58 protein-coding genes and 2 tRNA genes (1 of these 60 only partly in view) are annotated in these 54,737 nt (G+C 64.6%); 23 read left to right on the forward strand and 37 right to left on the reverse strand.

What is annotated here, in order from left to right:
* Position 1: 1 nt before the first annotated feature.
* Positions 2-547 (reverse strand): peroxiredoxin, encoded by a 546-nt coding sequence (locus ASE88_RS05925; protein ID WP_055879693.1) that lies wholly within the window; start codon positions 545-547, stop codon positions 2-4.
* A 147-nt stretch (positions 548-694) separates the two neighbouring features.
* On the opposite strand from ASE88_RS05925, the gene ASE88_RS05930 reads away from it, so the two are divergent.
* The 3 genes from ASE88_RS05930 (at position 695) to ASE88_RS05940 (ending at position 3,085) form a co-directional block, all read left to right on the forward strand.
* Complete coding sequence (locus tag ASE88_RS05930; RefSeq protein ID WP_055879690.1) at positions 695-1,597, forward strand: hydrogen peroxide-inducible genes activator; 903 nt, start codon at positions 695-697, stop codon at positions 1,595-1,597.
* A gap of 89 nt (positions 1,598-1,686) precedes the next feature.
* Entirely contained in the window at positions 1,687-2,319 is a 633-nt protein-coding gene (locus ASE88_RS05935; RefSeq protein WP_082463458.1) for a fasciclin domain-containing protein, read from the forward strand.
* 136 nt (positions 2,320-2,455) lie between these two features.
* The gene (locus tag ASE88_RS05940; protein ID WP_082463415.1) at positions 2,456-3,085 is read left to right on the forward strand and encodes a fasciclin domain-containing protein; all 630 of its coding nucleotides are present in this window, start codon (positions 2,456-2,458) and stop codon (positions 3,083-3,085) included.
* Between the two features lie 109 nt (positions 3,086-3,194).
* Here the strand turns inward: ASE88_RS05940 and ASE88_RS05945 are convergent, their stop codons facing one another.
* Genes ASE88_RS05945 through pgsA form a run of 3 tightly spaced genes read right to left on the reverse strand, consistent with a single transcriptional unit; the run spans position 3,195 to position 4,452 of the window.
* Complete coding sequence (locus ASE88_RS05945) at positions 3,195-3,644, reverse strand: molybdenum cofactor biosynthesis protein MoaE (RefSeq protein WP_056476593.1); 450 nt, start codon at positions 3,642-3,644, stop codon at positions 3,195-3,197.
* Positions 3,641-3,898, reverse strand: coding sequence for a molybdopterin converting factor subunit 1 (gene moaD / locus ASE88_RS05950; RefSeq protein ID WP_055879682.1), 258 nt, complete (start codon positions 3,896-3,898; stop codon positions 3,641-3,643). Before moaD ends, ASE88_RS05945 begins: the two co-directional genes overlap by 4 nt.
* Before the next feature lie 2 nt (positions 3,899-3,900).
* Positions 3,901-4,452 carry a CDP-diacylglycerol--glycerol-3-phosphate 3-phosphatidyltransferase gene (gene pgsA / locus ASE88_RS05955; protein ID WP_056476596.1) on the reverse strand — a complete coding sequence of 184 codons (552 nt, stop codon included), beginning with the start codon at positions 4,450-4,452 and terminating at the stop codon, positions 3,901-3,903.
* 114 nt (positions 4,453-4,566) lie between these two features.
* On the opposite strand from pgsA, the gene ASE88_RS05960 reads away from it, so the two are divergent.
* On the forward strand, positions 4,567-5,892 hold the full coding sequence (locus tag ASE88_RS05960) for an MFS transporter (protein WP_056476598.1): 1,326 nt from the start codon (positions 4,567-4,569) through the stop codon (positions 5,890-5,892).
* A 39-nt stretch (positions 5,893-5,931) separates the two neighbouring features.
* Here the strand turns inward: ASE88_RS05960 and ASE88_RS19195 are convergent, their stop codons facing one another.
* Positions 5,932-6,096, reverse strand: coding sequence for a hypothetical protein (locus ASE88_RS19195; RefSeq protein WP_200910172.1), 165 nt, complete (start codon positions 6,094-6,096; stop codon positions 5,932-5,934).
* Positions 6,097-6,290: 194 nt separating this feature from the next.
* On the opposite strand from ASE88_RS19195, the gene ASE88_RS05970 reads away from it, so the two are divergent.
* The 3 genes from ASE88_RS05970 (at position 6,291) to ASE88_RS05980 (ending at position 10,471) form a co-directional block, all read left to right on the forward strand.
* Entirely contained in the window at positions 6,291-7,409 is a 1,119-nt protein-coding gene (locus ASE88_RS05970) for a DUF47 family protein (protein ID WP_056476605.1), read from the forward strand.
* A gap of 165 nt (positions 7,410-7,574) precedes the next feature.
* Entirely contained in the window at positions 7,575-8,573 is a 999-nt protein-coding gene (locus tag ASE88_RS05975) for an inorganic phosphate transporter (RefSeq protein WP_055879667.1), read from the forward strand.
* Between the two features lie 104 nt (positions 8,574-8,677).
* Positions 8,678-10,471 carry an autotransporter domain-containing protein gene (locus tag ASE88_RS05980; protein ID WP_056476607.1) on the forward strand — a complete coding sequence of 598 codons (1,794 nt, stop codon included), beginning with the start codon at positions 8,678-8,680 and terminating at the stop codon, positions 10,469-10,471.
* A 231-nt stretch (positions 10,472-10,702) separates the two neighbouring features.
* On the opposite strand, the gene ASE88_RS18270 is transcribed toward ASE88_RS05980, so the two are convergent.
* The gene (locus ASE88_RS18270) at positions 10,703-11,731 is read right to left on the reverse strand and encodes a DUF2806 domain-containing protein (protein WP_082466325.1); all 1,029 of its coding nucleotides are present in this window, start codon (positions 11,729-11,731) and stop codon (positions 10,703-10,705) included.
* A 300-nt stretch (positions 11,732-12,031) separates the two neighbouring features.
* On the opposite strand from ASE88_RS18270, the gene ASE88_RS05985 reads away from it, so the two are divergent.
* Positions 12,032-12,709 (forward strand): recombinase family protein, encoded by a 678-nt coding sequence (locus tag ASE88_RS05985; protein WP_056476610.1) that lies wholly within the window; start codon positions 12,032-12,034, stop codon positions 12,707-12,709.
* On the opposite strand, the gene ASE88_RS19850 is transcribed toward ASE88_RS05985, so the two are convergent.
* Entirely contained in the window at positions 12,706-12,897 is a 192-nt protein-coding gene (locus ASE88_RS19850) for a KTSC domain-containing protein (protein WP_200910173.1), read from the reverse strand. The genes ASE88_RS05985 and ASE88_RS19850 overlap by 4 nt on opposite strands.
* An 863-nt stretch (positions 12,898-13,760) precedes the next feature.
* Between ASE88_RS19850 and ASE88_RS18815 the strand changes: the two genes are divergently transcribed.
* From ASE88_RS18815 to ASE88_RS18825, 4 genes are all read left to right on the forward strand, one after another.
* Positions 13,761-14,066 (forward strand): hypothetical protein, encoded by a 306-nt coding sequence (locus tag ASE88_RS18815; RefSeq protein ID WP_162233399.1) that lies wholly within the window; start codon positions 13,761-13,763, stop codon positions 14,064-14,066.
* A gap of 40 nt (positions 14,067-14,106) precedes the next feature.
* Entirely contained in the window at positions 14,107-14,619 is a 513-nt protein-coding gene (locus tag ASE88_RS18820) for a hypothetical protein (RefSeq protein ID WP_156356958.1), read from the forward strand.
* 101 nt (positions 14,620-14,720) lie between these two features.
* Positions 14,721-15,173 carry a hypothetical protein gene (locus ASE88_RS05995; protein WP_056476616.1) on the forward strand — a complete coding sequence of 151 codons (453 nt, stop codon included), beginning with the start codon at positions 14,721-14,723 and terminating at the stop codon, positions 15,171-15,173.
* Between the two features lie 5 nt (positions 15,174-15,178).
* Positions 15,179-16,021, forward strand: coding sequence for a hypothetical protein (locus ASE88_RS18825; RefSeq protein WP_156356959.1), 843 nt, complete (start codon positions 15,179-15,181; stop codon positions 16,019-16,021).
* Positions 16,022-16,394: 373 nt separating this feature from the next.
* On the opposite strand, the gene ASE88_RS06005 is transcribed toward ASE88_RS18825, so the two are convergent.
* From ASE88_RS06005 to ASE88_RS06015, 3 genes are all read right to left on the reverse strand, one after another.
* Positions 16,395-17,966: a DUF6538 domain-containing protein gene (locus tag ASE88_RS06005; RefSeq protein ID WP_321163402.1), complete on the reverse strand. Its 1,572-nt coding sequence runs from the start codon at positions 17,964-17,966 to the stop codon at positions 16,395-16,397.
* Positions 17,967-18,056: 90 nt separating this feature from the next.
* Positions 18,057-18,132, reverse strand: a tRNA-Ala gene (locus ASE88_RS06010).
* An 82-nt stretch (positions 18,133-18,214) separates the two neighbouring features.
* Entirely contained in the window at positions 18,215-18,541 is a 327-nt protein-coding gene (locus tag ASE88_RS06015) for a TIGR02300 family protein (RefSeq protein WP_031395784.1), read from the reverse strand.
* Positions 18,542-18,640: 99 nt separating this feature from the next.
* On the opposite strand from ASE88_RS06015, the gene aroA reads away from it, so the two are divergent.
* Positions 18,641-19,975, forward strand: coding sequence for a 3-phosphoshikimate 1-carboxyvinyltransferase (aroA, locus tag ASE88_RS06020; RefSeq protein WP_056476624.1), 1,335 nt, complete (start codon positions 18,641-18,643; stop codon positions 19,973-19,975).
* A 1-nt stretch (position 19,976) separates the two neighbouring features.
* Positions 19,977-20,612, forward strand: a complete 636-nt coding sequence (gene cmk, locus ASE88_RS06025; RefSeq protein WP_055879641.1) for a (d)CMP kinase — start codon at positions 19,977-19,979, stop codon at positions 20,610-20,612.
* Positions 20,613-20,857: 245 nt separating this feature from the next.
* Here the strand turns inward: cmk and ASE88_RS06030 are convergent, their stop codons facing one another.
* Entirely contained in the window at positions 20,858-21,115 is a 258-nt protein-coding gene (locus ASE88_RS06030) for a SemiSWEET family transporter (RefSeq protein ID WP_056476627.1), read from the reverse strand.
* Positions 21,116-21,390: 275 nt separating this feature from the next.
* On the opposite strand from ASE88_RS06030, the gene rpsA reads away from it, so the two are divergent.
* The 5 genes from rpsA to ASE88_RS06055 all read left to right on the forward strand — a co-directional run bounded on the left by rpsA (position 21,391) and on the right by ASE88_RS06055 (position 25,616).
* Positions 21,391-23,109: a 30S ribosomal protein S1 gene (gene rpsA / locus ASE88_RS06035; RefSeq protein ID WP_055879635.1), complete on the forward strand. Its 1,719-nt coding sequence runs from the start codon at positions 21,391-21,393 to the stop codon at positions 23,107-23,109.
* A 160-nt stretch (positions 23,110-23,269) separates the two neighbouring features.
* Positions 23,270-23,548: an integration host factor subunit beta gene (gene ihfB / locus ASE88_RS06040; protein ID WP_055879632.1), complete on the forward strand. Its 279-nt coding sequence runs from the start codon at positions 23,270-23,272 to the stop codon at positions 23,546-23,548.
* A 93-nt stretch (positions 23,549-23,641) separates the two neighbouring features.
* Positions 23,642-23,725 (forward strand) — tRNA-Leu (locus tag ASE88_RS06045).
* An 83-nt stretch (positions 23,726-23,808) separates the two neighbouring features.
* Positions 23,809-25,185: an ABC transporter substrate-binding protein gene (locus ASE88_RS06050; protein WP_235527853.1), complete on the forward strand. Its 1,377-nt coding sequence runs from the start codon at positions 23,809-23,811 to the stop codon at positions 25,183-25,185.
* A 5-nt stretch (positions 25,186-25,190) separates the two neighbouring features.
* Positions 25,191-25,616 (forward strand): DUF4112 domain-containing protein, encoded by a 426-nt coding sequence (locus tag ASE88_RS06055; RefSeq protein WP_056476630.1) that lies wholly within the window; start codon positions 25,191-25,193, stop codon positions 25,614-25,616.
* A gap of 123 nt (positions 25,617-25,739) precedes the next feature.
* On the opposite strand, the gene ASE88_RS06060 is transcribed toward ASE88_RS06055, so the two are convergent.
* From ASE88_RS06060 to nadC, 3 genes are all read right to left on the reverse strand, one after another.
* On the reverse strand, positions 25,740-26,453 hold the full coding sequence (locus tag ASE88_RS06060; RefSeq protein ID WP_056476633.1) for a ribonuclease T2 family protein: 714 nt from the start codon (positions 26,451-26,453) through the stop codon (positions 25,740-25,742).
* Positions 26,443-26,925, reverse strand: coding sequence for a hypothetical protein (locus tag ASE88_RS06065; protein ID WP_156356960.1), 483 nt, complete (start codon positions 26,923-26,925; stop codon positions 26,443-26,445). Before ASE88_RS06065 ends, ASE88_RS06060 begins: the two co-directional genes overlap by 11 nt.
* Before the next feature lie 62 nt (positions 26,926-26,987).
* Complete coding sequence (gene nadC, locus ASE88_RS06070; protein ID WP_414893458.1) at positions 26,988-27,854, reverse strand: carboxylating nicotinate-nucleotide diphosphorylase; 867 nt, start codon at positions 27,852-27,854, stop codon at positions 26,988-26,990.
* 167 nt (positions 27,855-28,021) lie between these two features.
* On the opposite strand from nadC, the gene ASE88_RS19200 reads away from it, so the two are divergent.
* A complete protein-coding gene (locus ASE88_RS19200; protein ID WP_200910174.1) occupies positions 28,022-28,171 on the forward strand; it encodes a hypothetical protein in 150 nt (49 codons plus the stop codon).
* Between the two features lie 7 nt (positions 28,172-28,178).
* Here ASE88_RS19200 and nadA read toward each other — a convergent pair whose 3' ends face one another.
* From nadA to ASE88_RS06120, 10 genes are all read right to left on the reverse strand, one after another.
* On the reverse strand, positions 28,179-29,162 hold the full coding sequence (gene nadA / locus ASE88_RS06075) for a quinolinate synthase NadA (RefSeq protein ID WP_055879618.1): 984 nt from the start codon (positions 29,160-29,162) through the stop codon (positions 28,179-28,181).
* A 27-nt stretch (positions 29,163-29,189) separates the two neighbouring features.
* Positions 29,190-29,912, reverse strand: coding sequence for a DUF4230 domain-containing protein (locus ASE88_RS06080; RefSeq protein ID WP_055879614.1), 723 nt, complete (start codon positions 29,910-29,912; stop codon positions 29,190-29,192).
* A complete protein-coding gene (locus ASE88_RS06085; RefSeq protein WP_056476639.1) occupies positions 29,897-30,751 on the reverse strand; it encodes an MBL fold metallo-hydrolase in 855 nt (284 codons plus the stop codon). Before ASE88_RS06085 ends, ASE88_RS06080 begins: the two co-directional genes overlap by 16 nt.
* A 418-nt stretch (positions 30,752-31,169) precedes the next feature.
* Positions 31,170-31,493: a Grx4 family monothiol glutaredoxin gene (gene grxD / locus ASE88_RS06090; RefSeq protein WP_055879610.1), complete on the reverse strand. Its 324-nt coding sequence runs from the start codon at positions 31,491-31,493 to the stop codon at positions 31,170-31,172.
* 10 nt (positions 31,494-31,503) lie between these two features.
* Complete coding sequence (locus ASE88_RS06095; protein WP_056476642.1) at positions 31,504-31,734, reverse strand: BolA/IbaG family iron-sulfur metabolism protein; 231 nt, start codon at positions 31,732-31,734, stop codon at positions 31,504-31,506.
* A 1-nt stretch (position 31,735) separates the two neighbouring features.
* The gene (locus tag ASE88_RS06100; RefSeq protein WP_055879606.1) at positions 31,736-32,059 is read right to left on the reverse strand and encodes a DUF1476 domain-containing protein; all 324 of its coding nucleotides are present in this window, start codon (positions 32,057-32,059) and stop codon (positions 31,736-31,738) included.
* Positions 32,060-32,410: 351 nt separating this feature from the next.
* Complete coding sequence (locus tag ASE88_RS06105; RefSeq protein WP_200910175.1) at positions 32,411-33,409, reverse strand: NADPH:quinone oxidoreductase family protein; 999 nt, start codon at positions 33,407-33,409, stop codon at positions 32,411-32,413.
* A complete protein-coding gene (gene leuD, locus ASE88_RS06110; protein ID WP_055879600.1) occupies positions 33,372-34,001 on the reverse strand; it encodes a 3-isopropylmalate dehydratase small subunit in 630 nt (209 codons plus the stop codon). The genes ASE88_RS06105 and leuD overlap by 38 nt, the downstream gene beginning before the upstream one ends.
* 112 nt (positions 34,002-34,113) lie before the next feature.
* Entirely contained in the window at positions 34,114-35,550 is a 1,437-nt protein-coding gene (gene leuC, locus ASE88_RS06115; RefSeq protein ID WP_414893461.1) for a 3-isopropylmalate dehydratase large subunit, read from the reverse strand.
* 95 nt (positions 35,551-35,645) lie between these two features.
* The gene (locus ASE88_RS06120; protein WP_156356961.1) at positions 35,646-36,866 is read right to left on the reverse strand and encodes a hypothetical protein; all 1,221 of its coding nucleotides are present in this window, start codon (positions 36,864-36,866) and stop codon (positions 35,646-35,648) included.
* Positions 36,867-36,910: 44 nt separating this feature from the next.
* Here ASE88_RS06120 and ASE88_RS19725 point away from each other — a divergent pair, with 44 nt between their 5' ends.
* Complete coding sequence (locus ASE88_RS19725) at positions 36,911-37,042, forward strand: hypothetical protein (protein WP_268795208.1); 132 nt, start codon at positions 36,911-36,913, stop codon at positions 37,040-37,042.
* A gap of 52 nt (positions 37,043-37,094) precedes the next feature.
* Here ASE88_RS19725 and ASE88_RS06125 read toward each other — a convergent pair whose 3' ends face one another.
* From ASE88_RS06125 to ASE88_RS06150, 6 genes are all read right to left on the reverse strand, one after another.
* Positions 37,095-38,000 carry an alpha/beta hydrolase gene (locus tag ASE88_RS06125; RefSeq protein WP_056476652.1) on the reverse strand — a complete coding sequence of 302 codons (906 nt, stop codon included), beginning with the start codon at positions 37,998-38,000 and terminating at the stop codon, positions 37,095-37,097.
* On the reverse strand, positions 38,000-38,635 hold the full coding sequence (locus tag ASE88_RS06130; protein WP_056476655.1) for a 3-oxoacid CoA-transferase subunit B: 636 nt from the start codon (positions 38,633-38,635) through the stop codon (positions 38,000-38,002). The genes ASE88_RS06125 and ASE88_RS06130 overlap by 1 nt, the downstream gene beginning before the upstream one ends.
* Positions 38,635-38,946 (reverse strand): DUF5076 domain-containing protein, encoded by a 312-nt coding sequence (locus tag ASE88_RS06135; RefSeq protein ID WP_162233400.1) that lies wholly within the window; start codon positions 38,944-38,946, stop codon positions 38,635-38,637. Before ASE88_RS06135 ends, ASE88_RS06130 begins: the two co-directional genes overlap by 1 nt.
* Positions 38,946-39,767, reverse strand: coding sequence for an HAD family acid phosphatase (locus tag ASE88_RS06140; protein WP_414893463.1), 822 nt, complete (start codon positions 39,765-39,767; stop codon positions 38,946-38,948). The genes ASE88_RS06135 and ASE88_RS06140 overlap by 1 nt, the downstream gene beginning before the upstream one ends.
* A gap of 122 nt (positions 39,768-39,889) precedes the next feature.
* Positions 39,890-40,600, reverse strand: a complete 711-nt coding sequence (locus ASE88_RS06145) for a CoA transferase subunit A (protein WP_056476661.1) — start codon at positions 40,598-40,600, stop codon at positions 39,890-39,892.
* A gap of 53 nt (positions 40,601-40,653) precedes the next feature.
* Complete coding sequence (locus ASE88_RS06150; protein ID WP_056476665.1) at positions 40,654-41,553, reverse strand: SMP-30/gluconolactonase/LRE family protein; 900 nt, start codon at positions 41,551-41,553, stop codon at positions 40,654-40,656.
* A 123-nt stretch (positions 41,554-41,676) separates the two neighbouring features.
* On the opposite strand from ASE88_RS06150, the gene ASE88_RS06155 reads away from it, so the two are divergent.
* Complete coding sequence (locus ASE88_RS06155; RefSeq protein WP_056476668.1) at positions 41,677-43,323, forward strand: thiamine pyrophosphate-binding protein; 1,647 nt, start codon at positions 41,677-41,679, stop codon at positions 43,321-43,323.
* 263 nt (positions 43,324-43,586) lie between these two features.
* Here ASE88_RS06155 and alaS read toward each other — a convergent pair whose 3' ends face one another.
* Both alaS and ASE88_RS06165 read right to left on the reverse strand, forming a co-directional pair.
* A complete protein-coding gene (gene alaS, locus ASE88_RS06160) occupies positions 43,587-46,229 on the reverse strand; it encodes an alanine--tRNA ligase (protein ID WP_056476671.1) in 2,643 nt (880 codons plus the stop codon).
* Between the two features lie 287 nt (positions 46,230-46,516).
* On the reverse strand, positions 46,517-47,779 hold the full coding sequence (locus ASE88_RS06165; protein ID WP_156356962.1) for a M24 family metallopeptidase: 1,263 nt from the start codon (positions 47,777-47,779) through the stop codon (positions 46,517-46,519).
* 78 nt (positions 47,780-47,857) lie between these two features.
* Between ASE88_RS06165 and ASE88_RS06170 the strand changes: the two genes are divergently transcribed.
* Positions 47,858-49,195: a dicarboxylate/amino acid:cation symporter gene (locus tag ASE88_RS06170; RefSeq protein WP_056476675.1), complete on the forward strand. Its 1,338-nt coding sequence runs from the start codon at positions 47,858-47,860 to the stop codon at positions 49,193-49,195.
* A gap of 214 nt (positions 49,196-49,409) precedes the next feature.
* Here the strand turns inward: ASE88_RS06170 and ASE88_RS06175 are convergent, their stop codons facing one another.
* The 5 genes from ASE88_RS06175 to ASE88_RS06195 all read right to left on the reverse strand — a co-directional run.
* Entirely contained in the window at positions 49,410-50,045 is a 636-nt protein-coding gene (locus ASE88_RS06175) for a glutathione S-transferase family protein (protein ID WP_056476678.1), read from the reverse strand.
* Between the two features lie 35 nt (positions 50,046-50,080).
* On the reverse strand, positions 50,081-50,917 hold the full coding sequence (locus ASE88_RS06180; protein ID WP_056476682.1) for a class I SAM-dependent methyltransferase: 837 nt from the start codon (positions 50,915-50,917) through the stop codon (positions 50,081-50,083).
* A 451-nt stretch (positions 50,918-51,368) separates the two neighbouring features.
* Complete coding sequence (gene recA, locus ASE88_RS06185; RefSeq protein WP_055880491.1) at positions 51,369-52,442, reverse strand: recombinase RecA; 1,074 nt, start codon at positions 52,440-52,442, stop codon at positions 51,369-51,371.
* Positions 52,443-52,676: 234 nt separating this feature from the next.
* The gene (locus ASE88_RS06190) at positions 52,677-53,552 is read right to left on the reverse strand and encodes a 4-(cytidine 5'-diphospho)-2-C-methyl-D-erythritol kinase (RefSeq protein ID WP_056476686.1); all 876 of its coding nucleotides are present in this window, start codon (positions 53,550-53,552) and stop codon (positions 52,677-52,679) included.
* Positions 53,553-53,777: 225 nt separating this feature from the next.
* A protein-coding gene (locus ASE88_RS06195) for a tetratricopeptide repeat protein (protein WP_056476687.1) crosses the window boundary here: on the reverse strand, positions 53,778-54,737 show its 3' portion. It continues 426 nt past the right edge of the window; 960 of the gene's 1,386 nt are visible here — the last part of the coding sequence; the start codon falls outside the window, past its right edge; the stop codon is at positions 53,778-53,780.

The following is a 54,737-nucleotide window of genomic DNA, read 5'->3' on the forward strand; positions in this document are numbered from 1 at the left end:
CTTAGGCGGCGAGCTGGAGGACGTCGTCGCCCTTGTTCCAGTTGCACGGGCACAGCTCGTCGGTCTGCAGCGCGTCGAGCACGCGGAGCGTCTCGGCCGGGTTGCGGCCGACGTTCAGACCGTTGACCTGGACCGCCTGGATGACGTTGTCCGGATCGATGATGAACGTCGCACGGAACGCGACATGCTCGTTCTTGTCGACGATGCCGAGCGCGTCGGCGAGCTTGGCGCCGTTATCCGCCAGCCACGGGAAGTCGGCTGCGGCAAGGTCCGCATCCGACTTGCGCCAGGCGAGGTGGACGTGCGCGGTGTCGGTCGATGCGCCGATCAGCACGGCGTCGCGATCCTCGAAATCGCCGCGGATGTCGCTGTAGCCGACGATCTCGGTCGGGCAGACGAAGGTGAAGTCCTTCGGCCAGTAGAACAGCACCTTCCACTTGCCGGGATAGGCCGTCGTCAGGTCGAGCGTCTCGCCGGCGGGCAGCGCTGCGGTGCCCTGCTGGACGGGGATGGTCATCGAGGGGAACTGGTCGCCGATGGTCAACATGATGGAAGCCTCCTGTAAAATCTTTGGCTCCAGGCATCCTCACTGGCGGCGGTTGTCCCGCTCGGTCGTTGTGCGATGCGGTATATGGGGACTGGTGTAATCGATCCAACACTCTATTTATCACCTGATGATCGATAGAGGCGATTAATGGCTGCGACTTACCTACCGACGTTGAAACAGCTGCAATATCTGGTGGCGCTGAAGGATCACGGGCATTTCGGCCGTGCCGCCGAAGCGTGTTTCGTGACGCAATCGACGCTGTCGGCGGGGCTGCGCGAGCTCGAGACGCTGATCGGCGTGGTTCTGGTCGAGCGTACGCGGCGCGTCGTGCGGTTCACGCCGCTGGGTGATTCGATCGCCGACAAGGCGCGGCGCGTGCTGCGCGAGGCGGAGGAGCTGGGCGACATGGCGCGTGCCGCCGGCCAGCCGCTATCGGGCGATATGCGGATGAGCGTGATCCCCACGATCGCGCCATTCATGCTGCCGCGCATCCTGCCGCGTTTGCGAAAGGATTATCCGGACCTGAAGCTGTTCCTGCGCGAGGAGCCGAGCGGCGCGGCCTGCGAGGGGTTGCATAACGGCCGCACCGACTGCGTGCTGCTGGCACTCCCCTATGCTTGCGGCGAAGTGACGGCCGAGACGCTGTTCGAGGATCGACTGTTCGTCGCCTATCCGTCGGGGGAGGTGCCCGCCGCACTGCCCGCGATCCCGGCGTCGGCGATCGACGAGACTCGGTTGCTGTTGCTCGAGGATGGGCATTGCCTGAAGGACCATGCGCTGGGGGCGTGCAATCGCCCCGAACTGCGCGCGGAAGCGACCATGCTGGGGACCTCGCTGCACACGATCGTGCAGATGGTCGACAACGGGCTCGGCATCACGATGCTGCCCGAAATGGCGCTGAAGGCGGGGATCCTCGACAACACGAACATCACGGCACGGCCGCTCGATGAGATCAACGCGGTGCGAAAGATCGCGCTGGTCTGGCGACGGGCAAGCCCGCGCGAGAAGGATTTCCGGCTGATGGCCAAGGCACTTGCCGACGTTCAATAGCGGCGCACATCGACGCCGGGATTGGCACGGATGCGCAACCAACTCGGCGTTCGATCGTATGTCTCGCACTTCCCGCTGGAGATCCGATGATGTCGAAGACGTTTCCGCTACTGCTGATCACGAGTGCGCTGGCGCTTGCGGCGTGCAGCGGCAAATCGAAGGACGACGTGGCCAGTGCGTCGACCACGCCCGCCAATCCTGCGCTGTCCGTACCGAACGGCCCGCCCGCGGTCGCCAACCCGACCGTCGGCGGCGTGCCGATGATGGCCACCCGGACGATCGTCGACAATGCGTCGGCCGCACCGAATCTGTCGACGCTGGTCGCCGCAGTAAAGGCCGCCGATCTGGTCGGTACACTGTCCGGCCCAGGTCCGTTCACGGTGTTCGCACCGACCAACGACGCGTTCGGTCGGCTTGCACCCGGCATGGTCGACACGCTGTTGAAGCCGGAAAACAAGTCCTCGCTGACCAAAGTACTGACCTATCACGTCTTGCCGGGCGTCGTGACCGCCGACGACCTGCGCCAGCGGATCGCGGCGGGCGGGGGCACCGCGACGTTGACCACGGTCGAAGGTGATCCGATCACCGCGACACTGGTTGGTGCGGTGATCACGTTGACCGACGTAAACGGCAACAAGAGCTATGTCGAAACCGCAGACGTACGCCAGTCGAACGGTGTCGTACACGTGGTCAACGGCGTCATCGTGCCGAAATTGAGCTGATCGCCAAGGGCAATGGCTCGGTTCATCGCATCTCTGCCGCGGCTGGTCCGCGAAAAGATTGAAGATCGACCGAGCCCATACCTACGTTTTGCGTTCGAATTTCTACCCGTCCCATCAAGTATAGTTGGAGTCACAGATGACTATTAAGACCAACCTTCTGATCGCAGCCGCCTCGAGCATGATCGTCGCTGCGGGTGCAACCGCGCAGACCACGTCGCCCACCGTACCGGCGACGCCGCAGACCGTGCCAGCCACGGCGGCGCCGGCTGCACCGGGCGCCGCGACGCCAGCCGCCCCGACGGCCGCGCCGACCACGACGATCGCCGCTGCGCTCCCGACGCTGCCGAACCGTGCGACGCTGACCAAGCTGGTGACCGCGGCAAAGCTGCAGACGACGCTTGCGGGCCCCGGCCCGTACACCGTCTTCGCACCGAGCGACGAAGCCTTCACCCGTCTGCCGGCCGGCGCACTGGATACGCTGCTGAAGCCCGAATCGGCGCCGACGCTGGCGACGATCCTCAAGTATCACGTCGTTGCCGGTGCGATCACGTCCGACCAGCTGAAGGCGCAGATCACCGCGGGCGGTGGCAAGACCACGTTGACGACGCTTGCCGGACAGCCGCTGATCGCGTCGCTCGGCCCCAATGGTAATATCGAGCTGACCGATACCGCCGGGATCAAGGCCTATGTCGATACGGCCGACATCAAGGAGACGAACGGCGTCGTCCACCTGACCAACGGCATGAGCGTTCCCAAGCTCGGCTAAACGGGTCGCGGGCCGCGAACGCCTCTCGCGCGCGGCCCGCATTGCCGTGTGTCCCCGCAAAGGTGGGGACACGGTCTGGTCCCTGCCCTTGCGGCGCTTACGACCTGATTCAGGTTTCCGGCTGGTCCCAGCGTGCAGCGGCGGCGTGATCGTTATCGCGCGCTTCTACCCAACTCGCCGTCGCGCCCCGCGTCTCGCGTTTCCAGAACGGCGCGTCCGTCTTCAGCCGGTCGATCAGGAACGTGCACGCCTCGAGCGCGGCGCCACGGTGCGCCGCCGTCGCCGCAACGAAGACGATCCGCTCGCCCGGATGCATCGGACCCACGCGGTGGACGATGATCACCCCCTGCAGAGTCCAGCGCTCGATCGCTTGCTCGGCAACCCGCAGCAAGGCCGCTTCGGTCGCGCCGGGATAATGTTCGAGTTCGAGCGTCGCGACGCCGTCATCGGCACGAACGAGACCCGTGAAGGTCGCGACCGCCCCCGCCCCCGCCGCCTCGGCGCGCGTCATCTCAGCCGCGATATCGATCGCCGACTGTTGCACCGAAATATGGATCATCCGCCGGTCACCGGCGGAAAGATCGCGATCTCCTGCGCGCGGCCGATCGGCGTATCGAGGCTGACGAATTCCTGATCGACCGCCGCGCGCAATCGCGCGCGATCCTCGAACGCGTGCGCATGCGGTTCGCTGGTCTCGGCCAGCCAACCGACCAGATCCGCCACCGTCACGACGCTCGCGGGCGGCGCGACCGACTCCTCACCCGTGCCGATGCGCTCGCGCACCCAAGCGAAATACACCATCCGTATCGTCATGCTCAGTCCATGTGCTTCAAGCCGACGCGGAGATAATCCCATCCGGTCAGCACGGTCAGGACGGCCGCGCCCCACAGGGCGACGATGCCGACACTATGTACCCACATCATCTCGGGCACCGCGCCACCGAGGATGATCCCGCCAAGCGATACGAGTTGCAGCGTCGTCTTCCACTTCGCCAGTTGCGAAACGGGCACCGAAACCTGCACCTGCGCCAGGAACTCGCGCAGCCCCGACACCGCGATCTCGCGCAGCAGGATCACCAGCGCGGCGATCACGTGGACACCGGGAATATCGCGCGTCCCGACCAGGATCAGGATCACCGCAGCGACCATGATCTTGTCCGCGATCGGATCGAGGAAAATCCCCAACCGCGACACCGCACCGCTCGACCGCGCGAGGTAACCGTCGAAATAATCGGTGATGCCCATCAGGCAGTACAGCACGAAGGCGATACCGTATCCCGCCTCCCAGTCGGGCCACCACAGGAACCAGACCAGCAGGGGCACCGCGACGATCCGCGACAATGTCAGGAGGTTAGGCAAGCTCAGCACATACCACCCCTATACCGGTCGGCCGCGCGGCGAAACCGGTTTAACGTTGGCGTCGCGATGCCACTCGGCTAAGGCTTTGCCGTATTTTCGCAACGATCAGGGCTATTTCCCGTCATGCTCAATGCCCTTGGGTTGCTGAAGCAACGTCGCTTCCTGCCCCTGTTCACGACGCAGTTCCTCGGTGCGTTCAACGATAATCTGTTCAAGACCTCGATGGTCCTGTTCGCCACCTATGCGGTCTTCAACGATCCGAAGATGGAAGCCAATTTCAACGCGTTGGCGACGGGGCTCGGCATCCTGCCGTTCTTCTTGCTGTCCGCACTCGCGGGGCAACTGGCGGACAGCCACGACAAGGCGCGAATCATCCGGATCGTGAAGACGGTCGAGATCGGCATCATGCTGCTCGGCGCGACCGGCCTGATGGTCGCGCGCGCGGGCCACCCGAGCCTCGGCATCGGCTTGATGCTCGGCGCGGTGCTGTGCCTCGGCGTCCACTCGACGTTCTTCGGCCCGATCAAATACGCGATCCTTCCGCAGCATCTCCCTCCCGGCGACGTGCTCGGCGGCACCGGACTGGTCGAGGCGGGCACCTATCTCGCGATCCTGCTAGGCACCGTGACCGCGGGGTGGATCCCGATCGAGGGCGCCGCCGCCAGCGTGCTGATCGTGGCGGTGATCGGCTGGTTCTCCGGCCGCCAGGTGCCGCCTGCCCCACGCGAGGGGCCACCGCTCAAACTCGACTACAACCCGTTCACCGCGTCGTGGCGGTTGATCAGCGCGACGCTGCACATTCCGCGGCTGTTCCTCGCGATCATCGCGATCAGCTTCTTCTGGACGATCGGCGCGGTGCTGATCATCGTCTTCCCGCCGCTGGTGAAGAATGTGCTCACCGCCGACGAGCGCGTCGCAAGCTTCGTGATCGCGGTCTTCTCGGTCGGCGTCGCGATCGGGTCGGTGGTGATCAACTCGATGCTGCGGGGGCGTATCTCGGCGAAGTTCTCGCCCGCGTCGGTGATCGCGATGGGCGGCTTCGTCGTGCTGTTCTCGTTCCTCGCGCGGAACTGGACGCCTGCGCCGCCGGGGCAGTTCTACGACTGGGCGGGGTTCATCCGCCAGCCAGGCGCGGTCCCCGTGCTGGCGACGCTGCTGGCGATCGCGATCACCGGCGGCATGTTCGTCGTGCCGCTCTACGCGTTCCTGACGACGACGGTCGAACGCGACCAGACCGCACGCACCGTGGCGGCGAACAACGTGGTCAATTCTGGCGCGATGACGATCGGCTCGATCCTGGTCATCGGCATCACCGCGCTGGGCGTGACGCCGGAGAACATGCTGTTCCTAGTCGCGGCGATGTGCCTCGTCTCGGCATGGCTGGCGCAGAAGCTGCACCTTGCCTGCGACGACGATGCGAACGGATGCCTGCCAGGACTTCGCCACTAGGCGGACGTCCGCGTGAGGCGGGCGGCCAGCCGCCTGCGTTCAGAGAAAGAAGCTGTAGAAGCAGGTGAAGAACGCGGCGAAACTCAGCAGAAACAGCTTGATGTCGTGATCGTCGTCGCGGGGCTTCGCGGTCTCCGGCGGCGGCAATGCGCGGCGCAGCGGGTGGCGGGCGGCTTCGTTGGTAAGGACTAGGCGTCTGGTCATGATGCAAACGTTAACGCCGCGTTTACTAAATCGACCAGCGCCAAAAGTGGTTAAACCGGCGCCGTCCGGGAATGGGACGGAATCGCCGCGCCGGACTCCGTGCCAAAGCCGTCCGGCGCCCCCTGTTCCTCCCCCGCCGCGGCGTATAAGCTTGCGCGAATCGCCGCGAGCCCGCGGGGTACAGGATCAGAATTATCCAGCAGATTGCGGCACTTCCCTACATCATCGACGGCGACGGTCATGCCCGCGTGATGCTGATCACCTCGCGCGATACCGGTCGATGGGTGATCCCCAAGGGCAATCCCATCACCGGGCTCGCCAGCCACGAGGCCGCCGCGCAGGAGGCCTATGAGGAGGCGGGCATTCGCGGCATTCCCTGCCCCACCGCGGTCGGCGAATTCGGCTACCGCAAACGGCGGCGCACGGGTCGCTATCGCGACATGATCGTGACGGTGTTTCCGCTCGCCTTTGTCGAGCAACTGGACGACTGGCCCGAGCGGCATCAACGCGACACGCGCTGGTTTACGCTTGATCGTGCGGCAGAGGCTGTCAATGAGCCCGGCCTGAAGGCGCTAATCGCTGCCTTCCGCGAGCCGCCGATCCCGGCGACGCTCGCGCAACGTATCTTACCCGTCGTACGCACGAGTGCGAAAAGGAGAATTCCGATGCTGGGCTGGTTCCAGTCGCTGATGCCGAAGCAGGGACGGTTCTTCGAACTGTTCGACGCGCATGCCGCGACGCTGGTCGCCGGTGCCGATGCGCTCGCACGGCTGCTCCACGGCGAAGGCTCGATCGAGGGTCAGATCGCCGAGATCGTCAAACGCGAGCACGAGGCGGACGATATCACGCGCGAGGTGTTGCAGGACGTCCGCCGCGTGTTCGTGACGCCGTTCGACCGCAGCGCGATCACCGATCTGATCGGCGTGATGGACGACGCGATCGACCAGATGAACGGCACCGCGAACGCGATCGCGCTGTACGAGGTGACCGAATTCTCGCCCGAGATGCGCGACATGGCGGGCATCATCGTCGAGGCCGCGCGGATCACCGCGGAGGCGATCCCGCTGCTCCGGTCGCTCGGCACCAACGCGGGCCGGTTGCACGACCTGACCGCGCGGCTGATCCAGATCGAGGGGCATGCCGACGACATCCACGACACCGGCCTGCGCGCGCTGTTCCAGGCGTCGAAGATCAGCGCAGACCCGATGACGTTCATCATCAACCGCGAAATCTACAGCAGCCTGGAAAAGATCGTCGACCGCTTCGAAGACGTCGCGAACGAGATCCAGGGGCTGGTCATCGACCATGCTTGAGCTGTTTCGCGGGCGTGCAGCGGATTGCGCACGCCCTTCCCGTTCCCCCGCGAAAGCGGGGGCCCAGGAATCCCACCCACTACACCGATTGGTACCCTGGGCTCCCGCCTTCGCGGGAGAACAGACAGGATGGGGCGGCATGGCAGCGGATAGGGCGGCAGCCGCATGATCCTCTCCCTCCCGCTCCTCATCGGCCTCATCGGCATCGCGCTGCTGTTCGACTTCCTGAACGGCCTGCACGATGCGGCGAACTCGATCGCCACGGTCGTCTCCACGCGCGTCCTCAAGCCACAATATGCCGTCCTGTGGGCCGCGTTCTTCAACTTCATTGCGTTCGCGGTCTTCGGCCTGCACGTCGCGCAGACCGTCGGCACCGGGATCGTCCAGGCGCATGTCATCGATGCGCAGGTGATCTTCGCCGCGCTGATGGGCGCGATCGCGTGGAACGTCATCACCTGGGTGCTCGGCATCCCGTCGAGCAGCAGCCACGCGCTGATCGGCGGCCTGCTGGGGGCCGGCATCGCGAAGGTCGGCTTCGGTGCGATCGTCTGGAAAGGCGTCATCGCGACCGTCATCGCGATCTTCGCCTCGCCCGCGATCGGGCTGATGCTCGCGCTGGTGCTCGTGCTGCTCGTCGCCTGGACCAGCCTCAAGCTCACCCCGCTCGGCGTCGACAAGCGGTTCCGCAAGCTCCAGCTGATTTCAGCCGCGCTCTACTCGCTCGGGCATGGCGGCAACGACGCGCAGAAGACGATGGGGATCATCGCGGTGCTGCTCTATTCGCAGGGGCTGCTCGGTGGCGAATTCCACGTGCCGCTCTGGGTGGTGCTGTCGTGCCAGGCCGCGATGGCGCTCGGCACGCTGTCGGGTGGTTGGCGGATCGTTCACACGATGGGCTCGAAGATCACGCGGCTCACCCCGGCGCAGGGATTCTGTGCGGAGACCGGTGGCGCGATCACGCTGTTCGCCGCGACCTTCTGGGGTATCCCGGTCTCGTCGACTCACACGATCACCGGCTCGATCGTCGGCGTCGGCGCCGCGCGGCGCCTGTCCGCGGTCCGCTGGAACGTGGCGAGCAATATCGTCGTCGCCTGGACGCTGACGCTGCCCGCGGCCGGGCTGATCGGCGCGGGGACGTATCTGCTGGTCGGGCTGTTCGTCTGAATGGTTCGCCGACCAAACGCAGTCTATTGACGCAATCGTAAAGCGCCACGACACTCTTTGGCGAGCGAAGGACAGCGATCCTTTGCCGCCAGGGAGAGGGTATCATGAAGACGACCTATACGGCGTTGCTGTTGGGGACCGCGCTGAGCATCGCGAGTCCGGGCCACGCACAGACCGGCAGCACGATTAATGTGGCGGCCAGCGAAACCTACAACCGCATGGTGGTGTTCGGCGACAGCCTTGCCGACGGCGGCTATTATCTCACGCTCGATCCGCGTCTGCCGCGCGATGCGGGCAGCTTCACGACCAACCCTGATCCGGTCGCGCCCGAGGTTCTCGCCGCGCGACTCGGGCTCGCGCTCGATCCGGTCTACGGCAAGGGCGGCACCAACTATGCGGTCGGCGGCGCGCGTGTGACGGCAGCCAACGCGCTGTCGATCCCGGTCACGACGCAGATCAGCAATTTCCTCGCCGCTGGCGGCACCTTCGGGCCGCGCGACCTCGTCTATATCCAGGGCGGCGGGAACGACTATTTCGCGTTCCAGGCCGGGGGCAGCACCAACACCGCGATCCTGACCACCGCCGCCACGCAGCTCGCAGCGCAGGTCAGCAGGCTCCAGGCGGCGGGCGCGAGCCGGATCGTGACGCTCGCGGTCCAGTCGGGCGGTGCGGCCGGGCTGCAGCTGTTCAACCGGACCTATGCCGCGGCACTGGCGGCGGCGAACGTCAATGCGCTGTATTTCGATACCGACCGGCTGTTCGGCGAGCTCGTCGCGAGCCCTGCGACCTATGGCTACACCAACGTCACCGGCGTCGCGTGCACCGTCCCCTCCTCGCTGGCCTGTACGCGCGCGACGCTCGTCTCGCCCGACGCCAACGAGACCTATATCCTCGCCGACAGCGTCCACCCGTCAGGGAAGACGCAGCGGATCCAGGGCCAGGCGATCGCCAGCCTCGTCCAGGCCCCCGACCAGATCGCCGGGCTCGGTTACGCCGCGCAGGCGATGTTCCGCGGGCAGCGCGACCTGATCGAAGCGGCGGAGCGCGGCGGTGCCCAACGCGACGGCCAGGCGCTGTCGGTGTTCGGCAGTGCCGGCTATCATTATTATGCGAGCGGGACTTCGGCGCAGCGCGTCGGCGTCACCGAACGCGGGTTCAGCGGCACCGCGGGCGCCGACCTCGCGATCGGCGATGCGTCCGGCGTTGGCATCGCCGGCGGCTATTCGGACGGCACGGGCGATTTCAAGACCGGCGCCGGCACTTACAAGCCACACGCCTGGTCGGTCAGCGGCTATGCCCGCGGCGAGCTCGGCCCGGTACGCCTGCTCGCGGACGGGACCTATGGCGAGATCGACTATCGGCATATCCGCCGCAGCGTTCAGCTCGGACCTGCCCTGCGCACGCATGAGGGCGAAACCGACGGCACCTACGTCGCGGGCCGCATCACCGCCGCGTTCGATCTGATCACACTGGGTGGCGTCGCCTTCGGTCCCGACCTCGCCGCGCAATATGACCGGGTCCGTATCGCGGGTTATACGGAGACCGGCGGACTCTCGACCGCGGCGACGTTCGGCAGGCAGGAGATCGAAAGCCTGACCGGCCGGTTCGGCGCGGTGATCCGCACGGTGCCGGGCGAACCGGTGCGATTCTTCGCGCGCGCCGGGTATGAGCGTGAGTTCGACGACGACCCGCGTACGCTGACGATGACGCCGACCGGCGCGCCGATCAGCTTCACGAGCACCGTGGAGCGCGCCGATCGCAACTATATGAGCTATGCGATGGGCGTCGACGGCAACGTCGCCGGACAGCTGTCGCTTCGCGCGGGTGTCGCAGGGTACGCGCTGCGCGACGATCGCGACAGCGTGACGGCATTCGCCGGGCTATCCGCCGCGTTCTGACTATGGTGCTGGTTCGGGATGTGGAGAGTCTGCATCCCGGACAGTGCCCGCGCTGGCCAACGGCCTGGTCTATACTATCTGGAACATCGGTCCGATCGACCGGTCGTCAACGGAAATGGTGGAGCCGAGGGGGATCGGTTAAAATCCCCGTAAGCACTCAAAAACAAAGGATATTTATTTCGGCGTCGGGACCGTTGTGTTAGCCCTTTGTACTAGCTGAGGCAAGACTCTTCAATGAGCTACCGCGTCAGGAGTTACGGTCGGGGCTTCTTCCTGCCACAGGATTTCCATCGGCAACGCCGTGCTGTCGCTCGCTAATATCATCAGCGAGGCGGACTTGATTTGAGGCGTCCTGATAGCTTTAGCAACCAATCGAGCAGCTTGCCGCGCATCTCGTCCCGGCAATAGGGTAACTAGTTCCTGTCCCAGCGGAGTTAGAGCGACTACAGCATAGTTTAGGGTTGTATTCGGTTCTCCGTTCAGAACAATAAGTAAGTTGCCCTCCTGCATAAAAGACCTGCCAAATGCGTCAAATGTCTTGGTGACATTAAGGCCTATGCCAGTAGCACCTTGTATCAGGCCGGACGCTTCCAAATATATCAACGATCTCATATCTTGAAGATCGTCGGGCTGAACCAACGCTTTAGGCGCTAGGTCGCCAAATGAGCTTAGGCAAAACTGAGAGAATGTAAGGGCATCTGCTTGTGAAAACTCGGATAGGAAGCGCAGTGTTCTCATGGCATACTTGCCCGGTCTGCGAACTTCTCCAGCTAATACGCGGCCCCAAAGCTTCTGCATCCGCTCTGTCGACGCATCCTCTGCATATCGCTCGAATACGTTCAGCCAATCGTCATCGATTGCTGGCGGCTCTGCGTCAGGATTGGTTGCTTTATGCGCTTCCTGCTCAACCGGATTGTCACGCAAATCCTCCAACATGGCAGCACTAACCGCCTCCTTGTTGCCAAGCTGACGATATGACTTGCGAACCAAATTATCTAATGCTCGGTCGGCGAACTTTTCGTTAGATCCAGCTTTTGCAGCAGCCTTAACGGTTATCGCGCTGTCAATCGTGCGAAAGGCTTCCGTTTGGCTTACGATCTTTGCTTTGTGATACTCTAGCCACGCAACGGGAATATCAACCACAGCCCCTATCAGTCGATCAAGTGCCTTGACGCACACCGGAACAAGCGCGGCCGGGACGCCTGCAACAGCGGCGGCGATCTGGGCGGGTAGGTTTGATGACTGTTCATTATTGCTCATCGAAGGAGTTTTGCACTGCCCGCAAATAGTTACAACCGCCCGCGACCTGTATTTGATAGAGATTTGCGAGAGGGCAATTCAGACAAGAGTGAGCCCGGTTTACCCCGCCTGCCCGGTCCCGGCCAGGCGATTATGACACGCCTAGCGCGACCTGCATTATCGCGCGCGGTTCTCCATCCCTGCATGACGTGTCACTATCGCTAAACGATCCACCATCGGCACTGTCCAGAATAGCCTAACGAGCGTTTGACAATTATGGACAGTACTCGTATCTAGGCTTGGCAACAGGGAAGCCAGCCAATGCGAACCGTCACCTACTACCGTGTCTCGACTGCCAAGCAGGGCCGCAGCGGCTTGGGCCTAGATGCTCAGAAAGCTGCCATCGCCTCGTTCTGCCAGTCGCGGGATTGCCAGCCCCTCGCTGAATATGTCGAGGTAGAGAGCGGCAAGCGGGATGATCGGCCTGAGCTTATCAAGGCATTGCATCATGCCAAGGTGACAGGGGCTACCCTAGTTATCGCCAAGCTGGATCGGCTGAGCCGCAACCTCGCCTTCCTTGCCAAGCTGCAAGATGCTGGAACCCGCTTCATCGCTGCCGACATGCCCGAGGCTAACGAGCTTACAATTCACATCATGGCAGCAATGGCCCAGGCCGAACGCAAAGCTATCAGCAAGCGGACGATTGAAGCCCTCGCCGCTGCCAAGGCCAGAGGCACCAAGCTAGGCAATCCAATGGGCGCTAAGGCGTTCGGGGAGAGCAAGGGCAACGGGGCAGCGGTGGAAGCGATCAAGGCCAAGGCTCAGGCGTTCGCTAGTGACGTTGCGCCCATCATTGAGGCGATCAAGGCTGACGGCCATACCAGCCTGAGAGCCATTGCCGGGGAGCTTAATCGGCGCGGGATCATCACAGCCCGAGGCGGCAAGTGGGCGGCTCAATCGGTTAGCGACGTAATTCGCTGCCAGTCTATAACTTCCTAGCAATGATACCGATCGCGGATATGATCACTGTAATAAGTGCCTTTTGACGAGGCACTCAAAAGTCCATCCCATATGTATTGAGGTACGCCGCAGAAGTCGTAAGGCCCATTAGAAAACCAGATCGTCAGCCTCATGGTTTGGCTATCGTACTCCGCTCGCTTGACTGCACTTGAGTTGAAGTACGGCACGACTCACTCCTTACTGTTGACACAGAGGATTGACCCAGTGGCTACGCTTGTCAAACGGCTATACCACCGCCACCGGACGCCCGTCAGGCCCGATTAGGAGGGGTTCGGGTACTCACCCAGCCTGATTACCGGAATGGGTCTGAGAGGGGCTTATTCGTTGATGACGCAAAGGCGGATTAAGTCGTCCGCTATTTCGGGACCGTATTGCAATAGGAAACATCACCTTCACAATCGGTCCTTTCCAGTATCGTATGGCAATATACTCCATTGATAATCGCCCAAGCTAGGAAGCCCTAGGAAGACTGACAGCCTTAAGCTGTATGATACCACAGCCAGCAATGGTTAGCCTGAAGGCGACGAGCGTGACGACTTTGCAGTCAATGTCATGGGTATCGGGACACCGGCAATACAAGCGACGTATGATCTAACTCACGATGATGCTGCTGTAGTTGCTCCCCTAATGTGCCTCAATACGGATATCTATCTGTAGAAGGAAGGACGAGGGGACGACCGGATACAGCTCAGTATTCACTAATCTACGATGATACCTATAGTACTACATCATTGTACATCATTGGTACTCTACGGCACTAATTCATATTCCTTATAAGCATCCTTCCGATTAGCTCAGTGGGCTCTCCAGTCTATACCTACTGACTTAATCAGAGGAATGTACGGCACATAGCCGCTTCTCACTTTACGCAATGCTCATTTAAACCAATGATGCCCATCGGCCCTGAGCAATTGCCAGCCTGCTAACTGTAGCATTGCCCTAGTTGACAGTTCGCAGGCGACCTATTCCATACCCTAAATAAACTCAGCTCCTTTTGCTTAAACGCAAGAGGGGCCTCTGTCTGTAATATTTGACTAAGTTACTCCGCCAATTTGAAGGACAATCCATGAACCCTGTACCTGTTGACCTTAGCCGCCTTAATGATCCTCGCGTTATCGACCATATCGAAAAGGTTGATAGCCGTATCCGTGGCGGGTTCCGCCTTTGCCTTGATGTTCTCGGTATCGAACTACCGGACTACGCCAAGTGCAAGCCTGCAGGTCGCCCTTCGATTGCAAAGCTAATGGCTGCTGCCGATGCAGATACGGACACAATTAAAACCTATCGCCATGAGAAGCTTAAGATTGGCGTCTTTGCGCCTAATCCACAACGCTAATTTCTAATCTCGATACCCTCATACATACGAAAGAAGACCAATGACAAAGAATACCACGCTTGCAGATATCGCAAATGAGATTGAAGCACTTGATGCTCAGTTGTCAAAGATCAATGATCTTGTCGATTTGATAGGCCAGCCCGCAGTCCTTAAGGCTGATGAAGTCGCTAAGGCCCTTGCTGATGCAAAGGATCGCTTTGCCGACGCCCTTGCTAACCAAGGTGAGGTAGAGCGAGAGGAACGACTTAAGGCTTTCACTGATATCCGCATTGTCGCTACACCCGGTCACAACCTGATGAATACTCCTTTCATGATCTATTACACCCGTAAGACTTGGGATAACGATGCAAAGGAGTCTCTCCCCAAGGTGCATGAATGCAGGGGGTTTGCTGCACTGGACGATGCTGCATACGAATATCTCGTAACGGTAAAGCCACATCTGATCCCTGCTGAGATTATGGCGCTGGCACCGGGCAATGCACAGGAGGCGTTCAGCCTGTACTTCGTCGGTAAACAGCGGGGCTATGTTAAGGGCGCGGCGGTCGCTGCGTAATGTCTAACCCTGATGATCGGGGGACAGGGGATGCGCCAAGGCCATCCCGCCCTGATTATGTCCCCAAGGTCGCTCTAGTCCCGCAGACCCTAGACGATCTGATGCAACGGGCAGGCCCCTATGGTGATGCCGCGAAGACCCATCTGGAATGGTCCGCCATTTCCGTTTGGTTGATGAAGACAGACGGCGAGCAACTTGAAGCCGTATCGTTGCCGGTCCGTGTCGCTCACCTCTCTGTCATCCTGACAAGGGAAGCCGAGGAACATGCCGCAGGATGGCCCCGCCTAAGCGGCGCTGCCGTAACTCCCGCAATCTACGGCTTCTCCCCGGACAGCCAATGCGAAGCCCGCCGCTCTGCCGCTCAAGTCCGTTCGATCTGGGAAGCCAATGGCCGTCCGTACCTCAGGCCCAGCGATTGCAAGTTTGCCTTCCAGTACCTTGCCGCCTGCATCCGTAGCGGGATCATCCCGCCCCTGCCGACAATGGGCGACGTGGAGCCAAGCTCCCCTGCCAAACCGGCACCGCCCCACATTCTAAATATGTTTAAGGAATAAAACCAATGACCGCACTAACTCCCCGCCAAGCCATTAAGGTGAAGGCCGCACTTTCCCTGATTGCAGTACATGGGCACAATCCCCGCTCAGTACAGAAGCAAGCTCAGGACGAAATGGCAAAGGGCTATCCGGCCAATGCCGCGTACTCTACAGCTCTAAACTCATTCACGGCTCGCGTTCCTGCATTGAAGAATACCCTAGAGATTGCTGTCGATCTTATCCATAACAGCGATGATGCTACCGTCTCGATGTATGACAAGGCACTGACAGCATATAATAACAGCGGTGACGAAAGCCATCTTGATAACCTAGCCCCTATGATCCTTGAGGATGCAAAGGCATTGGCTATTGGCAAGGGCGAAGTCACCGAAGCCGATGCAGCTAACTGGACCGTTGATGATGCTCTAGGTAGCACTATCGAAGCCTATGCAGAGACGCCCGATGTTCCTGAGGCATCTTCGATCCCGCCCGGTGAGACGGTCAAAAGCTCATTCGGATTTAACATCCCGAAGCCGAATACGCCACAGGCCCCGCAGCAGCCCGCTCAGGCGCAACAGACCGGCCCGCAGTGGATCATGGGCCCGACCGGCTACACCCTCGTAGCGCAGGCTCCCAGCGGCCCCACCGGGCCTCAGACGGGACAGAGCATGACCGGCTATGATCCCTACAAGGGCGGACAGGACGTGACTGGCATCCGGGTAGGCTTGACCGGGGACGCGGCCCGTCGATCCAATGGCACGCCGGTAGGCGATGTTGCTGGTTTCCAGAACGATACGGGATACCGCGTCACCCCGACCGGGGAACAGGCCCGCCGAGAGGCTGGCGTCCCGCTTGGCTACGATGCCTAATAGACCGGCTAGGAGAGTCGCTGAGAGGCGATAACTAATCAGGCCATACAGATACCCGAGCGCATCCAATCGACTCCTGACGGGGCTGAACGGGGCGCTCTTGGATATCTGTGTCTTTGGCTCGTCACCAAGGCGACATGATAGGCAGCGAGGGAATGCCTCGACTGTCAAATGCTGGACGTACCCCGGTCTTATCCGGTCCCCGTCACGGCCTGCCGTTAGGCTTCACCGCTTGTCTCACCCTATCGCTAGGATGGCGTACCGTCCGGTTATCCCTTGCCGAGTAAGTCGGCACTCTTAGCATCACCTTACGGATCAGCCGTTCCCTGACGGGACTTAAGACGGGATAACCGTAGGCTATCTGCACGGCCCATTATTCGGATTTGCTGGCAATAACAAGTCCCGGCACGCGATAGGTCGCCATAGCCTCGACCAAGCTAAGCAGATCGTACCCGCTCCCGTAGTCATCTGCTACATCGCGGCCAGCATGGCCCATTAACTGCCGCTGCACTCCCTCCGCGATCCTGGCCCTACGGGTGTAATCCTTGAAGGTATGCCGGAAGGAATGGAAAACCTTACGCTTGTCGGCAACTCCGCATACGGTCCGCAGATAGCGGCCAAACCATTCGCCCCATTTAGCCGTATGTCGGCCGTAGATATTAGGCTTGAGGTCCGGGAACACCCTGCCCTTTTGATCGGCCAGCTTCTCAACATACGTGATGAAGCCAAGCCGCTCTAACTCGGGATGCAACGGGACAAGCCGTTCACTCGCCGCGTTCTTGATCCTGTTCGCCTGCCCTAGTTCGTCAGTACCCGCAGCGATGCTTAGGAACCATCCTGACAACATCTTGCCGTCTTGATCGGGGTATTCCTTAAGCTGAACGTCCGACACGCGAAGCTGTCCAATTTCCTCCAGCCGCGCCCCAGTGAATAGGCCGAGCAGCGGTAGCCAGTATGCAGCTTCAAGCCTTCCGCCCTTGGGCCGATCCCCATTGGCATAGACCGGGCTGGCAAAGATGGCCTGTAGTTCGGGCAGGGAGAACGGAAGCCGTTGTGTTTTACCACTGTCGGCAACCTTGACGCTAATACCCTCAGCTACGTTCGTCGGCGCTAGATCGTTCTGATATGCCCAGCCAATCAACGTCCGCAGGCGGGAAAGCTTCATGTTCGTATTGGAGACGGTTTGCCCCTCAGTGAGCAGCTTGTCCTTGAACGCCAGCACGTCCTGCCGCGTGATTTGCTCAACCGGCTTGCGCTCTGTTCGGGCATAAAACCATTCGGCTACTGACTTGTGAGTATCCTTGCCCTTGGGAACGACACCGCGTTCCGCAGCCCAGCGGTCTAGAATATCTTTGTCGAGATACAGGCCGGAACCGATAACAGGCTCGCATTCAACGGCTTGATTTTTGCTTTCCGATGCGCGGGCATTTTGTCCGTAGCGAGCGTGGAGGCTGTTTCGCAGCGCTTCCAGTTCCGCCCCTGCCCGCTCTCGCTCATGCAGCACTAACAGCCGACCGGCCCTAGCTATCTCAGCCGGGGAAGCGTCAGCCTCCTTGCCCTCGCTAAGCGCATCCATGATCGGCCCTAGAGCTTCATGCTCCATATCAGCCGTAAAGTTCGCATCCGCTGCATAGTCAGCTTGCTCTTGCTCAGCTTGCCAACGCTGCCGCTCCCGCTCGATCTGTGCAGCGGACTTGATAGGTATCGGCTTAGGTACGGATTTATCCCCGGACTTATCCACAGCTTTATCCCGCTCCGCTTGCTTGAGCAGGGCGTGAGCCTCCTTCGTCATATCGGGTATCACGGCCTTAGCGGCGTCACGGTCCTTTAGACCCAGCGAACGCTTTATCTCCCGCTTGCCCGCCATGTAGGGCCGCAGGTCCGCAGGTATGCCCATGCGGAAATAATAGACCCCGTTAGGGGCTCTGTGGAGGTATGAACACATAGGCTTCCGTCCTCGTACCTTTGTACTAGACGCTTGTAAAAAGCCTTTGCCTCCCAATACTTTACCGTGATTTCAACGGTTTAAAGAGAATGGTGGAGCCGAGGGGGATCGAACCCCTGACCTTTCGCATGCCATGCGAACGCTCTCCCAGCTGAGCTACGGCCCCATTCCCGTTGGGAGGCGGCTCACTAACCGGAGCCGCCCGGGTTGGCAAGCGGCGTAAACACCGCCTGCCAAATTTCTTTATCTCAACGCTCGTGTTCGTCCTGCGGCGTCTCGACGCCGAGGTCGTCGTCGCCGCCCAGATCGACTTCGTCGTCCGCCGACGGCTCTTCGTCCTCGCCGGTGATCGAGGCGATGTCCTCTTCCTCGTCACCCTCGAGATCCGCGTCGGGCTTCTTGGTGTCGGGCTTGGCGACCTCGAACGGCAGCGGCTGCTTGGACTTCAGGATGGGCTCGGGTTCCCACGCATAGCCGCACTCGATGCAGGTCACGGGGTCGGCTTTTTCGAGGTCGTAGAAACGCGTCGCGCATTTCGGGCACGAACGCTTCGTGCCCCATTCCGGCTTGATCATGCCGATAGAACCTTTCGGATGAATGGATTGCGGGGGGATACCCTCGCAAAGTGGGCGCGCCTTGCCATAGCGCAAGGCCACTGTCAAAAGCCCGGCCCGATGACACACCCCCTTCCCCTGCCTCTCGATGTGGTTTCGCGCGGTCCGTTGACCGGTTCGATCGCGGTTCCCGGTGACAAGTCGATCAGCCACCGCGCGCTGATGTTTGCCAGCCTCGCGGTCGGCACCAGCCGGATCGAAGGGTTGCTGGAGGGTGAGGATGTGCTCGCTACGGCGGCGGCGATGCGCGCGATGGGCGCGACGATCGCGCGGCAGGACGACGGCATCTGGGTCGTCGACGGAGTCGGTGTCGGCGGGTTGCTCCAGCCCGAGACCGCGCTGGAGATGGGCAATTCGGGCACGTCGACGCGGCTGCTCATGGGGCTCGTGTCGAGCCATCCGATCACCTGCACCTTTACCGGCGACGCGTCGCTGTCGGGACGGCCGATGGGCCGCGTGATCGAGCCGCTGTCGCAGATGGGTGCGGATATCACCGCGTCGCCCGGCGGCAAGCTGCCGCTGATGGTCCGCGGGATCTGCCCCGCAGTGCCGATCACCTACACGCTGCCCGTTGCTTCGGCACAGGTGAAGTCGGCGATCCTGCTGGCGGGGCTCAACACGCCGGGCATCACGACGGTGATCGAACCGGTCGCGACGCGCGATCACAGCGAGCGGATGCTGACCGGGTTCGGCGCCAAGCTGACTGTCGAGGAAACGAACCAGGGCCGCGTGATCTCGATCACCGGGGAAGCGGAGCTCAGGCCGCAGGACATCGTCGTGCCGGGCGATCCGTCGTCTTCGGCCTTCTGGCTGGTCGCGGCGTCGATCGTGCCGGGGTCGGACATCGTCGTGCGCAATGTCGGGCTGAACCCGACGCGGATCGGCATCGTCACCGCGTTGCGCATGATGGGCGCCGACATCACCGAGCTCGACCCGCGGACCGTCGGCGGCGAGCCGGTTGCCGACCTGCGGGTGCGTCACGCGGCCCTGACCGCGATCGAGGTGCCCGCCGATCTCGCGCCGAGCATGATCGACGAATATCCGGTGCTGTTCGTCGCCGCTGCGTTCGCGACCGGCACGACGGTCGCGCGCGGTGCGCACGAACTGCGCGTCAAGGAATCGGACCGGATCACGACGATGCGGATCGCGCTCGAGGCGTGCGGCGTCGCGTGCGAGGAATATGAGGACGGCATGGCGATCACCGGGTCGGGCGGCGCGCCGATTCGCGGTGGCGCTCGGGTGGCCTCGAAACTCGATCATCGCATCGCAATGAGCATGGTGGTAGCTGGACTTGGGAGCGGCGAGCCCGTCACGATCGATGATGTATCGCCGGTGGCGACGAGCTACCCCGTGTTCTTCCGGTCGCTCGACGCGCTTACCGGCCAGGGGAATTAAGATGATCATCGCAGTCGACGGCCCGGCGGCATCGGGCAAGGGCACGATCGCGCGCGCCTTGGCCAAGCATTACAAGCTTCCCTATCTCGATACCGGGCTGCTGTACCGCGCGGTCGCGTTGAACGTGGCGCGGATGGGGCTCGATCCCGAGAGCGAAGCCGACTCGGTCGCGGCCTGCGATTTCGACGACGCGATGATGACCGATCCGGCGCTGCGCGACGACGATATCGGCGCGCTCGCCTCGATCGTGTCGGCGCACCCGCTGGTCCGCGCGGCGCTGATGCAGCGGCAGAAGCGGTTCGCTGCTCAGGAGGGTGGCGCGATCCTTGATGGCCGCGACATCGGCACGGTGATCGCACCGGATGCGGACGCGAAGCTGTTCGTGAAGGCGACGCCTAACATCCGCGCGCAACGGCGGCATGCGGAGTTGCAGGCGCGCGGTGGGACGGCGAGCAAGGACCGCGTGCTGGCGGATATTCGGGCGCGCGATGCGCGGGATAGTGGGCGGTCTACCGCGCCATTGGTGATGGCGGCGGATGCTGCGTTGCTGGATACGAGCTTTTTGTCGATCGAGGCGTCTGTGCAGCGCGCGGTGGCGCTGGTTGAAGCGCAGCGGGCGAAGAAGGCGGCGGTTTAGGCCTCTCCCCTCACCAGAATAGGAACACCACCCCGGCGGAGGCCGGGGCCCAATTGGGAAAGTCGCCGTAACGAAGCGCTATCTTAGGCCAGTACCGTCCCCCATTTGGGCCCCGGCCTTCGCCGGGGTGGTGTTTGGGTTGGGTTAGGGCTCCGTGCATTAACAGTGTTTCCCCGCGAAGGCGGGGACCCAGACTGGGCTCCCGCCTTCGCGGGCGAACAAAGACGCTGAGAGCCCCCGCCCCTTTAAAGCGCCGTCGCCAGCGTAATCGCCCCCAGCACAACGCCCGGAAAATTCGCCACCGCGATCGGCCAGTCGCGCTTCTGCTTCAGCACGCCATACGCGACCCAGAGCCCGCAATTGACCATCGTCGCGAGCGGCTGGACCACCGACCCCTTCTGCCCGCCAAGGTTCAGCATGATCTGGTCGATATACGACAGATACATCACGATAGCCGTCGCCGTAGCGATCCAGCCCAGCACGAGAATGCCGCGTTCGCTCAAATCTTCGCTCCTGTTGTGAGCCGCCCCTAACGAAGCAGTAGCCAACTTGCTCCGAGACGTGGTTTCGGCTACACAGAGGTGTCCGGCGAGCGATGCTCGTGGAGGAAGGCGCGGAGACCTCTGAGTCTCACGCGCCGTTTTCGCATTCAGCGTCTACGTCCTCTGCGCCTCGTGCCGTCCGGATGCTGCGCCGGCGTTCGGTCGTCGCGGCAACGAAGGCCAAGACCAGCGGACCCAACCGCTTGGCCGGAAACAGACTAGGATTACTGAATTCTATGGCAACCCAGGTAATGCCGACCCGCGACGATTTCGCGGCGATGCTGAACGAAACGCTCGGCGACGCCGACAGCTTCGAGGGCCGCGTGGTGCATGGCACCGTGACCGGCATCGAGAACGACATGGCCGTCATCGACGTCGGTCTGAAGTCGGAAGGCCGCGTGCCGCTTCGCGAATTCGCAGCGCCGGGCCAGAAGGCGGACCTCAAGGTCGGCGACGAAGTCGAAGTCTATGTCGACCGCGTCGAGAACGTGCACGGCGAAGCAATGCTCAGCCGCGATCGCGCCCGCCGCGAAGCCGCATGGGACAAGCTGGAAACCGAATTCTCGAAGACGACCCGCGTCGAGGGCGTGATCTTCGGCCGCGTGAAGGGTGGCTTCACCGTCGACCTGAACGGCGCCGTCGCGTTCCTGCCGGGCTCGCAGGTCGATATCCGCCCCGTGCGCGATGTCACCCCGCTGATGGACATCCCCCAGCCCTTCCAGATCCTGAAGATGGACCGCAAGCGCGGCAACATCGTCGTGTCGCGTCGCGCCGTTCTCGAAGAGACGCGCGCCGAGCAGCGTTCGGGCCTGATCCTCAGCCTCGCCGAGGGCCAGATCATCGACGGCGTCGTCAAGAACATCACCGATTACGGTGCGTTCGTTGACCTCGGCGGCATCGATGGCCTGCTGCACGTCACCGATCTCAGCTACAAGCGCGTCGGTCACCCGAGCGAAGTCCTGAACATCGGCGACACCGTCAAGGTGCAGATCATCCGCATCAACAAGGACACCCAGCGCATCAGCCTCGGCATGAAGCAGCTGGAGAGCGATCCCTGGGATGGCGCGATGGTCAAGTATCCGGTCGGCGCAAAGCTCACCGGCCGCGTCACGAACATCACCGAATATGGTGCGTTCGTCGAGCTGGAAGCGGGCATCGAAGGCCTTGTCCACGTGTCGGAAATGTCCTGGACCAAGAAGAACGTCCATCCGGGCAAGATCGTCAGCACGTCGCAGGAAGTCGACGTCATGGTCCTCGAAGTCGATTCCGAGAAGCGTCGCATCTCGCTCGGCCTCAAGCAGGCTCAGGCCAATCCTTGGGAGGCGTTCGCTGCCGCGCATCCGATCGGCTCGACCGTTGAGGGCGAAGTCAAGAACGCGACCGAATTCGGTCTGTTCATCGGCCTCGACAACGACGTCGACGGCATGGTCCACATGTCCGACATCGCCTGGGGCGTTTCGGGCGAGGACGCGCTCAACCTGCATCGCAAGGGTGAGACCGTCGAGGCCGTCGTGCTCGACATCGACGCCGAGAAGGAGCGTATCTCGCTCGGCATGAAGCAGCTCGAGCGTGGCGGGCCTTCGGCCGGCGGCATCGCAGCAGCAGGCGACAAGCTGAACAAGAACGCGATCGTCACGGTCACCGTTCTCGAAGTCCGCGACGCGGGCCTCGAAGTGCAGCAGGGCGACGATGGCGCGACCGGCTTCATCAAGCGCACGGATCTGGGTCGCGATCGCGACGAGCAGCGTCCGGAGCGTTTCCAGGTCGGGCAGAAGTTCGACGCGATGGTGACGGGCTTCGATCGTTCGAAGAAGCCGACCTTCTCGATCAAGGCTATGCAGATCTCGGAAGAGAAGCAGGCCGTTGCACAGTACGGTTCGTCCGATTCGGGCGCGACTCTGGGCAACATCCTGGGCGAGGCTCTCAAGGCTCGCACGGAAGCTGAAAAGAAGTAAGTCTAACGATTTACCGATAAATTGGCCCGGCATGTCCCAAACATGCCGGGCTTTTTATTGCCTATTCCATTTTGGTTTTTCATTGCGCTCGGATTAGTGCTAACGCTTCGCAAGTTGATTTATGTCAACGAGCGGAACTGCGAAACGAGCGGGAAAACGAATGATTCGATCTGAACTGGTCCTCAAGATCGCCGAGGCGCATCCGGACCTGCAACCGAACGAAGTCGAACTGATCGTCAGCACGTTTTTTGACGAGATTTCCAAGCGATTGGCCGCGGATGGCCGGGTCGAGTTGCGCGGCTTCGGCGCATTTTCGACGCGCGCCCGCGATGCCCGCACGGGTCGCAATCCGCGTACCGGCGAAGTCGTCGCGGTCGATGCCAAGCGCGTCCCCTATTTCAAGCCCGGCAAGGAAATGCGTGCGCGCCTAAACGTGTGATCGACGCGATTCGCGATCTTCAGCGCCGTTCGGTCGAGTTTCTGCCCGAGACGGGTTGACCCGACGGACGGCGTCGTCTTGTTGGGGGTGTGTGCGGACGTGGCGAAACCGGTAGACGCAGGAGACTTAAAATCTCCCTCCCTAGGAGTGCGGGTTCGAGTCCCGCCGTCCGCACCAGCGCCCCTGCGTTTCTGGCGATCTGTCTCGCGCTGAGCACAGCGCTTGCGGGGTGCGATAATCGTCGCCCGGACACCGGCGCCGTGGTCGTCAGCGCGATCGGCGAGCCACCGCGGGTCGCCGATCCGCGCCGCACGCTGCTCGACACCCCCAGCAGGCTGCTGATCGACTCGACCGCGCAGGGCCTTGTCCGGTTCGACGCCGCGGGACAGATCGAACCGGGTCTCGCCGAGCGCTGGATCGTGATCGACGGCGGAATGAGCTACATCTTCCGCCTGCGCGAGGGCGATTGGGGCGACGGCACGCCGGTCACCGCCGATCAGGTCGTCGCGATCCTCAAGCGCCAGATCGCACCCGGCTCGCGCAACCCGCTCGCACCGTTCCTGACCGCGATCGACGAAATCGTCGTGATGACCCCGCAGGTGATCGAGGTCCGGCTTGCCCGCCCTCGTCCCGATTTGCTCAAGCTGTTCGCGCAACCCGAATTGGGCCTGTTACGCGTGACGCCGACGGGCGGCAGCGGTCCTTTCCGTGTCGCGCCGCACGGACGTGGGCGAGCGCCGCTGCTGCGCCCTGCCTTCGATCCGAACCAGGCCGACCCCGAGGATCAGCGAGCGACTAAGCCCGAGGAGGACGTCCGGCTGATCGGCGAACGCGCCGCGCGTGCGATCGCGCGGTTTGCCAATCGCGATTCGGACCTCGTCAGCGGCGGCAGCTTCGCCGATTGGCCGTTGCTCGCGACCACCAGGATAGCGCCGGGCAATGTGCGGATCGATCCAGCAGCGGGACTGTTCGGGCTGGCGATCGTCCGTCGTGACGGTTTTCTCGCCGAGGTCACCAATCGCGAGGCCGTTGCCGAGGCGATCGATCGCACCGCGCTGACCACGGCGATTGCGCCCGCCTGGGATCCCGCCGACCGTATCCTGCCCGACATCCTCGATTCGGCCGCGCTGCCGCAGGTTCCCGCCTGGACGCTGCTGACGCAGGACGAGCGCCGGATCGCGGCACGCCAGAAAATCGCGGCCTGGCCCGAGGGGCCGGTTACGCTCCGGATCGCACTGCCAAACGGTCCGGGGGCGACCTTGCTCTACGCGCAGATCGCCGGATCGCTGATTGCGGTCGGGATCACGCCGCAGCGAGTCGAGGCTGACGCCGACGCCGAGCTCGCGCTGATCGATGCGGTTGCGCCCTATGACAGCGCGCGCTGGTATCTGGCCACGGCGTGCGTGCTGTGTGGCGAGACGGCGCAAGCCGCGATCGATGCCGCGCGCGAGGCGCCGACGCTCGCGGAACGCGCGCGGCGGATCGCTGTGGCGGATGCGGCGATGAATGCGGACGTCGCGTTCATTCCGCTCGCCCGACCGTTGCGCTGGTCACTGGTCTCGGCGCGGTTGCAGCAATGGCAGCCCAACACGCGAGCATGGCACCCGTTGAACCGGTTGCGTGCCGACACCAACTGACGCTCATGAATCAGCGCCCCACCCGCCTCGCCTCCGGGCTGACCTTCGACTCCCTGCCGATCGGGCGCGACGCGCTGTCCGTCCGCCGCCGCGTCGAAGCGATGGAGCGCGTCATGGAGGGGCTGTTCACGCTTCCCGGCACCAACCGCAAGGTCGGCATGGACGTTATCCTCGACCTCGTCCCGTTCGGTGGCAGCACGATCGCGGCTGCGGTCGGCGCATGGATGGCCTGGGAAGCGCGCAACATCGGGATGTCGCGGATCCAGATGGCCCGCATGTTCGGCAATGTCGGCGTCGACTGGGCGCTCGGAATGATCCCGTTCGTCGGGGCTATCCCCGACTTCTTCTTTCGCTCGAACACACGGAACCTGCGGATCATCAAGAAGCATCTCGACAAGCATCATCCGTCGACGACGACGCTCGAGGGCTAGTATTCGGCGCTCCGGTGGAGGCGAAGGCCCGATTGGGAAACGTCGGCAAGGGCACCGGCGCTTTATTGCGGCTACCGCACCAAATAGGCCCTAGCCTCCGCGGGCGCGGCAACGCAGGATCGCCTATCGACGTCCCCGCCAGATCTGCAGCGGCGCGCTCGGGGCCAGCCCACCTTGGTGCACCGGGCAGCGGCGATAGCGGAAGCGGCGGTCGAGACAGATCCAGACCTCGTCCAGCCAGCCCTGCTTCGACGCCGTCACGCGCATCATGTCTGGTTTCAGACCCGGGTTCGCCCCTGCCATGGCGGCCGCGAACCGCCAAGCGGTCAGCGGCGCTCGCGACAGCGCATCCATGTCGGGATAGCGCAGCTTACCGTAAAGAGCCGCCGACTGGTTGAAATATTTCGCCGGACGATAGCCAGGCATGCAGGTGCCATGCTTCGCCCATTCATGCTGGAGCAGTTGCGCTGACGGCGTCGTGCACAGGTGCGCGCGGATGACCGGCGGCGGCACGAACTCGGCGGCGCGACAATATTGCGGCCACGCCTTGCCGACGCCATCCGGCCACAGCCCGTGGAGCGTAAAGCCGAAGCGGTTTCCCGCGCCGCACTGGAACGTCGCCCCTGCCCGGTCGCCATTGTCGCGACAATATTGCGGCGTCCAGCTGATCGCCAGCGTGTAGCTGCCGATCGGCACGTCACGCTTTGGCTGGCTCTCGGATGGCAGGTCCGGGCGGACGCGCTCCACCGTTGCCGGCGTCGTGCATTGATAGGACTGCGCCTGCACCACCGCGGGGAATGCGATTGCCGCAGCGGCGAGCGTCACTCTAGCGAACATGCGCGTTATCCTCGTTAAGATCATCATGCCGCGCGTCATGCCCGTCGTCATCGATATCGGGCAGTTCGCCGAACCAGAGCTGCGCGTCGGCCGCAAACAACTGGATCGCGGCGGCTACGTACAGTGCGTTGGTGACGATCGACAGCGCCACCGTCATGCCATTCGCCGCGCGACCCATGAGTAAGGTGCCGAGCGACAACAGGATGCTGAGCACGCCGAACGCGGCGAGGACAACGACCACCCATTTTGCGACGAAGCTCGGCGCGCGGGCGGTGAAATACCAGAGCAGCAGCGCGACCGCGATGCTGATCGCCTGCGTCATCGGCAGGACCCAGGTCGCAGCGGCGAGTATCGGGTTGGCGCCGAGGATCGCGGCACGCTGGCTCCAGCTGGTGGCGGACACGACCAGCCCAAGCACGAACGCGGCGAGGTAGAGCCGTTCGTACCGCACGATGGATGGCGGTCTGATCATGATCCTGGTCCCCTGCGTCCGATCCGACGCCGCGTCCGCGCCGTGCCGGCCTGGCACGGCGATCACAGCATCGCGAAATCGAGCCCTATATCCGCCGCAGGTGCCGACTGCGTCAAGCGGCCGACCGATATGTAGGTCACGCCGGTCTCGGCGATCGCGCGGATCGTATCGAGGTTGACGCCACCCGACGCCTCGGTCGGCACGCGGCCACCGACCAGAGTCACGGCCTCGCGCAACATCGCCGGCGGCATGTTGTCGAGCAGCAGGCGCGTCGCCCCGGCGGCCAGAGCAGGCTCGACCTGATCGATGCGATCGACCTCGACGATGATCTGCGCAATCCCGGCCGCCTTCGCCCGGCGAACGGCCTCGGCAACGCCGCCGGCGACCGCGACGTGGTTGTCCTTGATCATCGCCGCATCCCATAGCCCCATGCGGTGGTTCTGCGCACCGCCCGTACGCGTCGCGTATTTCTCCAGCACGCGCAGCCCGGGAATCGTCTTGCGCGTATCGAGCAGGATCGCACCGGTTCCCTCGATCGCGTCGACATAGGCCCGCGTCATCGTCGCGATTCCCGACAGATGCTGGACGGTGTTCAGCGCAGACCGTTCGGCGGTGAGCATCGCCCGCCCGACGCCTTCGAGCCGCAGCAACTCGGTACCGGCCGCAACCACATCGCCATCGCGAACCAGACGCGCGATCCGAACCTGCGGATCGAGCGAACGGAAGAACGCCTCGGCAAGATCGAGCCCGGCGACGACGATCGGATCACGGCTATCCATCACGCCGGTAAAGCGCGCGTCGGCGGGAATCACCGCGGTGGAGGTAATGTCGCCGAGCGCGCCGAGGTCCTCGCCCAGCGTCGCCGCGACAAAGGCATCGATGTCGAAGTCACCCGGAAACCCCAAACGCTCGGGCAATGCTGCGTTCACCTATCGCCTCCCAGAATTCGCCGACCGGCCTTGCAACCGCCGGTGCCAAAAAACGGCCTGCGGGGACAGCAAAATTCAGCCGCCCCCGCGGCACGAAAAATACTTCGAGATAGCCGGAACCAATATCCCCAACGACGGTTTCAGGCCGGATACCCAAGGAAATTCCGATGATTACCAAGACGATCGCCGATACCGCACACCTCAACGCCCTGCTCAACGAGGCGCTTGCGCTGGCCGACGCCTTGGAACTGCCGATCGTCGCAATCCACGTCGACCAGGCGCTTGCCCAGCTCGGCGGAGATTCCACCGCCGCCTGAGCGCGGATTATCGCGCGCCCAGATCGCCTTTGCCGACGGTATTCGACGCCATACGCAGCATCGCGTCGAGGCTCTTCTTGGCCTGAAGCCTGAGGCCTTCCTCGATCTCGATCCGCGGGCTCAGGTCGCGCAGCGCGACGTAGAGCTTTTCCAGCGTGTTGAGCGCCATGTACGGGCAGATGTTGCAGTTGCAGTTGCCGTCCGCGCCCGGCGCACCGATGAAGCGCTTGTTCGGCAATGCCTTTTCCATCTGGTGGATGATGTGCGGCTCGGTCGCGACGATCAGCGTGTCGCCCGGCATCGCCAACGCATAGTCGAGAATGCCGCGCGTCGAACCGACATAATCGGCGTGATCGAGGATGATCGGCGGGCATTCGGGATGCGCCACCACAGGGGCCCCTGGATGCTGCGCCTTGAGCTTCATCAGCTCGGTCTCGCTGAACGCCTCGTGGACGATGCACACGCCCGGCCACAGCAGCATGTCGCGGCCGGTCTTGCGCGCGAGATAGCCGCCGAGATTGCGGTCGGGGCCGAAGATGATCTTCTGCTCGGGCGGGATCTGCGCGAGGATCGTGTCCGCCGACGACGAGGTGACGATGATGTCGGAGAGCGCCTTCACCTCGGTCGAGCAGTTGATGTAGGTTAGCGCGATGTGATCGGGATGCTTGGCGCGGAACGCGGCGAACTGCTCGGGCGGGCAGCTGTCCTCGAGGCTGCAGCCGGCATCCATGTCGGGCAATACGACGATCTTGTCGGGCGACAGGATCTTGGCGGTCTCCGCCATGAACCGCACGCCGCAGAACGCGATGACATCGGCGTCGGTAGCGGCCGCCTTGCGCGACAGATCGAGGCTGTCGCCGACGAAATCCGCCAGATCCTGAAGCTCGGGCTTCTGGTAGTAATGCGCGAGGATGACCGCGTTCTTCTCCTTGCGGAGCCGCTCGATCTCGGCGCGAATGTCGATGCCGGCGAAGTTCTGGTTCAATTCCATGATCGTATCCCGAGTGGTGCCCGTCTTTTAGCGCCTGTTCCCTAGCACGTCCTGCAGCGAGCGCGAGGTATCCCAGCGTTCGGTGCTCGGGGTCGGCTCGTCGGCGAAGCGTACCGCGACGGTCGCGTCGATCCCCGCGGCGCGCAGCGGCATCGCGAAACTGCGCTCGACCGCGCGGCGCGTGGCGTCGCGCGCGAGCTTGATCATCGCCGGCTCGCGCGCCTGGCGGATCAGTTCGATCTGGCCGGCGCGACGGTTGGCGGCATCGAGGCGCTTTTCGGCATCGGTGAAGGTGGTCAGCACGCCGCCCGAGCCATATTCGCGGACTGCGGTGAGATCCACCTGCGGACCATCCGCCTCGATCGCGGGCAGCCGTACGGACAGCGTCTTGCTGGTGCCGTCCCACGCGACATCGGCCTGCGTCAGCTTGGCCATGTCGACTTCATAGCGCACCATGCCCGGCATGATGAGCGTCTTCTCCGTGGTGAAACCCAACTGCGACTGTTTCGACGTGACGACCGCGACATAGCGCGCGGCGAACGCGGAGAGGCGATTCTGTTCGCGCAGCCCCGCCAGGCTGGCGCTGGCGATCGTCGTCGGGTCGGGGGTCAGCCGGTCGCTCACATAACGCTGCACGCCCCAGAGCGCGAGCAGACCGGCGAGGATCAGGATGACGACGACGCCAACCGCCTTTGCCAGAAATGCGCCGATGCCGCTTTTGCGGTTCGGTTCGATTACGTCGTCCGCCATGTCTCGCCTTCCTCGATCACCAGTCCACGGGTTTGCAGATCGTACAGATGGGCCAGCACCGAACGCGCGGCCGCGGGTACGAGCCGCGCGTCGAGCCCGACATACATACGCTCGACCAGCGCCGGGATCGGCCGCGCGGCGTCGCGGAGCAGTCGGAGGATCTGCCCCTCGCGCTGCTTGCGGTGGCCAAGCATGCCGCGGACAAGGCGTTGCGGCTTCTCGATCGCCTCGCCGTGGCCGGGGTAATAGATCCGGTCGTCGCGCCGCATCAGCTTTTCGAGACTCGCCAGATAGGCCGTCATGTTCCCATCGGGCGGCGAGACGATCGTCGTCGACCATCCCATGACGTGATCGCCGGAAAACAGCGCCTTGGTCTCGGGCAACGCGAAGGCAAGGTGGTTCGACGTGTGGCCGGGCGTCGCGATCGCCTGCAGCGTCCAGCCGGCGCCGGTGACCGTATCGCTCTCGTGCAGCACGCGGTCGGGGGCATATGCCGTGTCGAAGGATGCATCCGCGCGCGCACCCGCGTCGGCCAAGTCGAAGGGGGCCGCGCCGACGATCGGTGCGCCGGTGATTATTTGCAACGGCCGCGTCGCGGGACTGTGGTCGCGGTGGTGGTGCGTGACGACGATCGCGGTGACCGGGCGACCGTCGATCGCGCGGGTCAGGGCATCCAAGTGCGCAGGATCGTCGGGACCCGGGTCAATCACACCGACATCGGTCGTGCCGACGATATGCGTCTGCGTGCCGGTATAGGTGTAGGGCGACGGATTGGGCGCGAGCACACGGACGACGAGCGGCTCGAGCTGGATCGGGATACCGGTCGGATGCTCAGCCATGGATGCGAGATGGCCGCTTGGCGCAGCGATGGCAAGACCCGCATATTTCGGGCGGCTGTCGCCGATCTTTACAAGTCGGTATCATCAACATTGGCGATTAACCATCGGATGCCCCGAAACAGCATGACTGAGCGATTTTGGCACGCCCGATGCATCGTCTGAGCGGTCACCGAACGCATCCGCGTTCACGCAGGGTGGATCGACCGCTTCTTCCGGTCTCGCGTCGATCCACCCTCCCCGGTGCTGCTTCAAAATCGATCATCGGGACGCGCAGAGCCGGATTGTGGCGTCGAGGCATGCGACGATGCCGTACCTATCATCGAACGCTGGGGGATCACTCGATCCAGGTGCCCCCCGCTAGACAATGCCACCCCAGCATCCTCTGGGGTGGCGATTGAGGAGGGGCGGAAGTTCTGCGTCAGTTCGCCTTCTGCGTTTCGAACAGTTGCGCCAGTTCGCCGCTTTCGTACATCTCCATCATGATGTCCGAGCCGCCGACGAACTCACCATGGACATAGAGCTGCGGGATGGTCGGCCAGTCCGAATACGCCTTGATGCCCTGGCGGATACCCTGGTCCTGCAGCACGTCGACGCTCTCGAACTCGACCTCGAGATGATTGAGGATCGCGATCGCGCGGCTGGAAAACCCGCACTGCGGGAAGAGCGGGCTGCCCTTCATGAAGAGGACGACGGGGCTGGCTTTGACCAGGGCGTCGATGCGGGCGTTGGAGTCGTCGGTCATTGATAGATCCTCAGGAAATTGCGGTGGTAAGCTGAAGTGCGTGCAGAACGCCGCCCATACGGCCACCAAGCGCGGCATAGACGGCCTGGTGCTGCTTCACGCGGCTCATGCCGGCGAAGCTCGCGGCGATCACTTTTGCGGCATAATGATCGCCGTCACCGGCAAGATCGGTGATCTCGACCTGCGCGTCGGGAATAGCGTCGCGGATCATCGTCGCGATGTCGTCGGCAGCCATCGGCATCTCAGCGCGCCTCCAGCAACTGGCGACGCGCCTCGATCATCTGCTGCGCGAGCGCACGGCGGACGGTCGCCTCGTCGTGATCGAGGCCCGCCGCGGTCAGATCGCCGACCAGCTTGCGCACGACGTCGTCGTCGCCGCCGCCTTCCATGTCGGCATGGACGAGCGCGGTCGCATAGGCATCGGTCTCTTCCGGCGTAAGCTTCATCTCCTGCGCCGCCCAGCCGCCGAGCAGGCGATTGCGGCGTGCGGTGATCCGGAACGCCATCTCCTCCTCGCGTGCGAAATTCGCCTCGCTCGCGCGTTCGCGATCGTCGAATGTGGTCATGTCGCGAATTCCCGTTGAGCCTCGTCTTGGCCCCGAGATAGGTCGCCTACCGTCGCTACGCAATAATCGACGGGATTCGGTAAAAACCTACTAGCGCCACGCCGAAAATGTACCGATATATATGACGGTCACGTGACAAACGCACGGGCAGGAGAGCGATCATGACGAGCATTTCAGTACCTGCATCCACTCCGCCTACACAGTCGGCGCCGCGCGTCGTCCAAGGCTTGGCATATGGCATGATGGCGTCATTGATGATGTGGGCGGCGATAGCAGCCGTCGCCTACGAAATCCTCTGACCCGGTCTCTGCAGCTAGCAGAGGTGCCTTGGAGATGGGGAGGCCAGCAGGGTTAGCTGACCTCCACCACCAGCTTGCCGATCGCGCCGCGTGCAGCCATCTTGGCGATCGCCTTGCCGCCATCCTCGAATGTGAAGACCTCGGTCACGCGCGGCGCGATTTTGCCCTGTTCCCACAGATCGAACAGCGTCTCGATATGCGCCTGGTTGGCCTTCGGATCGCGCGCCGCGAACGCGCCCCAGAACACCCCACAGACGTCGCAGCTCTTGAGCAGGGTCAGGTTGAGCGGCAGCTTGGGGATGCCGGCGGGGAAGCCGACGACGAGATATTTACCCTCCCAGGCGATCGAGCGTAGCGCGGGCTCGGCATAATCGCCGCCCACGGGATCGTAGATCACGTGCGCGCCATCGCGACCGACCGCGGCCTTGAACTGTTCGGCGAGCCCCTTCGACTGGTCCTTGTCGAACGGCGCTCGCGCGTAGATCAGCGTTTCGTCGGCACCCGCGGACTTCGCCGCGGCGGCCTTCTCCTCGGACGAGACGGCGGCGACGACTTTGGCGCCGAACGCCTTGCCGAGCTCGATCGCGGCCAGCCCTACCCCGCCCGCCGCGCCCAGGACGAGCAGCGTCTGCCCCGCCTTGATATGGCCGCGGTCGAGCAGCGCGTGGATCGTCGTGCCGTAGGTGAGGATCAGCGATGCACCCTCGGCGAAGCTGCGGCCTTCCGGAAGCCGGTAGAGCTTGGCGGGGTCGGCGATGACCTGCTCGCACAGGCCGCCATGGCCGAGCATCGCGATCACGCGGTCGCCGATTTCCCAGCCGGTGACGCCCTCGCCGATCGAGGCGATCGTGCCGGCGATCTCACCGCCCGGCGCGAACGGACGCTGCGGCTTGAACTGGTATTTGTCCTCGATGATCAGGACGTCGGGAAAGTTGATCGCGCAGGCCTTGACCGCGACGACGACCTGTCCGGGGCCGGCCGCCAGATCGGGCAGCGCGACCATCTCCAAAGTTTCAGGTCCGCCGACCGCCTTCGACACCAATGCTCGCATACCCGCTCTCCACCGTCGTCCAGGGGCGGTTCGATGCGACCGCCTCCTCGAATTTCGAAATCTGGGTATCTCTTGCCAGCGTCAGGCCGACTTCGTCCAGCCCTTCCATCAGACACTGGCGACGGAAGGCGTCGAGTTCGAAGGTGAAGCGATCCTGGAACGGGGTGGTCACGGTCATCGTCTCGAGATCGACGGTAACGATCTGGTCCTGCGCGACCTCCAGCAGGCGGTCGATCGCCGCCTGCGGGAGGACGACCGGGACGATGCCGTTCTTGAACGCGTTGCCTGAGAAAATGTCGGAGAAGCTCGGCGCGATCACCGCGGTGATGCCCATGTCGGCGAGCGCCCATGCGGCGTGCTCGCGGCTCGAGCCGCAGCCGAAATTATCGCCCGCGATCAGGATCGGCGATCCGGCATAGCGCGGGTCGTCGAAGATGTTGCCGGGTTGCGCGCGCACCGTCTCGAACGCGCCACGACCCAGGCCGGTGCGCGTGATCGTCTTGAGCCAATGCGCGGGGATGATGACATCGGTATCGATGTTCTTCGCGCCCCACGGATAGGCGCGACCCGAGACGGTGGTGACGGGGGTCATCGCTGTTCCGTGCGCTCCGGGCCCGTTCGCTCCGGAGTGGTGCGCGCCGATGCGACATAGGCCGCGACGCCGCTGATCATGGCGCCCGCCGCCAGCAGTACGAAAACCTTCTTCACGCTACTTCCCCCATCAACTCTCTGACGTCGCTCAGCTTGCCGGTTACCGCCGCTGCCGCCGCCATCGCGGGTGATACCAGATGCGTGCGCGCTCCGGGACCCTGTCGGCCGACGAAATTACGGTTCGACGTGGAAGCGCAACGCTCCCCCGCAGGGACTTTGTCCGGGTTCATCGCCAGGCACATCGAACAGCCCGGCTCGCGCCATTCGAACCCTGCCGTGATGAAGATCCGGTCGAGCCCCTCGGCTTCCGCCTGCCGCTTGACGAGGCCCGAGCCGGGGACGACGAGCGCGCGCACGCCATCCGCGACATGGCGCCCGTCGGCGATCGCGGCGGCGGCGCGCAGGTCCTCGATGCGACTGTTGGTGCAGCTGCCGATGAAGACGTGCTGGATCGTGACGTCGCGCATCGCGGTGCCCGCGGTCAGCCCCATATAGTCGAGCGACTTCTGCGCCGCCGCCTGCTTGGCGGGGTCGGCGAAGCTCGACGGTTCGGGGACGACGCCGGTGATCGCGACGACGTCCTCGGGGCTGGTGCCCCAGGTGAGGCCGGGGGCGATATCGGCGGCATCGAGCACCACAGTCTTGTCGTAGCGCGCTCCGGGATCGGTCGCGAGGCTACGCCACCAGGCGACCGCCTTGTCCCAATTCTCGCCGGTCGGCGCCATCGGCCGGCCCTTGAGATAGGCGAAGGTCGTGTCGTCGGGCGCGATCAGACCCGCGCGCGCGCCTGCCTCGATCGACATGTTGGCGATCGTCAGGCGGCCTTCGATCGACATCGCGCGGATCACACTGCCGGTGAACTCGATGACGTGGCCGGTGCCGCCCGCCGCGCCGATCTTGCCGATGATCGCGAGGATGACGTCCTTCGGGCTGACGCCGAAGCCGAGGTCGCCGTCGACGCGGACTTCCATCGTCTTGGCCTGCGAGAGCAGCAGTGTCTGTGTGGCGAGGACGTGTTCGACCTCACTGGTGCCGATCCCGAACGCCAAGGCGCCGAGCGCGCCATGTGCCGACGTGTGGCTGTCGCCGCAGACCAATGTCGTGCCGGGGAGCGTGAAGCCCTGCTCGGGGCCGACCACGTGAACGATGCCCTGCTCCGCCGCGGTCGCATCGATATAGTCGATGCCGAACTCCGTCGTGTTGCGGCGCAGCGCGTCGAGTTGCTGTGCGCTTTCGGGATCGGCGATGGGCAGGACGCGCCCGGCGGCGTCCTTGCGCGGAGTCGTCGGGAGGTTGTGGTCGGGGACGGCAAGCGTCAGGTCGGGACGACGCACCTTGCGCCCGGCAACGCGGAGACCTTCGAACGCCTGCGGGCTGGTGACCTCGTGAACGAGGTGACGATCGATATAGATCAGGCAGGTGCCATCGTCGCGACGTTCGACGACATGGGCGGCCCAGATCTTCTCGTACAAGGTTTGTGGAGTCGCCATAATGGCGCCCCGTTAACCGATAGTTGCGCCCAGGCAAAGCCCAAGCGCAACTATCGACCGAGTTCTACGCGACGTGTGTCGCGGCCGCTGGCGGCCTAACCGTCCTGCGCCAGGTCCTTGACCGACGATACCAGGACACCGACGACGATCGGATTGCCGAGCGCCGATGTCGTCGTCACGACCAGGTTGCTCGCCGAATTGAACGTTGTGCTGGTCTGCGTCGTGCTGTCCGAGCTGTTGCTGACATAATAGGGCCAGCAACCATAGCCCTCGTCGCTGGTGATATGCGCATAAGTCTGCTCAGCGGCGCTGAACGTCTGCGACGATGTCGTCGTCGTCGACGTACCGTCCGCGATGATCAGGCTGGTCACGACATATTGCATCGAGCCCTTGGCGCCGAACAGCGCCTCCCACTGCGCCAAATCGGTCCACACCTCGGCCGTCTTGTTGTTGTACGCATAGGCCAGCGCCGCGCCATAATACCAGGGCAGATAGGTCGTCGTATCGGCCTTGATCGACTCGCCCGACAAGGGCTGCGCCGTCACGTTGATGAAATGCTCATAGGACACCGCGACCGAAAAATCGGCCGATGCGAATGTCTGCGAAAAGTCGCTCGACTCCGAGCTGCTCGATTTCGAGTAGAAATAACTGCCGCCGGTCGAGTTGCTGCTGTTCGCCCAGGACTCGCTGATGTCCGATGATGCCGTGGCCGACTGCATCGTGAACTTGACGCTGGGTGCGACGGCGATATCGCTCAATACCTGATCATAGGTCTGGTTGAACGCCGCGGGCCCGCCAAGCGGCAGATTCAGCTGCAGCTCCTGTGCGATGTAGATCGGATTTTCGAACCCGGCGCGGTAGAGCGTATAGCATTGCGCCGCGGATCCGGGATTGGGCACGAGCTCGGCCATGCTCCAATTCTGGAACAGGTTTTCCAACGCCGTCTGCAGGACGGTTGCCGAATCGCTGAATGCCGAGGGATTTGCTTTGAAATACGCGCTCTTGGTCGTGGTCCAGGCCGACATGTTGCTCGATCCCATTGCCGTGCCGAACTCCGCGGCGTTCGGCGCCTGCACGAACGACAGCAGCGACGTGTACTGGCTCGAAAAGCTGACCAGCGTGTCGGGCGTATAATATTGCACCACCGTATCCATGGGCAGTTCGTTCATCATGTCCCAAAGCTGATCGGTCGTCCGCGGCAGGATGACGTCGCCCTGACTCAGCTGGAATTCCTGAACCGAAAGGTTCAACTCCTTCGCCAATGTATTATACCATTGTGCATTCACGGTATCGAGAACCGTCGTGGGGTCTGACATGGTTTGCCTTTCGTGAAGAGAGCGCAAACATCTAAAGACGAATGATGACGATCATCTTCGAATTTCCAGCGCCCACCTTCATGTCCGACTCTCTGCCTCCTGGCGTCAACGATGACATGATCCGATATGAAGCATTGCTGATTTTTGACACGGTTCGCTGCGCTGAAATACAATGAATATCAGCATGTTTACGCACTTATACTTTGCGTTTTACTGATCCGATTTGCGCTAGTCCGTATCGGATCGTTTCGCGCTGCTTACCACATCGATTCGGGTCAGGAACGCGACGCTGTCGGCGAGCACGGGTGCTTTCCCGCGGAATGGTTTCGATAGCGCCATCACGACGTTCTCGTGGGTCAGTCCGGGATAATCGATATGCGTCACCGGCGCGCCGAGCGCCCTCAACCGTGCGGTCAGGTTGATCGCGTTGTGCGGCTTGACCTGCGTGTCGTCGCCCGCGGTGATCAGCAGCATCGGCGGCGTATCCGCGCGCGCGAAGTGGATCGGCTGCGTCATCACCGGGTCGGCGGCGCCCTGCATCGCGTCGATCGCGCGTTGTGCGGTGAAGGGGTAGAAGTCGTAGGGCCCACACAGGCCAACCGCGGCCTTGATGATGTGCGGGTCGACGCCCTCCGCCTTCAGCCAGCGCTGGTCGAGCGTCAGCATCGCGACGGTATAGGCGCCTGCCGAGTGGCCGGCGACCGCGATCCGGTTGGGGTCGCCGCCCGATTGCGCGATGTGATCGCGGGTCCATTTCACCGCTTCGACGCCATCCTGGAGGAAGGCGGGGAAGCGCACGTCGGGGACCTTGCGGTAATCGGGCATGACGACGACGTAGCCCGCCTTCGCATAGGCGCGCGCGGCGAACGCATAGGCGTCGCGCGCGCCATGCACCCAGCCGCCGCCATACCAGAAGATCAGCACCGGCAACCCGGTCTTCGCGCCGCCCGATGGTCGCCAGACGTCGAGCTTCTGGCCATGCGTGCCAAACGGCACCCCCTCGCGGACCCGCGCGGTCCCGCGGCCACCGCCCGTCACGCCGTCTAGGACGCTAAGCGTACCCGGCCCCGCGCCGAACGCCGCGCCCGCGATCAGGATCACGATCAACGCCAGGACGATAGCCGCACGCTTCATCAGGCGGTGTGGTGCGCGGTAGTTTTCGCCGCGACCTCGTCCGCGGTGACGCCAGGGGCGAGTTCGATCAGCTTGAACGGCGACTCGTGATCGGGCCGCTGGAACACCGCGAGATCGGTGACGATCATGTCGACGACGTTCTTGCCGGTCAGCGGCAGCGAGCACGCCGGGATGAACTTCGGCGTGCCGTCCTTGGCGGTGTGATCCATCACGACGATGATCTGCTTGACGCCCGCGACGAGATCCATCGCGCCGCCCATGCCCTTGATCATCTTGCCCGGGATCATCCAGTTGGCGATGTCGCCGTCTTCGCTGACCTCCATCGCGCCGAGCACCGTCAGGTCGATATGCCCGCCGCGGATCATCGCGAAGCTGTCGGACGAGCTGAAATACACCGACGAGGGCAGTTCGCTGATCGTCTGCTTGCCCGCATTGATCAGGTCGGCATCCTCCTCACCCGCATAGGGGAACGGGCCGATCCCGAGCATCCCGTTCTCCGACTGGAGCGTGACGGTCATCCCGTCCGGGATGTTGTTGGCGACCAGCGTCGGGATGCCGATGCCGAGATTGACGTAATAGCCGTCCTTCAGTTCCCTGGCGGCGCGCGCGGCCATCTGGTTGCGATCCCACGGCATCAGTTGAACGTTCCTTCCTGGATGGTCGAGATGGTCGTGACCTGTTCGCGCAGTTCGGCGCTGACGCCCTCGACGATGGCCTGCAACGCGGCATGCTCGGCAAGGCCCCACGTGCCCGCATAGGCGCGCGCGGCGTGGCGGATCGTATCGGCGAGCAGATAGCCGAACACCGTCGGATCCTCGAGCACGCCCGCATCGATCAGCACGTTGCTGCCCGCATTGTTGGTGATCCAGATGCGCGCGACCTCGACCGATTCGTCGGTCAGTGCAGCGCCTGCATCAAGTTTGATTGCGTTGGCGTGATCGGCCATCAGCGCATGCCTCCAGTCGGGGCCCATTGGACGTTGGGCGGGAACACGTCGTCACGCGAGCCTTTCAGCGCGGTGCCGTAGACGGGGTTGGGCAGCACGAACCACCCTGCCCCCCATTTCGCGGTGATCGCGGGCGACTGCACCACGGCGCGACGCGCGGCGGGGGTTTGCCCTGCGTTGAACAGGTCGCTGAAATCGCCGAGCTGATCGCCGCCCATCGCGACGACGCAGTATTTCGACGCGATCCTCGCGCGGCGGCCGTCCTTTTTGGAGCCGGTCGCATCGTCGCCCGACAGGAACAGCGTTTCGCCATGGCGCGCGGGGCCGAGCCCTGCCCCCTCGATCGCGGCTTGCGTCTGCGCGGCGTTGGCGGCGGAGCGGTTGGTGTTGAAGACCACCGTCACGCCCATCGCGCGGAGTTGTGCCAGCGCCGCCAGCGCGCCGGGGACGGGCGCGACCTGCTTGATGCCGGTGCGCTCCCACGCCTGCCAGCGCGAATCGGACCAGGGCTGGCCCGACGCCGCGTCATATTCGAAGCCGAGGTTGAGCAGCACGGTCTCGTCGACGTCGAACACCGCCGCTTTCGGCTTGGTGCCGCACGCGGTCCAGCTGGGCGCGGCAAGCGACGCGCCGGGCGCGAGGACGACCGATACCGGCGCACGCTGCGCGCGGACGTACCCGACGAGCCCGTTCCACGCCTGGACGCTGACCGCGGCCGCCTCGCCCGAGGCGTAGAGATACTGCATCCCCGCGGGCACGCCGTCGACCGTCACGGGCACCGCGGCGGTGGGTGACGCGGCGATCGACGTCGGCGCGGACACGCTGACGCACCCCTGAAGCGCCAGTGCTCCTGCGAACGCAGGAGCCCAGGATACCAGCCGCAACGCTTTTAACCCTAGGCTCCTGCGTGCGCAGGAGAACAGCTTATGTCTGCGATAAGGCGTCACGCCGAGACCCGCTCGCGGACGGTGCGGAATTCGATCTGCTTATCGTAGGGCGAGCCGACGATCATCCGCTTCACATAGATCCCCGGCAGGTGGATCGTGTCGGGATCGAGGCTGCCGACGGGGACGATCTCCTCGACCTCGGCGACGCAGATCTTCCCCGCGGTGGCCATCGGCTGGTTGAAGTTGCGCGCGGTCTTGCGGAAGATCAGGTTGCCGCTTTCGTCCGCCTTCCACCCCTTGATGATGCTCAGGTCCGCGCGGATGCCGCGTTCGAGGATATACTCCTGCCCGTCGAAGCTCTTCACCTCCTTGCCCTCCGCCACCAGCGTGCCGACGCCAGTCTTGGTATAGAAGCCGGGAATGCCCGCGCCGCCCGCCCGGCAGCGCTCGGCGAGCGTGCCCTGCGGGCAGAATTCGACCTCGAGCTCGCCGCTCAGATATTGCCGCTCGAATTCCTTGTTCTCGCCCACATAGGACGAGATCATCTTCTTGACCTGGCGCGAGCGGAGCAGCTTGCCGAGGCCCTGTCCGTCGATCCCGGCATTGTTGCTGGCGATCGTCAGATCCTTGACCCCCGATGCCTCGATCGCATCGATCAGCCGCTCGGGGATGCCGCACAGCCCGAACCCGCCGGCACAGATCGTCATGCCGTCGAACAGCAACCCCTCAAGTGCCATTGCCGCATCGGTGTAGCGCTTGTTCGCCATGCATCCTCCTAGAGCTTTGGCCTCGCATAAGACGCCGTCCGGCGCTCGGCAACTTAGTAAGCGAGCGCGAGACCGGGCCGTTTCCACCGCGTCTTCACCAGCCGGCCGCTGCCGGAGCAGGTGATATAGGCGTCCGTCCCGTCCGCGCCGCCCCAGCAGATGTTGGTGGTGAAGACGTCGTCGGTCGCGACGAACTCGACCAGATCTCCCGCTGGCGAGATCACGCTGATCCCGCATTCCCCGATCGTCGCGACGCAGATGTTGCCGCCCGCCTCCACGCCGAGCGAATCGAAGAACTTGTACCCGGCGGGACGGTAGAGCGGCGTCGCCGAGGCGCTGGCGACCTTGCCGGGCGCGACGATGTCGAACGCTATCAGCCGGCAGGTGAAGGTTTCCGCCGCGTACAGACGCGTCCCGTCTGGCGAAAGGCCGATGCCATTGGGATTTTCGCTGGGGAAGATGACTTCCTCGAGGTGGCTGCCATCCGCTTTGGCGTAGAAGATGCCGGTGATGTCGCGCGCCCGATCGCGCGATTTGCCGTGATCGGTGAACCAGAAGCCGCCGTGCGAATCGAAGACGATGTCGTTCGGGCCGCGCAGCGTGCAGCCGAAGTCGCCCTCCCGGTAGAGCGTCTCGACCGCGCCGGTGGTGATGTCGATCCGCTCGATGCGCCCGCCCGAATAGTCGTGCGGCTGGCCGTGCGGGGTCAGGAAGCCGTTCGCCTCGCGCCAGGCGAAGCCGCCATTGTTGCAGCAATAGAGCTTGCCGTCGGGACCGATTGCGAGCCCGTTGGGGCCGCCGCCGGGTTCGGCGACCGTCGTCCTGGTGCCATCGGCGGCGATGCGGGTGATGCGGCCCGCCTCGATCTCGACGAGGATGATGCTGTCATCGGGCATCGCCACCGGGCCCTCCGGAAAGCGCAAGCCGCTGGCGACGGTGATGAATTCGGTCATGATCCTCTCCTTGCCCTGAGTCGGGTTCGGCCCCGGCTTCGCGAACGCGGCAAGAGTAAGCGAGAACGCCGCGGGCGCACGACGTTTCTCGACTTCGCGCGAAACGGACGGCAGGATGCCGCGATGAGCACCACACGCACCGGCGGCCGCATCCTGGTCGACCAACTCGTCGCACAGGGCTGCGATCGGATCTTCACCGTCCCTGGAGAAAGCTTCCTCGCCGTCCTCGACGCGCTGCACGATACGCCGGCGGTCGACCTGGTGGTGTGCCGGCAGGAGGGCGGCGTCGCGTTCATGGCGTGCGCGGACGGCACGCTGACGCACCGGCCGGGCGTCGCGTTCGTGACCCGCGGGCCCGGCGCGACCAACGCGTCGATCGGCGTGCACGTCGCGATGCAGGATTCGCAGCCGATGATCCTGTTCGTCGGCGATATCGACCGCGGCACGCGCGACCGCGAGGCGTTCCAGGAGATCGATTTCCAGGCGATGTTCGCGCCGATCGCCAAATGGGCGGCGCGGATCGACGATGCGCGACGGATCCCGGAATATGTCGCGCGCGCCTATGCGACGGCGCTGTCGGGACGGCCGGGGCCGGTGGTGCTCGCGCTGCCCGAGGACATGCTGCTCGACGTCGTGGACGCGGTGGATCGCCCGCGGGTCGAGCGCGTGGCGCAAGGCTGCGACACCGATACGATGGACCTGCTCGCCGACCTGCTGACGACGGCGGAGCGGCCCGTCGCGATCGTCGGCGGGGCGGGCTGGGACGTGGCGGCGTCGGGCGCGTTCTCGACCTGGGCGGATCGCAACGGCATTCCGGTCGCCGCGGCGTTCCGGCGGCAGGATGCGATCCCGAACGCGTGCCCGGTCTGGGCGGGCAATCTGGGCTATGGCCCCAACCCCAAGCTGGTCGAGCGGGTGAAGGCGGCGGATCTGCTGCTGGTCGTCGGACCGCGGCTGGGGGAGGCGACGACCGATGGCTATGCGCTGATCACGCCCGATCATCCGGGCCAGCGGCTGATCCACGTCCACCCCGATCCGGACGAGCTCAACCGCGCGTACCGCGCCGACGTCGCGGTGTGTGCGGGGATGGCGGAGTTCGCGGAGGCGTTGCTGCTGCTCGACCTGCCGCCGCGCACCGCCGGGCAGGAGGCGCATGCCGAATGGCTCGACTGGTCGACGCCACGCCCGCGCGATCTCGCGATGGATCTGGGTCCGTGCGTGACCGCGATGCGCGAGCGGCTGCCCGCGGATGCGATCATCTGCAACGGCGCGGGGAATTATTCGGGCTGGTGGCATCGCTACTGGGCCTATGCCGGACCGGGGACGCAGCTCGCCCCGACCGCGGGAGCGATGGGGTATGGCGTGCCCGCGGCGGTCGCCGCATCGCTGCGGCATCCCGAGCGGACGGTCGTGGCGCTCGCGGGCGACGGGTGCTTCCTGATGAACGGGCAGGAGCTGGCGACCGCGGTGGCGCACGGGGCGGACATGCTGGTGCTGGTCGTCGACAACGGCACTTACGGCACGATCCGGATGCACCAGGAGCGGGAGTATCCGGGGCGGGTGTCGGGGACGGCGCTGCGCAATCCGGACTTTGCGGCGCTCGGGCGGGCTTATGGATGCTGGGCGGAGACGGTGACGCAGACGAGCGATTTCGTCGATGCGCTGGACCGGGCGATGGCGCGATCGGGCGTGCGGATGCTGCATCTGGTGACGGATATCGAGGCGATTACCGCTGGGACGACGCTGGCCAAGGTGCGCGGGGCGGCGTGATCCTTAGCTGGTGATACCGCCACTACCTCACCGAAAGCCCCACCCCGGCGAAGGCCGGGGCCCAATTGGGGGACGGCAGTAACGACCGACGGCCCTCCATTACATCGACCTTCCCAATTGGGCCCCGGCCTTCGCCGGGGTGGTGGTGATGCTGGTGCTGCCATTCACTCTCACCGTTCCCCCGCGAAGGCGGGGGCCCAGGGTACCGGGCGCTATCGGGACTTAGCTGGGGGCCCCGCCTTCGCGGGGGAACGGGGCGGCCGTCAGCCCGCCAGCGCTGCCCGCACCGCGGCCACCGCGTCCGCCGCCTTGTCGCCATCGGGGCCGCCGCCCTGCGCCATGTCGGGACGGCCACCGCCACCCTGCCCGCCGAGCGCCGCGACCGCGATCTTCAGCAGGTCGACGGCGTTGCGGCTGCCGACCAGATCTGCGGTCACACCGACCGCGACCGAGGCTCGACCGTCGTTGATCGCAACGAGCATCGCGATCCCCGACCCCAGCCGCTGCTTGGCCTCGTCGACCGCGCCGCGCAGGCCCTTCGCCTCGAAGTCGTTGAGCACCTGCCCGATGAACGCCACGCCGCCGACTTCTTCGGAGCCCGCAGCCTCACCGCCGCTGCCGCCGCCGAGCGCCAGTGCCTTCTTCGCATCTGCGAGTTCGCGCTCGAGACGCCGGCGATCCTCAATCAGCGCCGCGACCCGCGCGGGCACTTCGTCGGGAGTCGATTTTAGCGCCGCCGCCGCCTCGCGCAGGCGATCGTCGCGGCCGGTGAGATAGGCGCGCGCCGCCTCGCCGGTCAGCGCCTCGACGCGACGCACGCCGCTCGAGACCGCGCCTTCGCCGACGACCTTGAACAGCCCGATATCGCCGAGCGCGGTGACGTGCGTGCCGCCGCACAGCTCGATCGAATAGGTGCGTTCGTCCGTGGACCCCATCGAGACGACGCGGACCTCGTCGCCATATTTCTCGCCGAACAGCGCCATCGCGCCCATCGCGATCGCGTCGTCGGGGGTCATCAGCAGCGTGGTGACCGCGCCGTTGCCGCGGACCTGCGCGTTCACGTCGGCCTCGACCTGCGCGATGTCGGCGGGGGTCATCGCGACCGGCTGCGAGAAGTCGAAGCGCAGGCGATCGGGCGCGACGAGGCTCCCCTTCTGCGCGACATGCTTGCCAAGGCGTTCGCGCAGCGCCTCGTGCAGCAGATGCGTCGCGGAGTGGTTGGCGCGGATCTGCGCGCGGCGCGCGACGTCGATCTGGAGTTTCACGGACTCGCCGACCTTGATGCCGCCCGCATCGACGATCGCGTGATGGACGAACACGCGGCCGAGCTGCTTCGATGTCTCGGTGACGGTCGCGCGCAGCCCGGTGTCGGTCGAGATGTGCCCGGCATCGCCGACCTGCCCGCCGCTCTCGCCGTAGAACGGCGTCTGGTTGACGACGATCGAGACGGTGTCGCCGGTGGTCGCGTGGTCGACGCGCGCGCCGTCCTTGACCAAGGCGACGACCTCGCCCTCGCCGGTGTCTGACGCATAGCCGAGGAATTCGGTGCCGCCGGTCTGCTCGACGATGTCGAACCAGATATCGTCCGAGGCCTTCGCGCCCGACCCCTTCCAGGCGGCCCGCGCGGCGCGCTTCTGCTCGGCCATCGCGGTGTCGAAGCCTTCGCGATCGACCGCCAGCCCGCGGTCGCGCAGCGCGTCCTCGGTCAGGTCGTAGGGGAAGCCATAGGTGTCGTAGAGCTTGAACGCGACGTCGCCCGCGAGCGTCCCCTCGGTCATGTCCGCGGTCGCCTCGTCGAGCAGCTTCAGCCCCTTGTCGAGCGTCTGGCGGAAGCGCGTCTCCTCCTGCTGCAGCGTCGCCTCGATCAGCGGGCGCGCGCGCGACAGTTCGGGATAGGCGGCGCCCATCTCCGTGACCAGCGCGGGGACCAGCCGGTGCATCAACGGCTCCTTGGCGCCAAGGATATGCGCGTGGCGCATCGCGCGGCGCATGATCCGGCGCAGCACGTAGCCGCGGCCTTCGTTGGCGGGCAGCACGCCGTCTGCGACCAGGAAGCCCGCGGTACGCAGATGGTCGGCGATCACGCGGTGGCTGGCCGTATTCGCGCCGTTCGTCGCGGTATGCGTCAGCGCGCCCGACGCCGCGATCAGCGCCTTGAACGTGTCGGTGTCGTAATTGTCGGTGACGCCCTGCATCACCGCGGCGATCCGCTCGAGCCCCATGCCGGTGTCGATCGAGGGCTTGGGCAGGTTGCCGACGATCTCGGCATTTTCCTGCTCATATTGCATGAACACGAGGTTCCAGATCTCGACGAAGCGATCGCCATCCTCGTCGGGACTGCCGGGAGGGCCACCGGGGATGTGGTCGCCGTGGTCGTAGAAGATCTCCGAGCACGGTCCGCACGGTCCGTTGTCGCCCATCGACCAGAAATTGTCCTTGGTCGGGATGCGGATGATGCGGTGCTCGGGGAGGCCCGCGATCTTCTTCCAGAGGTCGAACGCCTCGTCGTCGGTGTGATAGACGGTCGCGGTCAGTCTGTCCGGCGACAGGCCCCATTCCTTGGTCAGCAGCGTCCAGGCGTGCGTGATCGCCTGTTCCTTGAAATAATCGCCGAACGAGAAATTACCGAGCATTTCGAAGAAGGTGTGATGCCGTGCGGTATAGCCGACATTGTCGAGATCATTGTGCTTGCCGCCCGCGCGGACGCACTTCTGGCTGGACGTCGCAGTGCTGTAGGGACGCGATTCGAGACCGGTAAAGACGTTCTTGAACGGCACCATCCCCGCATTGACGAACATCAGCGTCGGGTCGTTCTGCGGCACCAGCGGCGCGGAGGGCACGATCTGGTGCCCCTGCGAACCGAAATAGTCGAGGAAGCCGCGGCGGATGTCGTTCGTCGATGTCATGCCGGGGGACTTAGGCGAGCGCGGCGGTTCGCTCAAGTAGAGGTGTGTGGGGGCTTCATCAACCAAAGTAGCATGTGTCCCCGCGAAGGCGGGGACCCAGACTGGGCTCCCGCCTTCGCGGGAGAACAAGGAGGTGCGGGGTGTCGCTGGCCACAGCCGCCACCCCGGCGAAGGCCGGGGCCCAATTGGGGGACGGTTATAACGAAGCGCGGTGCTCCCTTATTTCCACCTTTCCAATTGGGCCCCGGCCTTCGCCGGGGTGGTCGCGTTGGCGGGGGGAGGCGCGCCTACCCGAGCGGTGCGTCGATCGAACTGGGCGGTTCGCTGAACCACTTCGGCCCGGCGTCGGTCATGTGGAAGCAGTCCTCGATCCGGACGCCGTATTTGCCCGGCGTGTAGAGCCCGGGCTCGTCGGAGAAGCACATCCCTGCCGCCAGCCGCGTCGTCTCGCCGCGGACGAAGTTGACGGGTTCGTGGCCGTCCATACCGATCCCGTGCCCCGTCCGGTGCGACAGGCCGGGGAGCGTGTAGCCCGGACCGTAGCCGAGCGTTTCGTAATAGCGCCGGACCGCATCATCGACGCTGCCCGCGGTCGCGCCGATCTTTGCGGCGGCAAAGGCGACCTGTTGCCCGCGGGCCACCTGATCCCAGGTCTTGCGCTGGTCGGCGGTCGCGGTGCCGTGCACCCAGGTGCGCGAGACGTCCGACTGATAGCCTTGCACCGTGCACCCGCAATCCATCAGCACGACCTGCCCGTCGGCGACGCGGTGGATCTCGCGGCTGCCGTGCGGATAGGCCGACGCCTCGCCGACCAGCGCCATCGAGAATTCGGGCGCGCCGCCCAAAGCCTTCGTCGCGGCGGTCATCAGCGCGCCGATCTGCGCGCCGGTCATGCCGGTTTCGACGCGCGCCTTGGTCCAGCGATAGGCGGCGAGCGTGACGTCGGTCGCCGTCTGCATCAGCGCGATCTCGGCAGGGGTCTTGATCATCCGGCTGGCGCGGACGACCGGATCGGCCGACACGATCTTCGCCCCCGGCAGCACGCGCGCAAGGCCCGCATAGGCGAAATAGCGGACGTCGGCCTCCAGCGCGATCGGCCGCGCGGCGAGTTTGCGATCGCGCAGGAACCCGGCCACCACGCGCAGCGGATTCTCGTCCTCCTGCCACACGCGGACGTCGGCGGGGACGGCGAGCGTCTCGCGCACCGAGGGCTCCTCGAAGAAGGGCGTGACGATGCACGGCGTCCCCTCGACCGGAATCACCGCCAGCGTCAGCCGCTCGCTGGTGTGCCAGCGGACGCCGGTGAAGTAGATCATAGACGATCCGGGCTCGATCAGCACCGCGCCGATCCCCGCCGCCTTCATCAGCGACTGCGCGCGAACCAGCCGTGCGGCGCGCTCGGCGGCGTCGATCGGTTTCGCTGCGCCAGTGATATCGGACAGCGCGGACAGGTCCGGTTCCGCGGCGCGCAGGAGGGTGCTAATGGACAGCAAAGGCGCCGCGGCGGCAAGGCCAAGCAGCGTGCGGCGCGAAGGTTTAAAGGCGGTCATCGACATCGCCGGACGATAGGGTGCTTGACCCGAGCGCCGCAATCCCCTTCCCTCGCGCACGAAATTCGGGAGCGATTAATGGCCAAGCGGCTAACCTATTACATCTTGCTGGGGCTGGTCGCGGGTCTGGTCGTCGGCTGGATCCTCAACGCATCGATCGACGACGGCACCGCCGCATCGGCCGCGCAGCTGAAGGACATTGCGGGCTATTTTTCGATCGTGACGTCGCTGTTCCTGCGGCTGATCAAGATGATCATCGCGCCGCTAGTCTTCTCGACGCTGGTCGTCGGCATCGCGCATATGGGCGACACCGGCGCGCTGGGTCGCGTCGGCCTGCGCAGCCTCGGCTGGTTCGTCTGCGCGTCGCTATTGTCGCTGACGCTGGGCATGATCCTGGTCAATGTGTTGCAGCCGGGCGTCGGCCTCGAGTTGGCGATCCCGCCCGCGACCGCGTCGAGCGGGGTGGATGCCGCGGCGTTCGACCTCGCCAAGTTCATCTCGCACATCGTCCCCGATTCGATGATCGCGGCGATGGCGAGCAACGAGATCCTGCAGATCGTCGTCTTCTCGGTGTTCGTCGGCGTGGCGATCACCGCGGTCGGCGAGAAAGCCGCGCCGCTCGTGAAGGCGATCGAGGCGCTGGTCGCGGTGATGCTTCAGATCACCAATTACGTGATGCGGTTCGCGCCGTTCGCGGTGTTCGCCGCGGTGACCGCGACGCTCGCCGAGCGCGGCCCGAGCATTCTCGGCGACCTCGGCTATTTCATGCTGTGCTTCTATCTCGGGCTCGCGCTGCTGTGGGCGCTGCTGATCGGGATCGCGTTCGTGCTGATCGGCCCGCGGACGCGGTTGCTGGTGCGCTATATCCGCGATCCGCTGATCCTCGCCTTCTCGGCGGCGTCGTCGGAGGCGGCGTATCCGCGGACGCTGGAGGCGCTCGACCGCTTCGGCGTGCCGCCGCGGATCGCCAGCTTCGTGCTGCCGCTCGGCTATTCGTTCAACCTCGACGGATCGATGATGTACATGACGTTCGCGTCGCTGTTCATCGCGCAGGCCTACGGCATCGACATGCCGATCGGGCAGCAGATCGCGATGCTGCTGGTGCTGATGGTCACGTCGAAGGGGATCGCCGGCGTGCCGCGCGCGTCGCTGGTTGTGATCGCGGGGACGCTGTCGATGTTCAAGATCCCCGAGGCGGGTATCCTGCTGATCCTGGCCGTGGACCATTTCCTCGACATGGGGCGCTCGGCGACCAATGTGATTGGCAATGCGGTCGCGGCGACGGTTGTCGCGAAATGGGAGGGCGGGCTCGACGAGCGCGAGCCTGCCGACCGGGACTTTCCGCATGCGCCGACCGGGCATGGGCCGAAGGTGAACGTGGATAGCTACGAGAAGATCGGGCCGGGGCAGGTTTAGCGTCGATGAGCATTGTCGCAGCGATGCCATCCCGGGATGCCCTTTAGGCTAGCAGACCACCGAAGAGGTACCTCCCCGGCGGAGGCCGGGGTCCAGTTTGGAGACGCCGATGGCGACCGTTGCGCATCTTCACTCTGACCTTTCCAACTGGGCCCCGGCCTTCGCCGGGGAGGTCGTAAGGGAACGGTAGCGCTTTTGATCCGCAGTTCGGCTCCTATGCGTAGGCGTAGGGGCCGCCCCGCTTGAGTCCCGCCTGATACGCAGGCCGCGCATGGATCTTGGCGAGCCAGGCGATCGTGGCGGGGCGGGATTCGTTCAGGCCGCCGCGGCTGCGCGCGGCTTCGAGCGGGAAGCTCATCATGATGTCGGCGGCGGTCATCTCGGCGCCGGCGAACCAGGGGCGTTGCGCCAGTTCGGATTCGACATAGTCGAGATGCACGTCGATCATCGGCTGGATCTTCTTGACCGCGACCCTGCCCATGATCGGGATGCGCGCGAGGACGAGTTTCAGCAGCAGCGGCGGCATCATCGAGCCTTCGGCGTAATGCAGCCAGAAGCGGTAGCGCAGCGCATCGCCGCGATTGGCGGGCGCGCCGAGTTTGCCGTCCGCCTTGTCGACGAGATATTCGACGATCGCGCCGGTCTCGGCGATGACTTGCCCCCCTTCGACATCGGTGTCCTCGATCACCGGCGACTTGCCGAGCGGGTGGACCTTCTTGAGTTCGGGCGGGGCGAGCATGGTCGCGGGGTTCCGCTCGTAGCGCTTGATCTCGTAGGGGAGCCCGAGTTCCTCGAGCATCCACAGGATCCGCTGCGATCGCGAGTTTTCGAGGTGATGGACGATGATCATGCTGGTTCCCCTGCTCTTCTATGCCGTCGACGCGGTCATCCGCCCGAAATGCGCGCCGTCCAGATCCAGGCGACGGCGGGAAATTCCACCATGTCGCCGGTCCGGTGACGGTCGCAGACCTGGGTGAGACGCGCGATGTGGCGCGCGCGTTCCGCGGGCGCCGCGTCGCGGATCGCGGAGGCGGCGGGGCCGATGCGGCGGAAATAGTCGACCGCGTCGGCGACGGGGTCGGGTCCGCCACCGGCGCGATAGGCGAAGTCGATACGGCGCGGCGGTTCGGCGTCCCAGCCGGCGTCGGCGAGGATGGCGGCGACATGGCCTGGGTCGGCGAACGCGAACGGACCGGGCGCGGTGGTCGCTGGCGCGTCCGCATCGCCGCCGGTTGCGGCGATGGTTTCGGTGGCCCAGCGATTGGCGGCGCGTTCGGCGAAACAGGAGAAGACGAGGGTCGCGGCCGGGGCGGCGGCAGCGGCGAGCGCGGCGAAGGCGGCGACGGGGTCGGCGAAGAACATGACACCGTGGCGCGAGACGTAGAGGTCGACCGGGGCATGGTTCGCGGCGGCGGCGGTGATGTCGGCGCATTCGAATTGCGCGTTGGCCTGGTCCGCAGCGCGCTGCCGGGCGGTTTCGATCAGGTTGGGGGAGAGATCGATACCGGTGACGGTCGCGTTCGGGAGCGCTTGTGCGGTGGTGAGCGTGGTCGCGCCCGCGCCGCAGCCGATGTCGATGACCTTGGCGGTGTGTGGCGCGGCGGCGGCGAGGATCGCGGCGTTCAGGTGCGGCGTGAGGGTGGCGAAGCTGCGGTCGGTGCGGCGCCATTCCTCGGCCCAGACGTCGCCAATCCTGCCGGTCCAGTCAAAGCCTGTGGTCATCAGCGGCGCGCTTCATGCTTGGGGTTCGGGGCGTTGGGGGGAGTGAAGTATAGAAAGTATAGACGCTCGCGCGGGGTCTGCGTCGAGGGATTTTTCGCGGCCGCGGTAGATTGCATATCCGTGTTTCCCCGCGACGGCGGGGATCCAGTCTGGGCTCCCGCCTTCGCGGGAGATCATCGGGGCGCGAGCGTCGTAGCACCTGAATTGGAAAGCCATCCCAATTGGGCCCCGGCCTTCGCCGGGGTGATGCGGGCTTGCGTCGTCGTGGCACTCGACATGAGCGGCCTTCCCAACTGGCCCCGGCGTTCGCCGGGGTGGTGTGGGCTTGGGGGCGACGCGTTTCCTCGCGTGCCCTCGCCCTCCCATTGCAAGGGCAATGGGCCCCTCCCTCTCCCCCGAGGGGAGAGGGTCAAGCAGTCCGGCTCTCCCGCTTGACGGGAGAGCGTTCGGGTTATGCGTCGTCTTCGGCGCCGGGGCCTACCATCATTTCCTCGGCGACCTTGTCGGTGCGCGCGCGGATCTGCTTTTCGAGGCGGTCGGCGGTTTCGGGGTTGTCCTTTAGGAAGGTCTTCGAATTCTCGCGACCCTGGCCGAGCCGGACGCTGTCGTAGCTGAACCAAGCGCCCGACTTCTCGACGAGCCCGGCCTTCACGCCGAGATCGAGGATCTCGCCGAGCTTGGAGACGCCCTGCCCGTACATGATGTCGAATTCGACCTGCTTGAACGGCGGCGCGACCTTGTTCTTGACGACCTTCACGCGCGTCTGGTTGCCCGTCACCTCTTCACCGGCCTTGACCGCGCCGATGCGGCGGATGTCGAGGCGAACCGAGGCGTAGAATTTCAGTGCGTTGCCGCCCGTCGTCGTCTCCGGGTTACCGTACATGACGCCAATCTTCATGCGGAGCTGGTTGATGAAGATCACCATGCAGCGCGAACGGCTGATCGAGCCGGTGAGCTTGCGCAGCGACTGCGACATCAGGCGCGCCTGGAGGCCGACATGGCTGTCGCCCATCTCGCCCTCGATTTCCGCGCGCGGGACGAGGGCGGCGACCGAGTCGACCACGAGCACGTCGATCGCGTTCGAGCGCACCAGCGTGTCGACGATCTCGAGCGCCTGCTCGCCGGTGTCGGGCTGCGACACGATCAGTTCGTCGATGTTGACGCCGAGCTTCTTGGCATAGACCGGGTCGAGCGCATGCTCGGCATCGACGAATGCGGCGGTGCCGCCATTCTTCTGCGCCTCGGCGATCACGTGGAGCGCGAGCGTGGTCTTGCCCGAGCTTTCAGGCCCGTAGATCTCGATCACGCGGCCGCGCGGCAGGCCGCCGACGCCGAGCGCGATGTCGAGCCCGAGCGAGCCGGTCGAGATGACCTCGACCTGCATCGTTTCCTTGGAGCCAAGGCGCATCGCCGAGCCCTTGCCGAACGCGCGGTCGATCTGCGCGAGCGCGGCGTCGAGCGCCTTCTGGCGGTCGTTGGTTGCGGTTGCCATGCCGGTGTCGATCACTTTCAAATTAGCGGCCATCGAATATGCTCCCATCGCTAAAGCAAGCGCGCGTGCCATTCAACGCGTCAAACGCCATGTATTCTCTTTGTTCTCTTGGAACAAGTGTGGAACATCGGGTTTCCGCGAAAAAGGCAGAGTTTGGTCAAGAATGGGTCGGGTCGTTTAGGCGCACGCTTGGGAGTGGCCGGCGTGTTCGTTTTTGGGTCTGGGTCCTGACTTTCGTCAGGATGACGGCGCGCGGTGGGAGGCCGTTCAGGCGAGCGTCGTTGCGAGCGTCCACCAGCCGCGGGCTAAAGCGGCGGTTGCGGCAGCGTCTCTGGCTTCGGCTGTCTCGAAAAGGGCGAAGCAGGTGGCACCGGATCCGGACATTCTGGACAGCAAGACCTCGTGTGCCGCGTCGAGCAGCATGCGGACGTCGGCGATGACGGGGGCCAAGGCCAATGCGGGGGGCTCCAGATCGTTGCGGCCGGCGGTTGCGCGCGTGAGAAGGTCGCCTTCGGGGATCGGGCCGCGATCCTGGCCATCCCACGTCTTGAAGACCGCGGCGGTGGAGACCGCGACGCCGGGATTTACGAGGAGGAGCGGCGTTCCGGACAGGCCCTCGAGGTTTGCGAGGGTGTCGCCCTTGCCGGTGCCGAGCGTGGTGCGGTTGGCGAGGCAGGCGGGGACGTCCGCGCCGAGCGTTGCGGCGATCGCGTGGAGGCGGGGATCGGTCGGCCCGACGCAGTGGAGGCGGGCGAGCGCGCGGAGCGTCGCGGCGGCGTCGGCCGAGCCGCCGCCGATGCCCGAGGCGATCGGGAGGTGCTTTTCGAGCGTTATCGCGTGGTGGGTGTCTGGGGCGAACGCGGCGGTGAAGGCGTCGGCCGCGGCGGTGACGAGGTTGCCACCCCATGCCGCCACCCCGGCGGAGGCCGGGGTGGTGTTGTGTTTTGGGGCGGGGAGCAGCGCATCCGCGAAGGGGCCGGTGATGATGAAGCTGTTCGCGGCGGCCGGTTCGACGGTGACGATGTCGCCGTCGGTGGCGAAGGCGAACAGCGTTTCGAGCTCGTGATAGCCGTCGTCGCGGCGGCGGCGGACGTGGAGCGCCAGGTTGATCTTCGCAGGCGCGGGTTCGGTGGTGGCGGGCATCGTGGGTCTCGGGGTTTGCGGTTCGGGTTGGGCTTAGCGGACGGAGGGGCGCTGGCAACGCCAGCCTCCCGTCATCCTGACGAAAGTCGGGATCCAGCGTAACGAGCGATGCCGTGCCCGGCTCTGGATCCTGACTTTCGTCAGGACGACGCAAGGGGGGCGCACTTCGCCAGGTTCGGGCCAGGCACTGCCCGGTGCTGGCCCCTTCCCGTTGCGACAAGCGAGTCAGCGACGCGCGTTGGGCGGGAGGCCGTTCGTGATCTTCGCAGTCAGGCGCGCGGTATCGCTGGGTTCGGCGGTCAGCAGCGCGGCGCGCCACGCGTAGCGGGCTTCATAGTGTCGGCCGACGCTCCAATAGGCGTCGCCGAGGTGATCCGCGATTTCGGCATTGGTGGGCTCAGCCTGCGCGGCGGTTTCGAGCAGCGGCAGCGCGCGCACGGTGTTGCCGGAGAGATGATAGGCCCAGCCCAGCGAGTCGGTGATCGAGGCATTGGTCGGATCAAGGCGGGTGGCGCGTTCGAGCAGCTTGAGCGCCGCGGGGATGTCGTCGCCATGCTCGACCTGCGCGAAGCCGAGATAATTGAGTGCAAGCGGTTGCGCCGGGCCGCGCGCGACGGCCTTTTCGAGCGCGTCGCGGGCCTCGGGCCAGCGGCCGGCCTGATCGAGCGCGCCGCCATATTGCAGCCATGCCGCCCAGCTGCCGCCCGTGTCGGCGTCGGCGGCGATGACGCGCTGGTAATAAGTGGCGGCATCGGCGGGGTTGCCGGTGGTCAGGAGCAGATCGGCATAGCGTTGCCAGTCAGCGGCCCCCGCCCCCGGCTGGTCGACGCGGTTCTTGGCGGCGGCAAGCGCCTCGCCGTCGCGGTCGGCGTTGGCGAGGATGTCGATTCGCGCGGCGGCGGCGGCGGCGGCAGAGGGACTTTTCGGACCGATCTCATCGAGGACGATGAGCGCGCGGTCGACGATCTCGGTGCGGGCGAGCGCGTCAGCGAGCAGGACGCGCGCGCCGTCGTAGCGCGGGTCGGCGCGCAGTGCAGCCTGCGTCAGGGCGATCGACAGCGGCGAGGGTTCGCCCGCGGCGAGATCACTGGCGAGGCGGGTGAGCAGGCGTGAGACGCCGATCGCGAGTGGTTGCCTGGTGGGCGCCGCGGCGATCAGCGTCCGGGTTTCGGCGGCGAAGCGGTT

This window comes from Sphingomonas sp. Leaf38 (genome assembly GCF_001421825.1).
Classification (GTDB): Bacteria; Pseudomonadota; Alphaproteobacteria; order Sphingomonadales; family Sphingomonadaceae; genus Sphingomonas.

What these genes read in the sequence shown, in the direction of transcription:
- ASE88_RS05925 (WP_055879693.1), bottom strand. Translation starts at nt 547, where the DNA reads ATGTTGACCATCGGCGACCAGTTCCCCTCGATGACCATCCCCGTCCAG.
- ASE88_RS05930 (WP_055879690.1), top strand. Translation starts at nt 695, where the DNA reads ATGGCTGCGACTTACCTACCGACGTTGAAACAGCTGCAATATCTGGTG.
- ASE88_RS05935 (WP_082463458.1), top strand. Translation starts at nt 1,687, where the DNA reads ATGTCGAAGACGTTTCCGCTACTGCTGATCACGAGTGCGCTGGCGCTT.
- ASE88_RS05940 (WP_082463415.1), top strand. Translation starts at nt 2,456, where the DNA reads ATGACTATTAAGACCAACCTTCTGATCGCAGCCGCCTCGAGCATGATC.
- ASE88_RS05945 (WP_056476593.1), bottom strand. Translation starts at nt 3,644, where the DNA reads ATGATCCATATTTCGGTGCAACAGTCGGCGATCGATATCGCGGCTGAG.
- moaD (WP_055879682.1), bottom strand. Translation starts at nt 3,898, where the DNA reads ATGACGATACGGATGGTGTATTTCGCTTGGGTGCGCGAGCGCATCGGC.
- ASE88_RS05960 (WP_056476598.1), top strand. Translation starts at nt 4,567, where the DNA reads ATGCTCAATGCCCTTGGGTTGCTGAAGCAACGTCGCTTCCTGCCCCTG.
- ASE88_RS19195 (WP_200910172.1), bottom strand. Translation starts at nt 6,096, where the DNA reads ATGACCAGACGCCTAGTCCTTACCAACGAAGCCGCCCGCCACCCGCTG.
- ASE88_RS05975 (WP_055879667.1), top strand. Translation starts at nt 7,575, where the DNA reads ATGATCCTCTCCCTCCCGCTCCTCATCGGCCTCATCGGCATCGCGCTG.
- ASE88_RS05980 (WP_056476607.1), top strand. Translation starts at nt 8,678, where the DNA reads ATGAAGACGACCTATACGGCGTTGCTGTTGGGGACCGCGCTGAGCATC.
- ASE88_RS18270 (WP_082466325.1), bottom strand. Translation starts at nt 11,731, where the DNA reads ATGAGCAATAATGAACAGTCATCAAACCTACCCGCCCAGATCGCCGCC.
- ASE88_RS05985 (WP_056476610.1), top strand. Translation starts at nt 12,032, where the DNA reads ATGCGAACCGTCACCTACTACCGTGTCTCGACTGCCAAGCAGGGCCGC.
- ASE88_RS18820 (WP_156356958.1), top strand. Translation starts at nt 14,107, where the DNA reads ATGACAAAGAATACCACGCTTGCAGATATCGCAAATGAGATTGAAGCA.
- ASE88_RS05995 (WP_056476616.1), top strand. Translation starts at nt 14,721, where the DNA reads ATGCAACGGGCAGGCCCCTATGGTGATGCCGCGAAGACCCATCTGGAA.
- ASE88_RS18825 (WP_156356959.1), top strand. Translation starts at nt 15,179, where the DNA reads ATGACCGCACTAACTCCCCGCCAAGCCATTAAGGTGAAGGCCGCACTT.
- ASE88_RS06005 (WP_321163402.1), bottom strand. Translation starts at nt 17,966, where the DNA reads ATGTGTTCATACCTCCACAGAGCCCCTAACGGGGTCTATTATTTCCGC.
- ASE88_RS06015 (WP_031395784.1), bottom strand. Translation starts at nt 18,541, where the DNA reads ATGATCAAGCCGGAATGGGGCACGAAGCGTTCGTGCCCGAAATGCGCG.
- aroA (WP_056476624.1), top strand. Translation starts at nt 18,641, where the DNA reads ATGACACACCCCCTTCCCCTGCCTCTCGATGTGGTTTCGCGCGGTCCG.
- cmk (WP_055879641.1), top strand. Translation starts at nt 19,977, where the DNA reads ATGATCATCGCAGTCGACGGCCCGGCGGCATCGGGCAAGGGCACGATC.
- rpsA (WP_055879635.1), top strand. Translation starts at nt 21,391, where the DNA reads ATGGCAACCCAGGTAATGCCGACCCGCGACGATTTCGCGGCGATGCTG.
- ihfB (WP_055879632.1), top strand. Translation starts at nt 23,270, where the DNA reads ATGATTCGATCTGAACTGGTCCTCAAGATCGCCGAGGCGCATCCGGAC.
- ASE88_RS06055 (WP_056476630.1), top strand. Translation starts at nt 25,191, where the DNA reads ATGAATCAGCGCCCCACCCGCCTCGCCTCCGGGCTGACCTTCGACTCC.
- ASE88_RS06060 (WP_056476633.1), bottom strand. Translation starts at nt 26,453, where the DNA reads ATGTTCGCTAGAGTGACGCTCGCCGCTGCGGCAATCGCATTCCCCGCG.
- ASE88_RS06065 (WP_156356960.1), bottom strand. Translation starts at nt 26,925, where the DNA reads ATGATCAGACCGCCATCCATCGTGCGGTACGAACGGCTCTACCTCGCC.
- ASE88_RS19200 (WP_200910174.1), top strand. Translation starts at nt 28,022, where the DNA reads ATGATTACCAAGACGATCGCCGATACCGCACACCTCAACGCCCTGCTC.
- nadA (WP_055879618.1), bottom strand. Translation starts at nt 29,162, where the DNA reads ATGGAATTGAACCAGAACTTCGCCGGCATCGACATTCGCGCCGAGATC.
- ASE88_RS06080 (WP_055879614.1), bottom strand. Translation starts at nt 29,912, where the DNA reads ATGGCGGACGACGTAATCGAACCGAACCGCAAAAGCGGCATCGGCGCA.
- ASE88_RS06085 (WP_056476639.1), bottom strand. Translation starts at nt 30,751, where the DNA reads ATGGCTGAGCATCCGACCGGTATCCCGATCCAGCTCGAGCCGCTCGTC.
- grxD (WP_055879610.1), bottom strand. Translation starts at nt 31,493, where the DNA reads ATGACCGACGACTCCAACGCCCGCATCGACGCCCTGGTCAAAGCCAGC.
- ASE88_RS06095 (WP_056476642.1), bottom strand. Translation starts at nt 31,734, where the DNA reads ATGCCGATGGCTGCCGACGACATCGCGACGATGATCCGCGACGCTATT.
- ASE88_RS06100 (WP_055879606.1), bottom strand. Translation starts at nt 32,059, where the DNA reads ATGACCACATTCGACGATCGCGAACGCGCGAGCGAGGCGAATTTCGCA.
- ASE88_RS06105 (WP_200910175.1), bottom strand. Translation starts at nt 33,409, where the DNA reads ATGCGAGCATTGGTGTCGAAGGCGGTCGGCGGACCTGAAACTTTGGAG.
- leuD (WP_055879600.1), bottom strand. Translation starts at nt 34,001, where the DNA reads ATGACCCCCGTCACCACCGTCTCGGGTCGCGCCTATCCGTGGGGCGCG.
- leuC (WP_414893461.1), bottom strand. Translation starts at nt 35,550, where the DNA reads ATGGCGACTCCACAAACCTTGTACGAGAAGATCTGGGCCGCCCATGTC.
- ASE88_RS06120 (WP_156356961.1), bottom strand. Translation starts at nt 36,866, where the DNA reads ATGTCAGACCCCACGACGGTTCTCGATACCGTGAATGCACAATGGTAT.
- ASE88_RS19725 (WP_268795208.1), top strand. Translation starts at nt 36,911, where the DNA reads ATGACGATCATCTTCGAATTTCCAGCGCCCACCTTCATGTCCGACTCT.
- ASE88_RS06125 (WP_056476652.1), bottom strand. Translation starts at nt 38,000, where the DNA reads ATGAAGCGTGCGGCTATCGTCCTGGCGTTGATCGTGATCCTGATCGCG.
- ASE88_RS06130 (WP_056476655.1), bottom strand. Translation starts at nt 38,635, where the DNA reads ATGCCGTGGGATCGCAACCAGATGGCCGCGCGCGCCGCCAGGGAACTG.
- ASE88_RS06135 (WP_162233400.1), bottom strand. Translation starts at nt 38,946, where the DNA reads ATGGCCGATCACGCCAACGCAATCAAACTTGATGCAGGCGCTGCACTG.
- ASE88_RS06145 (WP_056476661.1), bottom strand. Translation starts at nt 40,600, where the DNA reads ATGGCGAACAAGCGCTACACCGATGCGGCAATGGCACTTGAGGGGTTG.
- ASE88_RS06150 (WP_056476665.1), bottom strand. Translation starts at nt 41,553, where the DNA reads ATGACCGAATTCATCACCGTCGCCAGCGGCTTGCGCTTTCCGGAGGGC.
- ASE88_RS06155 (WP_056476668.1), top strand. Translation starts at nt 41,677, where the DNA reads ATGAGCACCACACGCACCGGCGGCCGCATCCTGGTCGACCAACTCGTC.
- alaS (WP_056476671.1), bottom strand. Translation starts at nt 46,229, where the DNA reads ATGACATCGACGAACGACATCCGCCGCGGCTTCCTCGACTATTTCGGT.
- ASE88_RS06165 (WP_156356962.1), bottom strand. Translation starts at nt 47,779, where the DNA reads ATGACCGCCTTTAAACCTTCGCGCCGCACGCTGCTTGGCCTTGCCGCC.
- ASE88_RS06170 (WP_056476675.1), top strand. Translation starts at nt 47,858, where the DNA reads ATGGCCAAGCGGCTAACCTATTACATCTTGCTGGGGCTGGTCGCGGGT.
- ASE88_RS06175 (WP_056476678.1), bottom strand. Translation starts at nt 50,045, where the DNA reads ATGATCATCGTCCATCACCTCGAAAACTCGCGATCGCAGCGGATCCTG.
- ASE88_RS06180 (WP_056476682.1), bottom strand. Translation starts at nt 50,917, where the DNA reads ATGACCACAGGCTTTGACTGGACCGGCAGGATTGGCGACGTCTGGGCC.
- recA (WP_055880491.1), bottom strand. Translation starts at nt 52,442, where the DNA reads ATGGCCGCTAATTTGAAAGTGATCGACACCGGCATGGCAACCGCAACC.
- ASE88_RS06190 (WP_056476686.1), bottom strand. Translation starts at nt 53,552, where the DNA reads ATGCCCGCCACCACCGAACCCGCGCCTGCGAAGATCAACCTGGCGCTC.